The sequence below is a fragment of the Enterobacter cloacae complex sp. 2022EL-00788 genome (assembly GCF_026627565.1).
GTDB lineage: Bacteria > Pseudomonadota > Gammaproteobacteria > Enterobacterales > Enterobacteriaceae > Enterobacter > Enterobacter pasteurii.
In genome coordinates this window covers 282,814-338,221 of sequence record NZ_JAPNMC010000004.1, presented here as the reverse complement: position 1 = coordinate 338,221, position 55,408 = coordinate 282,814, and the positions used below count along the sequence as shown (strand labels likewise).

The 55,408-nt window shown below is 55.2% G+C and carries 57 protein-coding genes and 2 tRNA genes (2 of these 59 running past the window's edge); 35 read left to right on the top strand and 24 right to left on the bottom strand.

What is annotated here, in order from left to right; translation table 11 throughout:
* Nucleotides 1-58, bottom strand: partial view of a helicase HerA-like C-terminal domain-containing protein gene (locus tag OWK27_RS08610; RefSeq protein WP_267590230.1) — the 5' portion only. It extends 1,445 nt beyond the left edge of the window; 58 of the gene's 1,503 nt are visible here — the first part of the coding sequence; the start codon lies at nt 56-58; the stop codon falls past the left edge of the window.
* 137 nt (nt 59-195) lie between these two features.
* On the opposite strand from OWK27_RS08610, the gene OWK27_RS08605 reads away from it, so the two are divergent.
* Complete coding sequence (locus OWK27_RS08605; RefSeq protein ID WP_267590229.1) at nt 196-1,842, top strand: glycerone kinase; 1,647 nt, start codon at nt 196-198, stop codon at nt 1,840-1,842.
* Between the two features lie 92 nt (nt 1,843-1,934).
* On the opposite strand, the gene ahr is transcribed toward OWK27_RS08605, so the two are convergent.
* From ahr to pepA, 5 genes are all read right to left on the bottom strand, one after another.
* Complete coding sequence (ahr, locus tag OWK27_RS08600) at nt 1,935-2,954, bottom strand: NADPH-dependent aldehyde reductase Ahr (RefSeq protein ID WP_148418297.1); 1,020 nt, start codon at nt 2,952-2,954, stop codon at nt 1,935-1,937.
* Between the two features lie 83 nt (nt 2,955-3,037).
* Nucleotides 3,038-3,541: a GNAT family N-acetyltransferase gene (locus OWK27_RS08595; RefSeq protein WP_148418298.1), complete on the bottom strand. Its 504-nt coding sequence runs from the start codon at nt 3,539-3,541 to the stop codon at nt 3,038-3,040.
* Nucleotides 3,542-3,663: 122 nt separating this feature from the next.
* A complete protein-coding gene (locus tag OWK27_RS08590) occupies nt 3,664-6,519 on the bottom strand; it encodes a valine--tRNA ligase (RefSeq protein WP_267590228.1) in 2,856 nt (951 codons plus the stop codon).
* The gene (gene holC, locus OWK27_RS08585; RefSeq protein WP_003861884.1) at nt 6,519-6,962 is read right to left on the bottom strand and encodes a DNA polymerase III subunit chi; all 444 of its coding nucleotides are present in this window, start codon (nt 6,960-6,962) and stop codon (nt 6,519-6,521) included. The genes OWK27_RS08590 and holC overlap by 1 nt, the downstream gene beginning before the upstream one ends.
* An 86-nt stretch (nt 6,963-7,048) precedes the next feature.
* A complete protein-coding gene (gene pepA / locus OWK27_RS08580) occupies nt 7,049-8,560 on the bottom strand; it encodes a leucyl aminopeptidase (RefSeq protein WP_148418301.1) in 1,512 nt (503 codons plus the stop codon).
* 265 nt (nt 8,561-8,825) lie between these two features.
* Here pepA and lptF point away from each other — a divergent pair, with 265 nt between their 5' ends.
* The 5 genes from lptF to mtgA all read left to right on the top strand — a co-directional run bounded on the left by lptF (nt 8,826) and on the right by mtgA (nt 15,087).
* Nucleotides 8,826-9,926 (top strand): LPS export ABC transporter permease LptF, encoded by a 1,101-nt coding sequence (gene lptF / locus OWK27_RS08575; RefSeq protein ID WP_148418302.1) that lies wholly within the window; start codon nt 8,826-8,828, stop codon nt 9,924-9,926.
* Nucleotides 9,926-11,008 carry an LPS export ABC transporter permease LptG gene (gene lptG, locus OWK27_RS08570; protein ID WP_148418303.1) on the top strand — a complete coding sequence of 361 codons (1,083 nt, stop codon included), beginning with the start codon at nt 9,926-9,928 and terminating at the stop codon, nt 11,006-11,008. Before lptF ends, lptG begins: the two co-directional genes overlap by 1 nt.
* 137 nt (nt 11,009-11,145) lie before the next feature.
* Nucleotides 11,146-13,479 (top strand): aerobic respiration two-component sensor histidine kinase ArcB, encoded by a 2,334-nt coding sequence (gene arcB, locus OWK27_RS08565; RefSeq protein ID WP_242170143.1) that lies wholly within the window; start codon nt 11,146-11,148, stop codon nt 13,477-13,479.
* 232 nt (nt 13,480-13,711) lie between these two features.
* The gene (elbB, locus tag OWK27_RS08560) at nt 13,712-14,365 is read left to right on the top strand and encodes an isoprenoid biosynthesis glyoxalase ElbB (RefSeq protein WP_267590227.1); all 654 of its coding nucleotides are present in this window, start codon (nt 13,712-13,714) and stop codon (nt 14,363-14,365) included.
* Entirely contained in the window at nt 14,362-15,087 is a 726-nt protein-coding gene (gene mtgA, locus OWK27_RS08555; protein WP_267590226.1) for a monofunctional biosynthetic peptidoglycan transglycosylase, read from the top strand. The genes elbB and mtgA overlap by 4 nt, the downstream gene beginning before the upstream one ends.
* A 39-nt stretch (nt 15,088-15,126) precedes the next feature.
* Here mtgA and npr read toward each other — a convergent pair whose 3' ends face one another.
* From npr to OWK27_RS08500, 11 genes are all read right to left on the bottom strand, one after another.
* The gene (npr, locus tag OWK27_RS08550; protein WP_003861872.1) at nt 15,127-15,399 is read right to left on the bottom strand and encodes a PTS phosphocarrier protein NPr; all 273 of its coding nucleotides are present in this window, start codon (nt 15,397-15,399) and stop codon (nt 15,127-15,129) included.
* Nucleotides 15,396-16,250 carry an RNase adapter RapZ gene (rapZ, locus tag OWK27_RS08545; protein ID WP_148418307.1) on the bottom strand — a complete coding sequence of 285 codons (855 nt, stop codon included), beginning with the start codon at nt 16,248-16,250 and terminating at the stop codon, nt 15,396-15,398. Before rapZ ends, npr begins: the two co-directional genes overlap by 4 nt.
* A gap of 45 nt (nt 16,251-16,295) precedes the next feature.
* Nucleotides 16,296-16,787 carry a PTS IIA-like nitrogen regulatory protein PtsN gene (gene ptsN / locus OWK27_RS08540; RefSeq protein WP_148418308.1) on the bottom strand — a complete coding sequence of 164 codons (492 nt, stop codon included), beginning with the start codon at nt 16,785-16,787 and terminating at the stop codon, nt 16,296-16,298.
* Nucleotides 16,788-16,869: 82 nt separating this feature from the next.
* The gene (gene hpf, locus OWK27_RS08535; RefSeq protein WP_014171818.1) at nt 16,870-17,157 is read right to left on the bottom strand and encodes a ribosome hibernation promoting factor; all 288 of its coding nucleotides are present in this window, start codon (nt 17,155-17,157) and stop codon (nt 16,870-16,872) included.
* A gap of 22 nt (nt 17,158-17,179) precedes the next feature.
* Nucleotides 17,180-18,613, bottom strand: coding sequence for an RNA polymerase factor sigma-54 (rpoN, locus tag OWK27_RS08530; protein WP_148418309.1), 1,434 nt, complete (start codon nt 18,611-18,613; stop codon nt 17,180-17,182).
* Between the two features lie 47 nt (nt 18,614-18,660).
* Nucleotides 18,661-19,386 (bottom strand): LPS export ABC transporter ATP-binding protein, encoded by a 726-nt coding sequence (gene lptB / locus OWK27_RS08525; RefSeq protein ID WP_148418310.1) that lies wholly within the window; start codon nt 19,384-19,386, stop codon nt 18,661-18,663.
* A 6-nt stretch (nt 19,387-19,392) separates the two neighbouring features.
* A complete protein-coding gene (gene lptA, locus OWK27_RS08520) occupies nt 19,393-19,947 on the bottom strand; it encodes a lipopolysaccharide ABC transporter substrate-binding protein LptA (RefSeq protein WP_063451030.1) in 555 nt (184 codons plus the stop codon).
* Entirely contained in the window at nt 19,916-20,491 is a 576-nt protein-coding gene (lptC, locus tag OWK27_RS08515) for an LPS export ABC transporter periplasmic protein LptC (RefSeq protein ID WP_267590225.1), read from the bottom strand. The genes lptA and lptC overlap by 32 nt, the downstream gene beginning before the upstream one ends.
* The gene (gene kdsC / locus OWK27_RS08510) at nt 20,488-21,054 is read right to left on the bottom strand and encodes a 3-deoxy-manno-octulosonate-8-phosphatase KdsC (protein ID WP_148418630.1); all 567 of its coding nucleotides are present in this window, start codon (nt 21,052-21,054) and stop codon (nt 20,488-20,490) included. The genes lptC and kdsC overlap by 4 nt, the downstream gene beginning before the upstream one ends.
* Nucleotides 21,055-21,068: 14 nt before the next feature.
* Nucleotides 21,069-22,055 carry an arabinose-5-phosphate isomerase KdsD gene (gene kdsD, locus OWK27_RS08505; RefSeq protein WP_148418312.1) on the bottom strand — a complete coding sequence of 329 codons (987 nt, stop codon included), beginning with the start codon at nt 22,053-22,055 and terminating at the stop codon, nt 21,069-21,071.
* 13 nt (nt 22,056-22,068) lie between these two features.
* Complete coding sequence (locus tag OWK27_RS08500) at nt 22,069-23,046, bottom strand: calcium/sodium antiporter (protein ID WP_193355878.1); 978 nt, start codon at nt 23,044-23,046, stop codon at nt 22,069-22,071.
* A gap of 227 nt (nt 23,047-23,273) precedes the next feature.
* Here OWK27_RS08500 and mlaF point away from each other — a divergent pair, with 227 nt between their 5' ends.
* From mlaF to murA, 7 genes are all read left to right on the top strand, one after another.
* Entirely contained in the window at nt 23,274-24,086 is an 813-nt protein-coding gene (gene mlaF, locus OWK27_RS08495; protein ID WP_148418314.1) for a phospholipid ABC transporter ATP-binding protein MlaF, read from the top strand.
* A gap of 7 nt (nt 24,087-24,093) precedes the next feature.
* A complete protein-coding gene (gene mlaE / locus OWK27_RS08490) occupies nt 24,094-24,876 on the top strand; it encodes a lipid asymmetry maintenance ABC transporter permease subunit MlaE (protein ID WP_148418315.1) in 783 nt (260 codons plus the stop codon).
* Between the two features lie 4 nt (nt 24,877-24,880).
* The gene (mlaD, locus tag OWK27_RS08485) at nt 24,881-25,429 is read left to right on the top strand and encodes an outer membrane lipid asymmetry maintenance protein MlaD (protein WP_148418316.1); all 549 of its coding nucleotides are present in this window, start codon (nt 24,881-24,883) and stop codon (nt 25,427-25,429) included.
* A 15-nt stretch (nt 25,430-25,444) separates the two neighbouring features.
* Nucleotides 25,445-26,080: a phospholipid-binding protein MlaC gene (gene mlaC / locus OWK27_RS08480; RefSeq protein WP_148418317.1), complete on the top strand. Its 636-nt coding sequence runs from the start codon at nt 25,445-25,447 to the stop codon at nt 26,078-26,080.
* Nucleotides 26,080-26,373 (top strand): lipid asymmetry maintenance protein MlaB, encoded by a 294-nt coding sequence (mlaB, locus tag OWK27_RS08475; protein ID WP_267590224.1) that lies wholly within the window; start codon nt 26,080-26,082, stop codon nt 26,371-26,373. Before mlaC ends, mlaB begins: the two co-directional genes overlap by 1 nt.
* A gap of 126 nt (nt 26,374-26,499) precedes the next feature.
* Entirely contained in the window at nt 26,500-26,754 is a 255-nt protein-coding gene (gene ibaG / locus OWK27_RS08470) for a BolA family iron metabolism protein IbaG (protein WP_003861840.1), read from the top strand.
* A 50-nt stretch (nt 26,755-26,804) separates the two neighbouring features.
* Nucleotides 26,805-28,064, top strand: a complete 1,260-nt coding sequence (gene murA, locus OWK27_RS08465) for a UDP-N-acetylglucosamine 1-carboxyvinyltransferase (protein WP_006812128.1) — start codon at nt 26,805-26,807, stop codon at nt 28,062-28,064.
* 63 nt (nt 28,065-28,127) lie between these two features.
* Here the strand turns inward: murA and sfsB are convergent, their stop codons facing one another.
* Both sfsB and ispB read right to left on the bottom strand, forming a co-directional pair.
* Nucleotides 28,128-28,415, bottom strand: a complete 288-nt coding sequence (sfsB, locus tag OWK27_RS08460) for a DNA-binding transcriptional regulator SfsB (protein ID WP_148418319.1) — start codon at nt 28,413-28,415, stop codon at nt 28,128-28,130.
* A gap of 228 nt (nt 28,416-28,643) precedes the next feature.
* The gene (gene ispB, locus OWK27_RS08455) at nt 28,644-29,615 is read right to left on the bottom strand and encodes an octaprenyl diphosphate synthase (protein ID WP_148418320.1); all 972 of its coding nucleotides are present in this window, start codon (nt 29,613-29,615) and stop codon (nt 28,644-28,646) included.
* A gap of 257 nt (nt 29,616-29,872) precedes the next feature.
* On the opposite strand from ispB, the gene rplU reads away from it, so the two are divergent.
* The 4 genes from rplU to cgtA all read left to right on the top strand — a co-directional run bounded on the left by rplU (nt 29,873) and on the right by cgtA (nt 32,703).
* The gene (gene rplU, locus OWK27_RS08450) at nt 29,873-30,184 is read left to right on the top strand and encodes a 50S ribosomal protein L21 (RefSeq protein ID WP_003025032.1); all 312 of its coding nucleotides are present in this window, start codon (nt 29,873-29,875) and stop codon (nt 30,182-30,184) included.
* Between the two features lie 19 nt (nt 30,185-30,203).
* Entirely contained in the window at nt 30,204-30,461 is a 258-nt protein-coding gene (rpmA, locus tag OWK27_RS08445) for a 50S ribosomal protein L27 (RefSeq protein ID WP_003861831.1), read from the top strand.
* A 95-nt stretch (nt 30,462-30,556) separates the two neighbouring features.
* Complete coding sequence (locus OWK27_RS08440; RefSeq protein ID WP_148418321.1) at nt 30,557-31,531, top strand: DMT family transporter; 975 nt, start codon at nt 30,557-30,559, stop codon at nt 31,529-31,531.
* Nucleotides 31,528-32,703, top strand: a complete 1,176-nt coding sequence (gene cgtA, locus OWK27_RS08435) for an Obg family GTPase CgtA (protein WP_148418322.1) — start codon at nt 31,528-31,530, stop codon at nt 32,701-32,703. The genes OWK27_RS08440 and cgtA overlap by 4 nt, the downstream gene beginning before the upstream one ends.
* A gap of 33 nt (nt 32,704-32,736) precedes the next feature.
* Here the strand turns inward: cgtA and pmrB are convergent, their stop codons facing one another.
* The 3 genes from pmrB to dacB are packed head-to-tail and all read right to left on the bottom strand — an operon-like array spanning nt 32,737 to nt 35,875.
* Nucleotides 32,737-33,780 (bottom strand): two-component system sensor histidine kinase PmrB, encoded by a 1,044-nt coding sequence (gene pmrB, locus OWK27_RS08430; protein ID WP_267590223.1) that lies wholly within the window; start codon nt 33,778-33,780, stop codon nt 32,737-32,739.
* Entirely contained in the window at nt 33,777-34,439 is a 663-nt protein-coding gene (gene pmrA, locus OWK27_RS08425; protein WP_148418324.1) for a two-component system response regulator PmrA, read from the bottom strand. Before pmrA ends, pmrB begins: the two co-directional genes overlap by 4 nt.
* Nucleotides 34,440-34,441: 2 nt before the next feature.
* On the bottom strand, nt 34,442-35,875 hold the full coding sequence (dacB, locus tag OWK27_RS08420; RefSeq protein ID WP_267590222.1) for a serine-type D-Ala-D-Ala carboxypeptidase: 1,434 nt from the start codon (nt 35,873-35,875) through the stop codon (nt 34,442-34,444).
* Between the two features lie 228 nt (nt 35,876-36,103).
* On the opposite strand from dacB, the gene greA reads away from it, so the two are divergent.
* Nucleotides 36,104-36,580, top strand: coding sequence for a transcription elongation factor GreA (greA, locus tag OWK27_RS08415; RefSeq protein WP_006812122.1), 477 nt, complete (start codon nt 36,104-36,106; stop codon nt 36,578-36,580).
* A 151-nt stretch (nt 36,581-36,731) separates the two neighbouring features.
* Here the strand turns inward: greA and yhbY are convergent, their stop codons facing one another.
* On the bottom strand, nt 36,732-37,025 hold the full coding sequence (gene yhbY / locus OWK27_RS08410; protein ID WP_003861814.1) for a ribosome assembly RNA-binding protein YhbY: 294 nt from the start codon (nt 37,023-37,025) through the stop codon (nt 36,732-36,734).
* A 127-nt stretch (nt 37,026-37,152) separates the two neighbouring features.
* Here yhbY and rlmE point away from each other — a divergent pair, with 127 nt between their 5' ends.
* The 6 genes from rlmE to OWK27_RS08380 all read left to right on the top strand — a co-directional run bounded on the left by rlmE (nt 37,153) and on the right by OWK27_RS08380 (nt 42,745).
* Nucleotides 37,153-37,779, top strand: coding sequence for a 23S rRNA (uridine(2552)-2'-O)-methyltransferase RlmE (gene rlmE, locus OWK27_RS08405; protein ID WP_003861812.1), 627 nt, complete (start codon nt 37,153-37,155; stop codon nt 37,777-37,779).
* A 102-nt stretch (nt 37,780-37,881) separates the two neighbouring features.
* The gene (gene ftsH, locus OWK27_RS08400) at nt 37,882-39,816 is read left to right on the top strand and encodes an ATP-dependent zinc metalloprotease FtsH (RefSeq protein ID WP_003861810.1); all 1,935 of its coding nucleotides are present in this window, start codon (nt 37,882-37,884) and stop codon (nt 39,814-39,816) included.
* A gap of 97 nt (nt 39,817-39,913) precedes the next feature.
* Complete coding sequence (folP, locus tag OWK27_RS08395) at nt 39,914-40,762, top strand: dihydropteroate synthase (RefSeq protein WP_193355881.1); 849 nt, start codon at nt 39,914-39,916, stop codon at nt 40,760-40,762.
* Nucleotides 40,755-42,092 carry a phosphoglucosamine mutase gene (gene glmM, locus OWK27_RS08390; RefSeq protein ID WP_148418327.1) on the top strand — a complete coding sequence of 446 codons (1,338 nt, stop codon included), beginning with the start codon at nt 40,755-40,757 and terminating at the stop codon, nt 42,090-42,092. Before folP ends, glmM begins: the two co-directional genes overlap by 8 nt.
* A 222-nt stretch (nt 42,093-42,314) precedes the next feature.
* Nucleotides 42,315-42,647 (top strand): preprotein translocase subunit SecG, encoded by a 333-nt coding sequence (gene secG, locus OWK27_RS08385; RefSeq protein WP_003861803.1) that lies wholly within the window; start codon nt 42,315-42,317, stop codon nt 42,645-42,647.
* Between the two features lie 11 nt (nt 42,648-42,658).
* Nucleotides 42,659-42,745: transfer RNA gene (locus tag OWK27_RS08380), tRNA-Leu, on the top strand.
* Nucleotides 42,746-42,897: 152 nt separating this feature from the next.
* Here OWK27_RS08380 and argG read toward each other — a convergent pair.
* Nucleotides 42,898-44,244: an argininosuccinate synthase gene (gene argG, locus OWK27_RS08375; RefSeq protein WP_193355882.1), complete on the bottom strand. Its 1,347-nt coding sequence runs from the start codon at nt 44,242-44,244 to the stop codon at nt 42,898-42,900.
* 286 nt (nt 44,245-44,530) lie between these two features.
* Between argG and OWK27_RS08370 the strand changes: the two genes are divergently transcribed.
* The 11 genes from OWK27_RS08370 to OWK27_RS08320 form a co-directional block, all read left to right on the top strand.
* Nucleotides 44,531-44,607, top strand: a tRNA-Met gene (locus tag OWK27_RS08370).
* Between the two features lie 207 nt (nt 44,608-44,814).
* Entirely contained in the window at nt 44,815-45,267 is a 453-nt protein-coding gene (rimP, locus tag OWK27_RS08365) for a ribosome maturation factor RimP (protein ID WP_014833432.1), read from the top strand.
* Between the two features lie 28 nt (nt 45,268-45,295).
* Entirely contained in the window at nt 45,296-46,798 is a 1,503-nt protein-coding gene (gene nusA / locus OWK27_RS08360; RefSeq protein ID WP_014885374.1) for a transcription termination factor NusA, read from the top strand.
* A gap of 24 nt (nt 46,799-46,822) precedes the next feature.
* Nucleotides 46,823-49,510, top strand: a complete 2,688-nt coding sequence (infB, locus tag OWK27_RS08355; protein ID WP_022649517.1) for a translation initiation factor IF-2 — start codon at nt 46,823-46,825, stop codon at nt 49,508-49,510.
* A 105-nt stretch (nt 49,511-49,615) separates the two neighbouring features.
* Nucleotides 49,616-50,020 carry a 30S ribosome-binding factor RbfA gene (gene rbfA / locus OWK27_RS08350; protein WP_003861793.1) on the top strand — a complete coding sequence of 135 codons (405 nt, stop codon included), beginning with the start codon at nt 49,616-49,618 and terminating at the stop codon, nt 50,018-50,020.
* Nucleotides 50,020-50,970, top strand: coding sequence for a tRNA pseudouridine(55) synthase TruB (truB, locus tag OWK27_RS08345; protein WP_242170192.1), 951 nt, complete (start codon nt 50,020-50,022; stop codon nt 50,968-50,970). The genes rbfA and truB overlap by 1 nt, the downstream gene beginning before the upstream one ends.
* Before the next feature lie 154 nt (nt 50,971-51,124).
* Nucleotides 51,125-51,394: a 30S ribosomal protein S15 gene (gene rpsO, locus OWK27_RS08340; protein ID WP_003861789.1), complete on the top strand. Its 270-nt coding sequence runs from the start codon at nt 51,125-51,127 to the stop codon at nt 51,392-51,394.
* A 242-nt stretch (nt 51,395-51,636) separates the two neighbouring features.
* Nucleotides 51,637-53,775: a polyribonucleotide nucleotidyltransferase gene (gene pnp / locus OWK27_RS08335; RefSeq protein ID WP_267590221.1), complete on the top strand. Its 2,139-nt coding sequence runs from the start codon at nt 51,637-51,639 to the stop codon at nt 53,773-53,775.
* A gap of 110 nt (nt 53,776-53,885) precedes the next feature.
* Nucleotides 53,886-54,770, top strand: coding sequence for a lipoprotein NlpI (gene nlpI / locus OWK27_RS08330; RefSeq protein WP_063451051.1), 885 nt, complete (start codon nt 53,886-53,888; stop codon nt 54,768-54,770).
* A 108-nt stretch (nt 54,771-54,878) separates the two neighbouring features.
* Nucleotides 54,879-54,959 carry a protein YrbN gene (gene yrbN, locus OWK27_RS08325; RefSeq protein ID WP_097397692.1) on the top strand — a complete coding sequence of 27 codons (81 nt, stop codon included), beginning with the start codon at nt 54,879-54,881 and terminating at the stop codon, nt 54,957-54,959.
* Nucleotides 54,952-55,408 carry the 5' portion of a DEAD/DEAH family ATP-dependent RNA helicase gene (locus tag OWK27_RS08320; protein WP_242170195.1) on the top strand. 1,439 nt of this gene lie beyond the right edge of the window, so the window shows 457 of its 1,896 coding nt (coding positions 1-457); its start codon is at nt 54,952-54,954; its stop codon lies beyond the right edge, outside the window. The genes yrbN and OWK27_RS08320 overlap by 8 nt, the downstream gene beginning before the upstream one ends.

The window sequence follows — 55,408 nt, the reverse complement described above, 5'->3', positions numbered from 1 at the left end:
CGGGCAGTAAAAACAGCTCTTTTTCCAGCGTCCTGGCGATTAACAATGGTGTACTCATGATGCACGTCCTCTCGTAGTCCTGGGTGGAGTATAGGCAACCTGACGGCGAAATGTCTGCGTAAATTCCTTACTTTGCGGCGCATTATCCAGTGCGGACTATGCTTTTGCATACGGTAAACAAATTTTTGGGAAACTATGTCCAGATTCTTTTTTAACGACCGCAAACAGCTTGTCAACGATGCCATTGAAGGCATACTCCTCTCCGCGCCGCACGGTAATCTCGTCAAACTTGATATCGATCCGGCCATCCGCGTAGTGGCGCGCGGCGACTGGGATAAAAGCCGCGTAGCGGTCATCTCCGGCGGTGGTTCCGGTCACGAACCGGCGCATGCGGGATTCGTCGGTAAAGGGATGCTTACGGCGGCAGTGTGTGGCGATCTGTTCGCCTCTCCGAGCGTGGATGCGGTGCTGAACGCCATCGTTGCGGTCACGGGCGACCGTGGCTGCCTGCTGATCGTGAAAAACTATACCGGCGACCGTCTTAACTTTGGTCTGGCCGCTGAAAAAGCCAAACGCTACGGCCTGAAGGTGGAGATGGTTATCGTGGCGGATGACATCGCCCTGCCGGACAACAGGCAGCCGCGCGGCATCGCGGGAACCGCGCTGGTGCATAAGATTGCCGGGTACGCGGCAGAGCAAGGGAAATCGTTAAGCGAAGTGCAGGATATTGCGCAACAGGCCTGCGATAACCTCTGGAGCCTGGGGGTGGCGATGCAAACCTGCAACCTGCCGGGTAGCGATGAAGAAGAAGGAAGGATCAAACAGGGCCATGTGGAGCTGGGGCTGGGCATTCACGGCGAGCCTGGGGCATCCGTGGTGGATACGCAGAACAGCAGGGCGATTATCGACACGTTAATCACGCCGCTGAAGGCCCAGGCGGGAACGGGGCGCTTTGCGGTACTGATCAATAACCTCGGCGGCGTGTCGGCGCTGGAGATGGCTTTGCTGACCAAAGAGCTGGCGCACTCGGCGCTGAAAGACGAGATTGCCTGGCTGATTGGCCCCGCGCCGCTGGTCAGCGCGCTGGATATGAAAGGCTTTTCGCTGACGCTGCTGAAGCTTAACGATTACTTCGAAAAGGCGATCCGCTCCGAGGTAGAAACGCTGGGCTGGCAGAAACCCGTCGCGTTTGCGCCGCTGCGAACCGTCCCGCATAGCGCCATCCACGACCGCGTGGAATACGCCCCGTCGGACAATCCGCAGGTGCGGGCATACGTTTCCGCGGTGACGAAGACGCTGAGCCAGCTGGAAAACCGCCTGAATGCGCTGGATGCGAAAGTCGGCGATGGCGATACCGGCTCTACCTTTGCGCAAGGCGCGCGGGATATTGCGCAGCGTCTTGAGGAGAACGCCCTTCCTCTTAACGAGGTATCGACGTTACTCCTGCTGGTGGGCGAGCGGCTGGCAACCGTAATGGGCGGATCGAGCGGCGTATTAATGTCGATCTTCTTCACGGCGGCCGGGCAAAAGCTTCATGACGGACAATCGCTTGCGGATGCGCTGCTGAGCGGGCTGGCGCAAATGAAGCAGTATGGCGGGGCAGATCTCGGCGATCGCACGCTGATCGACGCGCTGCAGCCAGCGCTTGAGGCGTTGCAGAAAGGCGATGTTCAGGCAGCAGCGCAGGCGGCGCAGCAGGGGGCGGAGTCAACGGCGAAAATGGAGAAAGCCGGTGCGGGGCGCTCGTCGTATGTGAACAAAGAGAATCTGGACGGCGTGATGGACCCGGGGGCGGTTGCGGTGGCAGAGGTGTTTAAGGCCATGGTGGAAGCAAAACGGTAACAGCCGTTACCGTTTTTAGTGTTTGCACCCTCTCCCACAGGGAGAGGGTTGGGGCGAGGGCTCCAGGCCGCACATACCCCAGCACCGTCAGATTAAAAATCCGCTTTCAACACCACGCGGTAACGGGCTTTACCGTCACGCACGTGCTGGATGGCTTCATTGATTTTTGACATGGGATACAGCTCGGTGGTTGGCGCCACTTTAGTGCGTCCGGCAAACTTCATCAGCTTGCGCAGTTCGTATGGCGTACCGGTTGCAGAGCCGGATACGCTGCGATCGCCGCCGATCAGGGTAAATGCCGGAACCGGCAGCGGCTTCATCACCGCACCTACGGTGTGGAAGTTACCGCCATAGGCCAGCGCTTCAAAGTACGGCTGCCAGTTAAGATCGACGTTCACGGTGTTGATGATCAGATCGAACTGTCCCGCCAGCGCGTTCAGCGCGTCAGGATCGCGGCTGTTCACCACTTTATCCGCGCCCATCGCCAGCACTTCTTGCTCTTTTGCCGGGTTAGAGCTGAACGCAGTAACTTCACAGCCCATCGCATGCAGCAGCTTGATGGCGATATGGCCCAGTCCGCCAATACCAATCACGCCTACGCGGCTGGTGGCGGTGACGTGGTGCATCAGCAGCGGTTTAAAGACGGTAATACCGCCACACAGCAGCGGGCCGGCGGATTCAATATCGATGCTCTCCGGCAGCGGGATAACCCATTGCCAGTCGGCGCGCAGCTTATCGGCAAAGCCGCCCTTGTTCAGAATGGTAGGAACAGCGCCTTCCGTGCAGTTAACCTGATTACCGCTGATACAGGCGTCGCAGTGGCCGCAGCTGCGTGCCGTCCAGCCAATGCCCACGCGCTGGCCAACCTTCAGCCCTTTGTCCTGCGCGGCGCTACCGAGCGCTGCAACGCGGCCAATGACTTCGTGACCGGCAACCAGCGGATAGCTGGAGAAGCCCCATTCGTTGTCGATCATGGAGAGATCGGAGTGGCAGATCCCGCAGTAATCAACCTGTACCTCGACGTCTTCCGCTTTTAGTTCGCCCGCATCATATTCGTACAGCTCAAGCTCTGCACCCGCCTGCGGTGCGGCGTAGCTTTTTATCTTCGACATCGCGTTTCCCCTGTTTTGGTGTGAACTGTGAGTGTAGAGCATTCAGTTTACAGCCGCTTAACAGAAGAGGGCAGGAACAAAATTTACAGACTTTTCAGCATTCTGACTTCGCAGTCGACGTGGCCAGTGCAGCCCAGCGGCGCATCGATATGCTCAAAGCCAAGACGTTCATACAGGCCAATGGCCTCTTTAAGGAAGGCGGTGGTTTCTAGATAACAGCGTTTAAAGCCCTGCGAGCGCGCCTGTTCCAGGGCAACCAGCGCCAGCTTTTTCGCCAGGCCCTGGCCGCGTATAGTCGGCAGGAAATACATTTTCTGTAGTTCACAGATATCCGGCTCGCTGCAAAGCAGTGGCGCGATGCCGCCGCCGCCCACCACCCGACCGTCCTGCTCGATGACCCAGTAAGCATGGCCTGGCTGGCTATAAAGCTGGAAAAGTTCGTCCAGATTGGGGTCGGCTACGGTATAGCCTTTGTCGGCGGTCAGGCCATACTCGGCAGAGACCGTGCGGATAACGGCGGCGATTGACGGGTTGTCTTGCACAGCGATCCGACGCATTGTCGTCGCGACGGGGGTAATCACGCTCATAGCATTACTCATGACAAAAATTGACACACAGCTGCTGTTAATAGCACCGCAGGAAGGGGAGTGCAAGCGAGGAGTTTTCAAGAAGAAAACCCCTTACGCCCTGAAGCGTAAGGGGTAAAGCATTACAGGGCTGCGATAACGGCCTGCTGCTCGATCAGTTTGGTTTTCGCATCGGCGAAGGCAACCAGGCGCTCACGCTCTTTGGCGATGACCGCTTCCGGCGCGCGGGCCACAAAGCCTTCGTTCGCCAGCTTGCTTTCGATTTTGCCAATCTCCACATCGACTTTCGCCACTTCTTTCGCCAGGCGAGCCAGCTCAGCGTCTTTGTCGATCAGGCCCGCCATCGGGATCAGCAGCTCGGCGCCGTCGATGATTTTGGTCACGGAAACCGGACCTTTGTCATCCGCAGGCAGCACGGTGATGCTTTCCAGACGCGCCATGGTTTTCAGGAAGGTGTTGTTCTCGTTTACACGACGAACGGCAGCCTCGCTGCAGCCGCGCAGCAGCAGCTCAAGCGGTTTACCTGGCGCGATGTTCATTTCAGCACGGATGTTACGTACCGCAACGATTGCCTGTTTCAGCCACTCGGTATCCGCTGACGCGGCTTCATCGACTTTCGCCGCATCGAATTCCGGGAACGGCTGCAGCATGATGGTATCGGCGTTGATGCCGGCAATCACCTTCACGCGCTGCCAGATGGTTTCGGTGATGAACGGAATTACCGGATGCGCCAGGCGCAGCAGACCTTCCAGAACGGTAATCAGCGTGTTGCGCGTGCCGCGCAGCTCTGCTTCAGAACCGCCGTTCATTACCGGCTTCGCCAGCTCCAGGTACCAGTCACAGAACTGGTTCCAGGTGAATTCGTACAGGATGCCCGCCGCGATGTCGAAGCGGTAGCTGTCCAGCGCGTCGCGGAACGCTTTCACCGTCTGGTTAAATTCCGCCAGGATCCAGCGGTCTGCCAGAGATAGCGTCATTTCGCCGCCGTTAAAGCCGCAGTCCTGATCTTCAGTGTTCATCAGCACGAAGCGGCTGGCGTTCCACAGCTTGTTACAGAAGTTCCGGTAACCTTCCAGACGCTTCATGTCCCAGTTAATGTCGCGGCCGGTGGAGGCCAGCGCCGCCAGGGTGAAGCGCAGGGCGTCGGTACCGTGAGCCTCAATGCCGTTCGGGAACTGCTTCTCGGTGCGCTTGCGGATTTTATCAGCCAGCTGCGGCTGCATCATGTTGCCGGTACGTTTTTCCAGCAGATCTTCCAGAGAGATACCGTCAACCATATCCAGCGGGTCAATAACGTTACCCTTGGATTTGGACATCTTCTGGCCTTCATCGTCACGGATCAGACCGGTCATGTAGACGGTGTGGAACGGAACCTGCGGTTTACCGTCTTCGTCTTTAATGAAGTGCATGGTCATCATGATCATGCGGGCGATCCAGAAGAAGATGATGTCGAAGCCGGACACCATTACGCTGGTTGGGTGGAACTGACGCAGCGCGTCGGTGTTCTCAGGCCAGCCGAGGGTGGAGAAGGTCCACAGCGCGGAGGAGAACCAGGTATCCAGCACGTCTTCGTCCTGGCGCAGCGCCACGTCGGCACTCAGGTTATTTTCCTGACGCACTTCGTCTTCACTGCGGCCAACGTAAACGTTGCCTTCATTGTCGTACCATGCCGGGATTCGGTGACCCCACCACAGCTGACGGGAGATACACCAGTCCTGAATATCGCGCATCCAGGAGAAGTACATGTTTTCGTACTGCTTCGGCACGAACTGAATGCTGCCGTTCTCAACCGCTTCCACGGCCGGTTTTGCCAGCACGTCGGCACGCACGTACCACTGGTCGGTCAGCATCGGCTCGATCACCACGCCGCCACGGTCGCCGTACGGCACGGTCAGATCGTGAGGTTTGATCTCTTCGAGCAGGCCGAGCGCGTCAACGGCGGCCACGATGGCTTTACGCGCGGCAAAGCGCTCCAGCTTCTGGAACTCAGCCGGAATGTCGCTTGAGTAAACGTCGGATTCGTTGCCTTTGGTGTCGTACACTTCTGCACTTTCACGGATATCGCCGTCGAAGGTCAGAATGTTGATCATCGGCAGGGCGTGACGACGTCCCACTTCATAGTCGTTGAAGTCGTGCGCCGGGGTGATTTTCACGCAGCCGGTGCCTTTTTCCATGTCGGCGTGTTCGTCGCCCACAATCGGAATACGGCGGTTTACCAGCGGCAGCACCACAAATTTGCCGATCAGATCTTTATAACGCGGATCTTCCGGGTTGACGGCCACGCCGGTATCGCCCAGCAGGGTTTCCGGACGAGTGGTCGCGACGACCAGGTAGTCTTTACCGTCTGCGGTCTTTGCGCCGTCGGCCAGCGGATAGCGGATGTGCCACATGGAGCCTTTAGACTCGCGGTTTTCCACTTCCAGGTCAGAGATCGCGGTGCGCAGTTTCGGATCCCAGTTTACCAGGCGCTTGCCGCGGTAAATCAGGTCTTCTTTGTACAGACGGACGAAAACTTCTTTCACGGCATTGGAAAGGCCTTCGTCCATGGTGAAGCGCTCGCGCTCCCAGTCCACGGAGTTGCCAAGGCGGCGCATCTGACGGGTAATGGTGCCGCCGGATTCCGCTTTCCACTGCCAGATTTTATCGATGAACGCGTCGCGACCGTAGTCGTGGCGGGTTTTACCTTCTTCAGCGGCAATTTTACGCTCAACCACCATCTGGGTTGCGATACCCGCGTGGTCGGTCCCCGCCTGCCACAGGGTGTTTTTGCCCTGCATGCGCTGGTAGCGGATCATGGTGTCCATGATGGTCTGCTGGAAAGCATGCCCCATATGCAAACTGCCGGTGACGTTCGGCGGCGGGATCATGATGCAGAAGGACTCTTTGCTTTCGTCGCCGTTAGGCTTGAAATAGCCCTGCTGTTCCCAGTGCTCGTAAAGCGGCTGTTCGATATCGCGTGGGTTATATGTCTTTTCCATTATTTCCAGGTTGCCGTATTCAGGTTAAAACCGGCCAGGCGGTACGCTTTATAGCGTTCGCGCGCCAGTTGTTTCAAAGATTCTTCGTAAGGGACAAAGTCTACCACTTCTGTGAAAGCGGTGGCAAAATCTGCAAAGTCTGTGCGCAGGCTAATGAGAATGTCGCGCGCGCTGCTGTTGCGCTTTTGCGGCCAGGCAATTTCAACCGGCGCTCCGCCGCGCGGACCTTCGCCCGACAGGTTATGCGGAACAAAACTCTCCGGCGGGCGCGCCCATAGCGCTTCATCAAGGCGAATCGCCTGCTGCTCATCTTCACAGGCAATCAACACGCGTTTACCCGCGCGCCAACGTTCTGCGGCAATTTCACACACCAGCTGTTCTACGGCGCTGAGGCCGTCCTGATGGGTGTCGTTGTCCAGAAGGTAGAACGTTGCATTCTTCATATGTGGGGCTTCTTGTGCTCATTTTAAATGCTTAAGCCGGGCGTCGGCTGCGCCTTACCCGGCCTGCGGTTTACTGCCGTACCGTGTTACTCGTCGCCGTTAAAACCCGCACGGTTCAGCAGGAACTGCGACAGCAGCGCAACCGGACGACCGGTCGCGCCCTTGGCTTTACCGGAGCGCCATGCGGTGCCGGCGATGTCCAGGTGCGCCCAGTTGTATTTACGGGTGAAGCGCGCCAGGAAGCAGCCCGCGGTGATGGCCCCGCCAGGGCGACCGCCGATGTTCGCCATGTCCGCGAAGTTAGACTCCAGCTGTTCCTGGAACTCATCGCCCAGCGGCAGGCGCCACGCGCGGTCTCCAGCCTGTTCAGACGCGCCGATAAGCTCGTGCGCCAGCGGATTGTGGTTCGACATCAGGCCGGTGATGTGGTGGCCCAGCGCAATCACGCAGGCACCGGTCAGGGTGGCCACGTCGATTACCGCTTCAGGGTCGAAGCGCTCAACGTAGGTCAGCACGTCGCACAGCACCAGGCGGCCTTCGGCGTCGGTGTTAAGCACCTCGACGGTCTGGCCTGACATGGTGGTCAGCACGTCGCCCGGACGATAAGCGCGCCCGCCAGGCATGTTTTCGCAGCCAGCCAGCACGCCGACCACGTTAATTGGCAGCTGAAGCTCTGCAACCATGCGCATGACGCCGTATACCGCCGCCGCGCCGCACATGTCGTATTTCATCTCATCCATGCCCTCAGAAGGCTTGATAGAGATACCGCCGGAGTCGAAGGTCAGGCCTTTACCGACGAGCACGATCGGACGCGCATCTTCAGACGGATTCCCTTTGTACTCGATGACCGACATCAGGGATTCGTTCTGCGAGCCGTTACCGACCGCCAGATAAGAGTGCATCCCCAGCTCTTTCATCTGCTGTTCGCCGATAACGCGGGTGATGACGTTTTTGCTGTAGGAGTCAGCCAGCTGGCGCGCCTGAGACGCCAGATAGGCGGCGTTACAGATGTTTGGCGGCATATTGCCGAGATCTTTCGCAGCTTTAATACCGGCAGCAATCGCCAGGCCGTGCTGAATGGCGCGCTCGCCGCTGGTCAGCTCGCGACGGGTTGGCACGTTAAAGACCATCTTGCGCAGCGGGCGACGCGGCTCGCTTTTGGTGGTCTTCAGCTGATCGAAGCTGTAGAGGCTCTCTTTTGCGGTTTCGACAGCCTGGCGCACTTTCCAGTACGTGTTGCGGCCCTTCACGTGCAGCTCGGTCAGGAAGCAGACGGCTTCCATCGAACCAGTATCATTCAGTGTATTAATCGTTTTCTGAATAACCTGCTTGTACTGGCGCTCATCAAGCTCACGTTCTTTACCGCAGCCAATCAGCAGAATACGCTCGGACAGGACGTTCGGAACATGGTGCAGCAACAGGGTTTGCCCTGGTTTGCCTTCCAGTTCGCCACGGCGCAGCAGGGCGCTGATATAGCCGTCGCTGATTTTATCGAGCTGCTCGGCGATCGGGGAGAGTCGGCGTGGTTCGAAGACGCCCACAACGATGCAGGCACTCCGCTGTTTCTCCGGGCTACCGCTTTTTACACTGAACTCCATGCACTACGCTCCTGAATCTTAAAGACAACGGCGGCGGCTACGGATAGAATTGAAACCTTTCGTAACTCATGTCCGCCGTTGTGGTGACTTCGTGTTAATCTTACGTTACTACGGTTTCGACACGTCAAAAAATGTCATGAAGCGCGAATCCGCCGGGTTTTTTAATCTTAGCGATGATTTCGACGACTCAAGAGAATAAATGACGTTTAAGCCATGAAACAAGCTAAATTCCTGCATAAGACGAGTTTTAACGGGCGTATTTAAAGTGATAATCATAAGATATCTGGTTCGGGAGACGCTGAAGAGCCAACTGGCGATCCTCTTTATCCTCCTTCTGATCTTTTTCTGTCAGAAGCTGGTCAGGATCCTCGGCGCGGCGGTCGATGGCGAAATCCCAACGAATCTGGTGCTTTCCCTGCTCGGGCTTGGCGTGCCGGAAATGGCGCAGCTCATCCTGCCGTTAAGCCTGTTCCTCGGTTTGCTGATGACGCTGGGTAAGCTCTATACCGAAAGTGAAATCACCGTGATGCACGCCTGCGGCCTCAGTAAAGCCGTACTGGTGAAAGCCGCCATGGTGCTTGCGCTGTTTACGGGCATCGTTGCTGCCGTCAACGTGATGTGGGCAGGGCCGACCTCTTCCCGTCATCAGGATGAAGTGCTGGCAGAAGCGAAAGCTAACCCCGGCATGGCGGCGCTTGCGCAGGGCCAGTTCCAGCAGGCAACCGACGGTAACTCTGTTCTGTTTATCGAAAGCGTTGATGGCAGCCGATTTAACGATGTGTTTCTTGCTCAGTTGCGCCCGAAAGGCAACGCTCGCCCTTCCGTGGTGGTAGCGGATTCCGGCCAGCTGGCGCAGCGTAAAGATGGCTCTCAGGTTGTCACGCTAAACAAAGGAACGCGTTTCGAAGGCACGGCAATGCTGCGTGACTTCCGCATTACGGATTTCCAGAACTACCAGGCTATTATCGGTCACCAGGCCGTTGCGCTCGATCCTACGGACACCGAGCAGATGGATATGCGCACCTTGTTTAACACCAATACCGATCGTGCGCGTGCCGAGCTGCACTGGCGTATTACGCTGGTATTCACAGTATTTATGATGGCGCTGATGGTCGTGCCGCTGAGCGTGGTGAACCCGCGTCAGGGCCGCGTGCTGTCCATGCTGCCGGCGATGCTGCTGTATCTGGTGTTCTTCCTGCTGCAAACCTCAATCAAGTCTAACGGCGGGAAAGGCAAAATCGACCCGATGATCTGGACCTGGGTCGTGAATGGTTTGTATCTGCTGCTGGCAGTAGGACTCAACTTATGGGACACGGTGCCTGTGCGTCGTATTCGTGCCCGGTTTACGCGTAAAGGAGCCATCTAATGCAGGCGTTTGGCGTACTTGACCGCTATATCGGTAAAACCATTTTTACCACCATCATGATGACGCTGTTCATGCTGGTGTCGCTCTCCGGCATTATCAAATTTGTCGATCAGCTGAAAAAAGCCGGGCAGGGCAGCTACGACGCGCTGGGCGCCGGAATGTATACCCTGCTCAGCGTACCAAAAGATGTGCAGATCTTCTTCCCGATGGCGGCCCTGCTGGGGGCGCTGCTGGGGCTGGGCATGCTGGCACAGCGTAGCGAACTGGTGGTGATGCAGGCGTCGGGCTTTACCCGTATGCAGGTAGCGCTGTCGGTGATGAAAACCGCGATCCCGCTGGTGCTGCTGACCATGGCGATTGGCGAATGGGTTGCGCCGCAGGGCGAACAGATGGCGCGTAACTACCGCGCTCAGGCCATGTACGGTGGTTCACTGCTTTCCACGCAGCAGGGGTTATGGGCCAAAGATGGCCAGAACTTCGTTTATATCGAACGCGTGAAAGGGGATGACGAGCTGGGCGGCGTGAGTATTTATGCCTTTAACGACCAGCGTCGTTTACAGTCCGTGCGCTATGCCGCCTCTGCCAAATTTGATGCGAACAACAAGCTGTGGCGTTTATCGCAGGTTGATGAGTCTAACCTGACCGACCCGAAACAGATCACCGGCTCGCAGACGGTGAGCGGCACCTGGAAAACCAACCTGACCCCGGACAAACTTGGCGTCGTGGCGCTTGACCCGGATGCGCTCTCCATCAGCGGTCTGCATAACTACGTGAAGTATCTGAAATCCAGCGGGCAGGATGCGGGGCGTTACCAGCTCAACATGTGGAGCAAAATCTTCCAGCCGCTGTCCGTTGCGGTAATGATGCTGATGGCGCTGTCGTTCATCTTTGGTCCACTGCGTAGCGTGCCGATGGGCGTACGCGTGGTAACCGGTATCAGCTTCGGCTTCGTCTTCTACGTCCTCGATCAGATTTTTGGCCCGCTGACGCTGGTGTATGGCATTCCGCCGATTATCGGTGCGCTGCTGCCGAGCGCCAGCTTCTTCCTGATCAGCCTCTGGATGCTGCTTAAACGTTCCTGATATTTCCTTTTCCTCGCTCCCGGCACCCCGGGGGCGAGGCTAATCACCTGTTTCACCCCGCACTTTTTCTCACAACCTGCAACGCCTCGCTCTGAATTTGAGTATTATTGAGCGATAAAGTCGTGAAGGGATCCTCTATGAAGCAAATTCGAATGCTGGCCCAGTACTACGTAGACCTGATGATGAAGCTCGGGCTGGTGCGTTTTTCCATGCTGCTGGCGCTGGCGCTGGTGGTTCTGGCGATAGTGGTACAGATGGCCGTGACCATGGTCCTGCATGGTCAGGTCGAGAGTATCGACGTGATCCGCTCCATCTTCTTTGGCCTGCTGATCACGCCCTGGGCGGTCTACTTCCTCTCCGTGGTGGTCGAGCAACTGGAAGAATCCCGACAGCGCCTGTCGAGGCTGGTGGAAAAGCTGGAGGAGATGCGCGAGCGCGATCTCAAGCTCAACGTCCAGCTCAAGGACAACATTGCCCAGCTGAATCAGGAAATCTCAGATCGTGAGAAGGCCGAAGCCGAGCGTCAGGCCACGCTGGAGCAGCTCAAAATTGAGATGAAAGAGCGCGAAGTCACGCAGATCCAGCTTGAACAACAGTCCTCTTTCCTGCGCTCGTTCCTGGATGCCTCTCCGGATCTGGTTTTCTATCGTAATGAAGATAAAGAGTTCTCCGGCTGTAACCGGGCTATGGAACTGTTGACCGGAAAAAGCGAAAAGCAGCTGATCCACCTGAAGCCTCAGGACGTCTATTCCGAAGAGGCGGCGGCAAAAGTGATGGAGACGGATGAAAAGGTGTTCCGTCATAACGTCTCGCTGACCTACGAGCAGTGGCTGGATTATCCCGATGGACGCAAGGCCTGCTTTGAGATCCGCAAAGTGCCTTATTACGACCGCGTTGGCAAGCGTCATGGCCTGATGGGCTTTGGCCGCGATATCACCGAGCGTAAGCGCTACCAGGACGCGCTGGAGCGCGCCAGCCGTGACAAGACCACCTTCATCTCCACCATCAGCCACGAGCTGCGCACGCCGCTTAACGGCATTGTAGGGCTGAGCCGGATCCTGCTGGATACCGACCTCACCAGCGAGCAGGAAAAATACCTCAAAACGATCCACGTTTCAGCGGTTACGCTGGGGAATATCTTCAATGATATTATCGACATGGATAAAATGGAGCGCCGTAAAGTTCAGCTCGATAACCAGCCTGTTGATTTTACCGGCTTCCTCGCGGATCTGGAGAACCTGTCAGGTTTGCAGGCTCAGCAAAAAGGGCTGAGCTTCGTGATGGAGCCGACGCTGCCGCTGCCGCATAAGGTGGTGACGGACGGCACGCGTCTGCGTCAGATCCTGTGGAACCTCATCAGTAACGCCGTGAAGTTTACCCAGAAGGGGCAGGTTGCGGTGCGCATTCGCTACGACGAAGGGGACATGCTGCACTTTGAAGTTGAGGATTCGGGTATCGGCATTCCTCAGGAGGAGCAGGATAAGATCTTCGCCATGTACTATCAGGTCAAAGACAGCCACGGCGGTAAGCCGGCAACGGGCACGGGCATTGGCCTGGCGGTATCGAAACGGCTGGCGAAAAGCATGGGAGGGGATATCACCGTTGCCAGCCAGCCGGGTAAAGGCTCAACCTTTACGCTTACCGTGCACGCGCCTGCCGTAGCTGAAGAGGTGGAAGATACCTTTGAGAACGACGATATGCCGCTGCCAGCCCTGCACGTTCTGCTGGTGGAAGATATTGAGCTGAACGTTATCGTCGCGCGGTCGGTGCTGGAAAAACTCGGCAACAGCGTGGATGTGGCGATGACCGGCAAAGCCGCGCTGGAGATGTTCACGCCGGGCGAGTACGACCTGGTGCTGCTCGATATTCAGCTACCGGACATGACCGGGCTGGATATCTCCCGTGAGCTGACGCGCAAATATGCCCCTGACGAGCTGCCGCCGCTGGTGGCGCTGACCGCGAACGTGCTGAAAGATAAAAAAGAGTACCTCGATGCCGGCATGGACGATGTGCTCAGCAAGCCGCTTGCGGTACCTGCCCTGACGGCGATGATCAAGAAGTTCTGGGATACCTGTGATGAAGAGGAGAGCACCATGACGTCAGTTGATAGCGCCAAAGCCCAAACGATACTGGATACCGCCATGCTGGAGCAGTATATCGATCTGGTGGGACCAAAACTGATCACCGATGGCCTTGCCGTGTTCGAGAAAATGATGCCGGGCTATCTGAACGTACTGGAGTCAAACCTGACGGCGCGTGACCAGAAGGGCATCGTAGAAGAGGGGCATAAAATCAAAGGCGCCGCCGGTTCCGTCGGGTTACGCCATCTCCAGCAGCTGGGCCAGCAGATCCAGTCGCCTGATTTACCTGCCTGGGAAGACAACGTCGGTGATTGGGTTGAGGAGATGAAGCAGGAGTGGCAAAACGATGTGGCGGTGCTGAAAGCCTGGGTCGAGTCCAGAAAAAAATGACCCCGGCTATACCGGGGTGCGCGAATACTGCGCCAACACCAGGGAAATCGTGGCTGCGCCTGATTTTTATGGGTGGTTTTCGCATGGGCGCCGCCTGAAATTTGAGGCCGCACGCAGATAAGATAGCAAATCTTAAACAGTTTGTTACATGAATCAGTGAAATGTGTGAAGCATAGCGTTTTAATCAGAATTTTTAATGTGCTTCAGCGAGTTGCATAGAAGGATCGACAGAATGAAAAAGATTGGTGTCGTGCTGAGCGGATGTGGTGTTTACGACGGGTCAGAGATACATGAGGCCGTATTAACGCTGCTGGCCTTATCCCGCCGTGAGGCTGACGTTATCTGCTTCGCGCCGGATAAAGCTCAGGCAGACGTGATTAATCATCTTACCGGCGAGCCGATGGCCGAAAGCCGTAACGTGCTGGTTGAAGCAGCGCGTATTGTGCGCGGCGACGTTCATCCGCTGGCGCAGGCCGATGCCGCTGAACTCGATGCCCTCATCGTGCCGGGCGGCTTTGGCGCGGCGAAAAACCTGAGCACCTTTGCAGCGGAGGGCGCGGCCTGTCAGGTCGATCCCGATCTGAAAGCGCTTTCGCAGGCGATGCATGCGGCAGGTAAGCCGCAGGGCTTTATCTGCATCGCCCCGGCCATGCTGCCGAAAATTTTTGATTTCCCGCTGCGGCTGACGATCGGAACCGACATCGATACCGCTGAGGTTATCGAGGATATGGGCGGTGAACACGTGCCTTGCCCGGTAGACGACATCGTGGTGGATGAGGATAACAAAATCATCACCACGCCGGCGTATATGCTGGCGCAGACCATCGCCGAGGCCGCCACGGGCATTGAAAAGCTGGTGGACAGAGTGCTGGTTCTTACCGAATGAGCCGTAAATTTACCCCCGCCAGGTGGTTAAAACGGCTTCTGTTGCGGATAGTGCTGGTCCTGGCGGTTTTCTGGGGCGGAGGCATTGTGCTGTTCAGCTTCGCGCCCGTCCCGTTTTCCGCCGTGATGGCGGAGCGTCAGGTGAGTGCCTGGCTCTCGGGTGATTTCGGCTACGTTGCCCATTCAGACTGGGTGAGCATGGATGCGATCTCCCCGTGGATGGGGCTGGCGGTCATTGCCGCAGAGGACCAGAAGTTCCCGGAACACTGGGGCTTTGACGTGGCGGCCATCGAAAAGGCGCTTGATCACAACGAGCGCCATGAGAACCGCGTACGCGGCGCGTCGACGCTTTCCCAGCAGACGGCAAAAAACCTGTTCTTATGGGACGGTCGCAGCTGGGTGAGAAAAGGGCTGGAGGCCGGGCTGACGCTGGGGATTGAGACGGTGTGGAGCAAAAAACGGATCCTGACCGTCTATCTGAATATCGCGGAGTTTGGCGACGGCGTGTTTGGGGTCGAAGCCGCGTCGCAGCGCTATTTCGGCAAGCCCGCCAGCAGGCTGACGATGTCCGAAGCGGCGCTGCTTGCCGCCGTTCTGCCGAACCCTATCCGTTTCAAAGCCAGCGCCCCGTCAGGCTACGTGCGTAGCCGCCAGGCGTGGATCATGCGCCAGATGCAGCAGCTAGGTGGGCAAGGCTTTATGGAGAGAAAGGCGTTAATGTAGGGCGGGTACGCGGTGCGCTACCCGCCAGCAAAGCAGACGTTAGTCTTCGTCAAACCCGGCATTAAACAGCGCAATCACCGCCGCCAGCGCCTCTTCTTCCTGCGGGCCGGTGGCTTCAACTTCAATCTGGCGACCTTTGGCAGAATCCAGCATCAGCAGCGCAATCACGCTGTTGGCTTCTGCCTCGGTTCCCTCGTCGTTGCGCAGCAGGACTTCAGCATCAAAACCCTGCATCAGCTCAAAAAGCTTCATCGCCGGGCGCGCGTGCATACCCAGCTTGTTGGTGATTTCGACGGTCTGTTTTACGGTCATGTTTTACGTTTTTCCAGCGTGCGATGACGGGACTGGACGTTCTTCCCGCGCGAGCGGAAGTAATCGGCCAGCTGTTCGGCAATGTACACCGAACGATGTTTACCGCCGGTACAGCCAATCGCCACAGTCAGGTAGCTGCGATTGTTTGTTTCCAGCATAGGTAACCATAGCTCAAGGTAGCTTCGCGTCTGGTAGATAAAATTGTGTACTTCTGTGTGTCGGTCAAGGAACGCCGCCACCGGTTTATCCAGGCCGGTCATTGGACGCAGTTTTGGATCCCAGTGCGGGTTCGGCAGGAAACGCACGTCGAAAACGTAATCCGCATCGATAGGAATACCGTGCTTAAAGCCGAAGGATTCAAACACCATCGTCAGTTCGCGCTCGCGCTTGCCGAGTAAACGGGTACGCAGCATTTCCGCCAGTTCATGGACGGACATTTCAGAGGTGTCGACAATCAAATCGGCGCGGGAGCGCAGCGGCTCCAGCAGGTCGCTCTCTTTATCAATGGCGCTTTCCAGCGACAGATTTTTACTCGAAAGCGGGTGCAAGCGACGCGTATCGCTGTAGCGGCGGATCAACGTATTGCGGTCAGCATCAAGGAACAGTAGCTGAGGCGAGAAATAATCTGGCAGGTTGTTCATCGCCTGCTCGAAGATTTCCGGTGATTCCGGCATGTTACGAACGTCGATACTGACGGCGGCAGAGATTTGTCTGTCCGCAAGCGTTCGCGCCAGGTCAGGTAACAACACTACCGGTAGGTTATCTACGCAGTAAAAACCCATGTCTTCCAGCGCGCGCAGGGCCACGGACTTTCCGGACCCCGAACGACCGCTGACGATCATCAGCACCATATTCCGTTTCTCCTCAGGGCAGCAGTTCTGAAAGCCATCTCCCGATTATGCCTCATCCTGATTGCCTTCTGCTTCAGTGATAATTTGATAGAGCTCCTCATCACTTTGCGCGGAGCGCAGACGGCGACAAATGGTTTTATCCGCCAGACGTTTGGCAACCAGCGACAGCGTGTGCAGGTGGGTTTTGGTCTGATCGGCAGGAACCAGCAGCGCGAAGAGCAGATCGACAGGCTGGTTATCGATAGCGTCGAAGGCAATCGGCGTTTCCAGTTGCACAAACACGCCCACGGCACGCAGCGTATCTTCTTCCAGCTTGCCATGCGGGATCGCAATGCCGTTGCCGATGCCGGTACTGCCCATTTTTTCACGGGTCAGAATGGCTTCAAACACGATCTGCGGCGGCAGACCCAGCTGTTTTGCGGCCAGTTCACTGATAATTTCCAGCGCACGTTTTTTGCTCTGGCAGTGAACGCCACTGCGGGTACATTCCTGGTTAAGGACGTTGCTCAGTTGAAGAGCGGAATCGTTGTTTATCATAATTTCACCTAAGCGCTAACCGTACAAATGGCCTGTTGTGTTTCACAACAGGCCGTCCTGCACCCGTTAACTGCCCGGACAATTAGTGTTGTTTCAGTTTATCTTTATGTTTATTGAGCTGTCGCGCAAGCTTATCAATCAAGCCGTCGATAGCCGCGTACATGTCTTGCCCTTCCGCACTGGCATGGAGTTCCCCTCCGTTGACGTGCAGGGTCGCATCCGAGATATGAGTCACTTTCTCCACTTTCAACACAACGTAGACCTGATTGATTCTCTCGAAATACTGCTCAAGTTTCGCGAACTTCGCGTTCACAAAATCGCGTAAAGCCTCAGTAATCTCGACGTTGTGTCCGGTGATATTGAGCTGCATAGTGTCTTCCTTATCGGTTGTGTCAAACCAGTTGTTTACGCTGGTTAGACGGCGGAATGGATAAAGACTCTCGATACTTCGCGACAGTACGACGTGCCACCATGATACCCTGATCGGACAGCATGGTGGTTAACTTACTGTCACTTAGTGGCTTCGCGGGGTTCTCCGCGGCGATCAACTTCTTCACCAGTGCGCGAATGGCCGTTGACGAGGCTTCGCCGCCGCCTTCGGTACTCACGTGGCTGGAGAAGAAATACTTAAGCTCAAAAATGCCGCGTGGACTGTGCAGATACTTTTGCGTGGTCACGCGGGAAATGGTTGATTCATGCATCTCGACGGCCTGGGCGATGTCGGCCAGCACCATCGGTTTCATAAACTCTTCGCCCTGTTCAAAGAAGGCCTGCTGTTGTTCAACAATACAGCGGCTGACGCGCAGCAGCGTGTCGTTACGGCTCTCCAGACTCTTTATCAGCCAGCGTGCTTCCTGCAGGTTGCTGCGGATGTACTGATTATCGGCATCGTTACGCGCGCTGGTGCACATGGAGGCGTACTGCTGGTTGATTTGCAGGCGAGGAATACTGTCGGAGTTCAGTTCAACGACCCAGCGGCCGTTGTGTTTTCTCACCAGCACATCAGGAATGACATACTCTGGCTCGCTGGTCTGAATCGACTGCCCCGGACGCGGATCGAGCGACTGGATCAGGTTCACCGCTTCCTTCAGCACCTCTTCTTTCAGGCGCGTGACGCGCATCAGCGTGCGGAAGTCGTGATTCGCCAGCAGATCCAGATGATCGCTGATAATGAGCCGCGCTTCGTCAATCCACGGCGTCTCTTTGGCAAACTGCGAGAGCTGGATCAGAAGGCAGTCGCGCAGATCTTTTGCGGCGACGCCAATCGGGTCGAAACGCTGAACGCGTTTCAGAACGGCTTCGATCTCTTCCAGTTCAATCTCGTCGTCGCCGATGCTTTCAAGAATGTCGTCCAGCGTCACGGTCAAATAGCCCGTGTCGTCAACGGCATCGACAATCGAGGTGGCAATCGCGCGATCGGTATCGGAGAAAGGGGTCAGCTCTACCTGCCACATCAGGTAGTCCTGAAGTGACTGGGTGGTTTCGCCCTGATAGACCGGAAGTTCATCGTCCTGATAGTCTGCACGCGTACCGGAAGGAGTGCCTGCGGTGTAGATTTCATCCCAGCTGGCGTCCAGCGGCAGCTCGTCCGGCATCTCTTTTTGTTCGAGCGCGTCGACGGTATCGAGCGTTTCAGTGTCCTGCGTTTGCTGGGTATCTACCTCGTCATGAAGATCGGTTTGCTCCAGCAGCGGATTGCTGTCCAGCGCTTGCTGGAGCTCCTGCTGGAGTTCTAACGTGGACAACTGCAACAGACGGATCGCCTGCTGTAGCTGCGGCGTCATTGCCAGTTGCTGGCTGAGCCTTAATTGCAAACCTTGCTTCATGTTCAGCGCGTTTTTCTCCGGTTCGGCGTGATTTAACCTCTACCCTATCAGAGTCTGAAGTCTTCCCCAAGGTACACGCGCTTAACATGCTCATCTTCGAGGATTTGCTGCGGCGTACCGTGGGCAATCAGATGGCCCTGGCTCACGATGTAGGCGCGCTCGCAGACGGCCAGCGTTTCACGAACGTTGTGGTCCGTGATCAGTACGCCAAGCCCGCTGTCGCGCAGATGCTCAATGATGCGTTTGATATCAATAACGGAGATGGGGTCAACGCCCGCAAAAGGTTCATCCAGCAGGATGAATTTCGGGTTTGCTGCCAGCGCGCGCGCAATCTCGACGCGACGGCGTTCACCGCCAGACAGCGCCTGACCGAGGCTATCGCGCAGGTGTTCGATATGGAACTCTTCCATCAGCTCGTTCGCACGGTCAGTGCGCTGCTCGTTGGTCAGATCGTCACGGATCTGCAACACGGCCATCAGGTTATCGAAGACGCTTAAGCGGCGGAAAATGGATGCTTCCTGAGGAAGATAGCCGATGCCGCGGCGCGCGCGGGCATGCAGCGGCAGCAGGCTGATGTCTTCATCATCGATAATGATGTTGCCGGCGTCACGCGGAACAATGCCTACCACCATGTAGAAGGTGGTGGTCTTGCCCGCACCGTTAGGACCAAGCAAACCCACAATTTCGCCGGAGTTGACGGTCAGACTGACATCTTCGACGACGCGGCGGCCCTTATACGCTTTCGCGAGGTTTTTTGCAGTTAATGTTGCCATAGCGAATTAGTTACTCTTTTTCTGTGCCGGAGCCTGACCGTTGTTTTTGTCCTGCAACTGCGAAGGAACAAGCACGGTGGTGACGCGTTTGCCTTTCTCGCTGGAGGCCTGCATTTTCTGCTCTTTCACCAGATAGGTGATCTTGTCGCCTTTGATATTGCTGTCCAGCTGTTCCAGATAAGCATTACCGGTGAGGATGACCAGATCCTTCGCCAGTTCATAGTGCATATGCGAGGCATGGCCTTTTACCGGCTTGCCGTTATCCTGCATCTGGTAGAAGGTGGCCGGATTACCATAACCATCAATAATTTCTTTGCCCTGCTCGCCGCCCGGACGGGTCACGACAACTTTGTCGGCATTGATTTTAATGGTGCCCTGGGTCACAACGACGTTGCCGGTGAAGGTGACGACGTTACCCTGCATATCCAGAGACTGCGTATCAGATTCAATATGAATCGGCTGTTCGGTATCGCCAGTCACAGCAAGCGCGGGAAGACTGGCCGCCAGCAGCGCGCTGGCGATAACAACTTTAAGGCTGAGTTTGTTTGTTTTGAATTTCATAGGAGGTTCTAACCTTTTCAATCAGCTCGGCGTTTTTGCTGCGTAAGTTCCCGCGCATTCTTAGACCGCTGGAATTAAATGTTGTGCCATACAGGGTGACTAAATCCTGCGACGTGACATCCTGGGTGACCAGGTTGATCTGGGCGTTATCCGTCGTAATTTTGCGCAACTGAGCGTCCGCAGTCAGGGCGTTGACTTCAACGTGACCATACAGATAGAGCATACGGTCATTCGTCAGTTTTGCCCGGTCAGACTTGATTGACCACGTCGGCACTTTGTCCGTATCAAAGGTGGTCAGGACCGGCTGGGTAAACCACGAGGTGCCGTCATCTGAAAAATATTCTACATGCTGAGCAATCAGGCGATAGTTCAGCGCGCCTTCAGGGCTATAGACCACGGTATCGCTGTGATCGCTTTTGTAGGTAGGGTCACTCGTGTTGACCACGTCCGTTTGCGCATCATCGCGGTCGGCGAGGTTCACGCCAATCAGTACCAGGACGGCAAGCGAAAGCAGAATGATAACCCAACGTCTGGTTTTACTCATATCGATTGCCCTTTCGCCTCATCAAGCTTGCCCTGCGCCAGCAGAAGCAGATCGCAGACTTCACGGACGGCACCACGGCCACCCTGAATATGGGTAACATAATCAGCACGCGGGATCAGCAGCGGGTGCGCGTCAGCCACGGCGATGCTCAGACCGACCTCCGCCATTACCGGCCAGTCGATCAAATCATCCCCGACGTACGCCACATTCTCTGGCGCAATAGCCAGTTTTCCCAGCAGGTCCCGGAAGGCAACCATCTTATCAGATTGCCCCTGATAGAGATGAGTAATGCCCAGCGTTTCACACCGATCCTCTACCAGTTTAGCCTTCCGCCCGGTGATGATCGCCACGTCAATGCCGGAGGTGAGCGCACAGCGGATACCGTAACCGTCACGAACGTTAAAGGCTTTCAGCTCTTCGCCGTTATTGCCCATATAAATCAGACCGTCGGAGAGCACGCCGTCCACATCGAGGATCAGCAGACGGATATTTTCCGCCTTTGCCATCATGTGGGCGCTCACCGGGCCATAACAGGTTGCAAGGGATGCACCCGCATTACTCATTGTCTTATCCTTCATTACACTACGCCTGCGCGCAGCAGATCATGCATATGTACCACACCCAGCAGTTGGTCGCCATCGGCAACCATCACTGAGGTAATATGGCGGGACTGCATCAGGTTCAGCACATCTACCGCCAGCGTGCCCGGACGGACGCGGATGCCGCCTGGCGTCATCACATCAGCGATGCCCAGCGTGCGAACATCCACTCCCATATCGAACACCCGGCGCAGGTCACCGTCGGTGAAGATGCCCTGAATCTTCATCAGATCGTCGCAGATTACCGTCATGCCCAGATTTTTACGGGTGATCTCCAGTAACGCATCGCGCAGAGAGGCCTCTTTGCTGACGTGCGGGATTTCATCGCCGGTGTGCATAATATCGTTAACCCGCAGCAGCAGTTTGCGCCCGAGCGCGCCGCCAGGGTGAGAAAGGGCGAAATCTTCTGGCGTGAAGCCCCGGGCTTCCAGCAGCGCAACGGCAAGGGCATCGCCCATCACCAGCGCGGCGGTCGTACTGGAGGTAGGCGCCAGCCCCAGCGGACACGCTTCTTTAGGCACCTTCACGCAAAGGTGGATATCCGCCGCGCGGGCCATGCTGCTTTCCGGGCGGCTGGTCATGCAAATCAGCGGCACCTGAAGGCGCTTGAGCACCGGGATCAGCGCCAGGATTTCATTCGATTCCCCGGAGTTGGACAGGGCGATAACCACGTCCTGCGGCGTCACCATGCCCAGATCACCGTGCGCCGCCTCACCCGGGTGCACGAAGAATGACGAGGTGCCGGTACTGGCAAACGTCGCCGCCATCTTGCGCCCAATATGGCCGGACTTACCCATCCCCATCACCACGACTTTACCGGCACAGTAGAACATCTTCTCACAGGCCAGACTAAAATCCTGATTAATGTACTGATCTAACTGCGCCAGACCTTCACGTTCAATCTCCAGAACGTCTTTGCCTGCTTTCTGAAAGTCAAAACCCGGCTGCAATTCTATTTGCGACATAATGCGTTTCCGTTTACCCAGAGAGAAGAGGCGAGAGCCAGTACAGCATCGCCATCCATACGATAAATCCACCCGTCAGCAGCGCGCCTGCGCCCTTGCCAATCTGCTCTTTTCGCCGCCAGCAGAGCAGGGCGAAAATTACGCTGACCAGCAGCATCACACCGTAATCGCGCGTGAAGACCATCGGGTTAAACGGCCCCGGCGAGATTAGCGCCGGCAGCCCCGTCACGATCGCGATATTGAAAATATTCGAGCCGATAATATTGCCGATGGCGATATCATCTTCCCCTTTACGCGCTCCGGCGATGGCGGTGGCCAGCTCGGGCAGGCTGGTGCCGATGGCAATCACCGTCAGACCGATTGTCAGTTCGCTCATCGCAAACGCGTTCGCCAGCACCGTCGCGTTGTCGACGACCATCCGCGTGGCCATCGGCATGATGATCAGCGCCACGCCCAGCCACAGCAGGGCGACGGGTAAGGTGCCCTCCCGGGGCAGCTCGGCGAGATGCTCACGCGTGAGGCTATCGTTGCCCTGTTTTTCCGCCAGGCGAGCGATTTTAACGCTATAAAGTAACCAGATCCCGGCCAGGGCGAGGAGGAATATACCGTCTCCGACGCTCAGTACCCCGTCGTAAAGCACGCAGCCTGCCAGCAGACTGACGACCAACATTAGCGGCAATTCGCGGCGCAAAACATCAGAATGCACGCGAAATGGATGGAGTAATGCGGCTAAGCCTAAAATCAGTAATATATTGACGATGTTAGAGCCAATCGCGGTACCAATAGCGAGGTCGACCTGGCCATGCAGCGATGCTGAAACAGAAACGATGATTTCAGGAAGCGAAGTGCCTACACTAACCACCGTCATCCCAATAATGATGGGCGGCATGCCGATGAGTCGACAGAGAATTGATGCGGCAAAGACCAAACGGTCAGCACTGTAGACCACCAACAGTAAACCAATTATTAACAGTGCTGTTGCTAAAAGCATCAAAAGTCCTTTCTTCAGGTATACTCGCTGGTCCACTGCGCACGAATATTGGCGCCAGATGAAGTCTGAGACGTAACGAATTCCTAATTTTGACTTTATGCGCCGGAAAAGTAAAACAAATGCCAGCTTTAGCTAACCCCAATAGCGAATATTCTGTAAAAATGCGGGGTTTAGGGCTGATTTACGCTTCATGCCAGCCGTGAAGCAAGGTAAGAAAGGAACCATAAATGAGCCAAACGATGGCGAATATAGTCGATGTCCGGGGCGTCAGTTTTTCTCGCGGCAACCGGTTAATATTTGATGATATTTCGCTGACCGTGCCGCGTGGTAAAATCACCGCCATCATGGGGCCGTCAGGGATCGGTAAAACGACGTTGCTGCGTCTTATCGGTGGGCAAATCCCTCCTGATAGCGGCGAAATCCTCTTCGACGGCGAAAACGTCCCGGAGATGTCTCGCTCGCGCCTCTACACGGTTCGCAAACGAATGAGCATGCTCTTTCAGTCGGGCGCGCTGTTTACTGACATGAACGTTTTTGACAACGTGGCCTATCCATTGCGCGAGCACACCCATCTTCCGCCTGCGCTGCTGCAAAGCACGGTGATGATGAAGCTTGAAGCCGTGGGGCTGCGGGGCGCTGCGAAGCTTATGCCGTCTGAACTCTCGGGTGGGATGGCGCGCCGCGCCGCGCTGGCGCGCGCTATTGCACTGGAACCCGATCTCATCATGTTCGACGAACCGTTCGTCGGGCAGGACCCTATCACCATGGGCGTGCTGGTGAAGTTAATTTCAGAGCTGAACAGCGCCCTTGGCGTCACCTGCGTGGTGGTTTCTCACGACGTGCCGGAAGTGCTGAGCATTGCTGATTACGCCTACATTGTGGCTGATAAAAAGATCGTCGCCCACGGCAGCGCCCAGGCGTTGCAGGAGAATGGCGATCCGCGCGTGCGGCAGTTCCTGGACGGTATCGCGGACGGGCCTGTGCCTTTCCGCTATCCGGCGGGTGACTATCATGACGATTTACTGGGAATAGGGAGTTAAGCCACTCATGCTGTTAAATGCGTTGGCTGGTCTTGGACACCGTGGCCTAAAAACCATCAGTACGTTCGGGCGTGCCGGATTAATGTTGTTCAACGCGCTGGTGGGCAAGCCGGAGTTCCGCAAGCACGCGCCGTTGCTGGTGCGGCAGCTTTATAACGTCGGCGTTTTGTCGATGCTTATCATCATCGTGTCGGGCCTGTTTATCGGCATGGTGCTGGGGTTGCAGGGGTATCTGGTGCTGACTACCTACAGCGCGGAAACCAGCCTTGGCATGCTGGTGGCGCTCTCGCTGCTGCGTGAGCTTGGGCCGGTCGTGGCCGCGCTGCTGTTCGCCGGACGTGCCGGGTCGGCGCTGACGGCGGAAATCGGCCTGATGCGCGCAACCGAGCAGCTCTCCAGCATGGAGATGATGGCGGTCGATCCGCTGCGCCGGGTCATTTCACCGCGCTTCTGGGCCGGGGTAATCTCCTTACCGTTACTGACTATCCTCTTTGTGGCGGTAGGTATCTGGGGAGGCGCGCTGGTTGGCGTTAACTGGAAAGGGATTGACGCCGGATTCTTCTGGTCTGCCATGCAGGACGCCATCGACCTGCGGATGGACTTGATTAACTGTCTGATCAAGAGCGTGGTTTTCGCTGTGACGGTTACCTGGATTGCGTTGTTTAACGGTTATGATGCCATTCCAACGTCGGCGGGCATTAGCCGTGCAACGACACGTACTGTCGTACATTCGTCGCTGGCCGTTTTGGGTCTGGATTTTGTGCTCACCGCACTGATGTTTGGGAATTGAGTTCATGCAAACGAGAAAAAATGAAATTTGGGTCGGCGTGTTTCTGCTTCTGGCGCTGCTGGCCGCGCTGTTTATCTGCCTGCGTGCGGCGGACATTACCTCTGTCCGCACCGAGCCGACGTACCGCATCTACGCGACCTTCGATAACATCGGCGGCCTGAAGGCGCGCTCACCGGTTCGTATTGGTGGCGTCGTTATCGGCCGGGTCTCAGACATTACGCTGGATGAGAAAACCTATCTGCCGCGCGTCGCGATGGATATTGAAGAGCGCTACAACCACATTCCGGACACCAGCTCGCTTTCCATCCGCACTTCCGGCCTGCTGGGGGAGCAATACCTGGCCCTTAACGTTGGTTTTGAAGATCCTGAGCTGGGAACGACTATCCTTAAAGACGGTAGCGTAATCCAGGATACCAAGTCAGCGATGGTGCTGGAAGATATGATTGGTCAGTTCCTTTACAACAGTAAAGGGGATGATAAAAAGTCTGACGATGCCCCTGCGCAGAGTGAAGACCACACCAACGTCGAACCGACGCCAGGCGCGACGAATTAATTTCAGGAGAAGTCCATGTTTAAACGACTGTTAATGGTTGCCATGCTGGTTATTGCCCCTCTTACCGCGGCGCACGCTGCGGATCAGAGCAATCCGTACAAGCTGATGAATGAGGCCGCGAAGAAAACCTTCGACCGTCTTAAAAATGAACAGCCTAAAATCCGCTCTAACCCTGACTATCTGCGCGATGTGGTAGACCAGGAGCTGCTGCCGTACGTGCAGATCAAATATGCCGGCGCGCTGGTGCTGGGCCGTTACTACAAAGATGCGACCCCGGCGCAGCGTGAGGCTTACTTTGCCGCGTTCCGTGAATACCTGAAGCAGGCTTACGGCCAGGCGCTGGCGATGTACCACGGCCAGACCTATCAGATTGCCCCTGAACAGCCGCTGGGCGATGCCACCATCATTCCTATCCGCGTGACGATCGTCGATCCAAACGGTCGCCCACCGGTTCGTCTGGACTTCCAGTGGCGTAAGAACAGCCAGACCGGAAACTGGCAGGCGTACGACATGATCGCCGAAGGCGTCAGCATGATCACCACTAAACAGAACGAGTGGAGCGATCTGCTGCGCACCAAAGGCATTGATGGCCTGACTGCACAGCTTCAGTCTATCTCTCGTCAGAAAATTACGCTGGACGAGAAGAAGTAATGTCGCAGCAACTTAGCTGGGCGCGCGACGGCGAGACGCTGGCGCTGATGGGGGAGCTGGATCAGGATCTGCTTAACCCGCTGTGGGAGGCTCGCCATAACGCGATGCAGGGCGTGACGCGGATTGACTTACATGGCGTAACGCGGGTGGATACCGCCGGGATTGCCCTGCTGGCGCACCTGGTTGCCACGGGTAAGAAGCAGGGGAGCAACGTTACCCTGGCGGGGGTAAGCGATAACGTCGTTACCCTTGCAAAGCTTTACAATTTGCCTGAGGACGTATTACCTCGCTAACTTTTTCAGTACGTTACTTCCGAAAGCCCCGTCAGTTTACTCGTCGGGGCTTTTTGCTTGTTTAAGACCGCGTCACTTTGCTCTAAGATGTTGGGCTTGTTTTCACTATCAGATGATGTAGACCCCATGGAAAATAATGAAATCCAGACTGTGCTGATGAATGCACTCTCCCTTCAGGAAGCCCACGTCTCCGGCGATGGCAGTCACTTCCAGGTTATTGCTGTGGGTGAGATGTTCGACGGAATGAGTCGCGTGAAGAAACAGCAGGCTGTGTACGCGCCGCTGATGGAATATATTGCGGATAACCGCATCCACGCCCTGTCGATTAAAGCGTTCACCCCACAGGAGTGGGCCCGCGATCGCAAACTAAACGGTTTTTGAGCTGAGGGCGAAACGCCCGCAGCACGGTTGAATTTATAAGAGAGCAAACGATGGATAAATTTCGTGTACAGGGGCCAACGCGTCTCCAGGGCGAAGTCACAATTTCTGGCGCTAAAAACGCCGCGCTGCCCATTCTTTTCGCTGCGCTGCTCGCAGAAGAGCCGGTAGAGATCCAGAACGTACCGAAGCTGAAAGATATCGACACGACCATGAAGTTGCTCGGCCAGTTGGGCACCAAAGTGGAGCGTAACGGTTCCGTCTGGATCGATGCCAGCAACGTGAACAACTTCTCAGCACCGTATGAGCTGGTGAAAACCATGCGCGCATCCATCTGGGCGCTTGGCCCGCTGGTGGCACGTTTCGGTCAGGGACAGGTTTCTCTGCCGGGCGGTTGTGCCATCGGCGCGCGTCCGGTCGATCTGCACATCTTCGGCCTGGAAAAGCTGGGCGCAGAGATCAAGCTGGAAGAGGGTTACGTTAAGGCGTCCGTGAATGGCCGTCTGAAAGGCGCGCACATTGTCATGGACAAGGTGAGCGTGGGCGCAACGGTCACCATCATGTCGGCTGCTACGCTGGCGGAAGGTACCACCATCATCGAAAACGCCGCTCGCGAGCCGGAAATCGTTGATACCGCGAACTTCCTGGTGGCGCTGGGTGCGAAAATTAGCGGACAGGGTACTGACCGCATTACCATCGAAGGCGTTGAGCGTCTGGGTGGCGGCGTGTATCGCGTACTGCCAGACCGTATCGAAACCGGTACCTTCCTGGTGGCCGCGGCTATTTCTGGCGGTAAAATTGTCTGCCGCAATGCACAGCCTGATACCCTGGATGCGGTGCTGGCGAAGCTGCGCGATGCGGGTGCGGATATTGAAATCGGTGAAGACTGGATCAGCCTGGACATGCATGGCCAGCGTCCTAAAGCCGTTAATGTGCGCACTGCGCCACACCCGGCATTCCCGACGGACATGCAGGCGCAGTTTACCCTGCTGAACCTGGTGGCTGAAGGCACGGGCTTTATCACGGAAACCATCTTCGAAAACCGTTTCATGCACGTACCGGAACTGATCCGTATGGGTGCGCATGCTGAAATCGAAAGCAACACGGTAATCTGTCACGGCGTTGAAAAACTGTCCGGTGCGCAGGTCATGGCGACCGATCTGCGCGCGTCTGCGAGTCTGGTACTGGCAGGCTGCATTGCGGAAGGCACTACCGTTGTCGATCGTATCTACCACATCGATCGTGGTTACGAGCGTATCGAAGACAAACTGCGCGCGCTGGGTGCAAATATCGAGCGTGTGAAGGGCGAGTAATCTTTCCGGCATCCCCCTGCCAGACCAGGCCGGGGGATTGCTGTTCCTGTCAGTCCGGGTGCATCAGTCCTGATGTGCTTTCTTCACTTTGCTCTGGCGCATCATGCGCGTTCTGTCGATAAATTCATGGGTAACGGGATCGTGGTAGCGTGACGGCCAGATTATCCACGGATGCGTTTCCAGCGCCGTTGCGATAATCAGCTCCCCCTTTGGCCATGGGCGGGTCAGCGCGTTTGCCAGCGTCGACGAGCTCAACCCATTACGACGTGATTCGGCAGCCAGCGATGTCCCTTTTTTACGCAGCGCCGCAATAATGTCAGCAGAATGCCAGTCGATGAATTTTGTATCCATAATGCTGTCCTTGTGTTCGTTATCGTCCACGCCTTTTCGTGTGAAAAGACAGCATTACTATACCCACTTCGAACATGCGATTTAAAAAGTTCATGTTACGAGAAGCAATATTCAGAATAAGGCACGGCTTTATGCATGCGGCCTGTAACCGGATGAATTTACACGAATATGGAATTTACTGGAGCATACTAAAATCTCCCTGCGGGGCGCAGGGAGAGGAGGGAGGAATTAACGATCGCGCTGAACGGCGATGTGAGCAAGGCCTATAAGCGCATCACGCCACGGGCTGTCAGGGATCACCTGAATCGCGGCGATGGCTTTATCCGCTTCTTCTTCAGCACGCTGACGCGTCCATTCCAGCGAGCCGCAGATTGCCATTGTTTCCAGTACTGGTTCCAGAAGATGGCGACCATTTCCCTGCTCGATTGCTTCACGGATCATCTGCGCCTGTTCCGGCGTGCCATTGCGCATGGCGTGGAGCAGCGGCAGCGTTGGTTTGCCTTCGTTCAGGTCATCACCGACGTTTTTGCCGAGCGTTTCGCCGTCTGCGCTGTAGTCCAGCAGATCATCGATCAGCTGGAACGCCGTGCCGAGGTAACGGCCGTAGTCCTGAAGGCCTTTTTCCTCCGCTTCGCTACAGCCTGCCAGAATGCCAGAGCACTGCGCGGCCGCTTCAAACAGGCGCGCGGTTTTGCTGTAAATCACGCGCATGTAGTTTTCTTCGGTGATGTCCGGGTCGTTGACGTTCATCAGCTGCAGGACTTCACCCTCAGCAATAACGTTGACAGCCTCTGACATCACTTCCAGCACCTTCAGCGAGCCCAGGCTGGTCATCATCTGGAAGGCGCGGGTATAGATAAAATCCCCCACCAGGACGCTTGCCGCATTGCCAAACGCCGCGTTGGCGGTGGCTTTACCGCGGCGCATATCCGACTCATCCACAACATCGTCGTGAAGCAGGGTGGCGGTGTGGATAAATTCGATCAGCGCTGCGATCGTGACGTGAGCATTTCCCTGATAGCCAACCGCGCGAGCGGCCAGAATGGCAATCATCGGACGAATGCGTTTGCCGCCGCCGCTGACGATGTAATAGCCCAACTGATTGATCAGCTGAACGTCAGAGTTGAGTTGCTCCAGGATTGCTGCATTTACACCCGCCATATCTTGCGCGGTTAACTCATTGATTTTTTCTAAATTCATCGCAAAAGCCGGGCTTTTTATCCTGTTTATCCCACACGATATGGGTTCACAAAGGGTTTCGGTTTATAAATAGTATTGCTGATTGTACTGAAAAAACGGCGCAGATAAACGTTACCGTACGTGTTGTGTTTTTTTTCTTCATGTATTGATGCTAGCACTTGTCAAAGGCTCGCGTTTTGCGTAATATTCGCGCCCTATTGTGAATATTTATAGCGCACTCTGAATCATACGAGGATGTGCGCGGAAGCGGAGTTTATATGTACGCGGTTTTCCAAAGTGGTGGTAAACAACACCGAGTAAGCGAAGGTCAGACCGTTCGCCTGGAAAAGCTGGACATCGCAACTGGCGAATCTGTTGAGTTCGCTGAAGTTCTGATGATCGCAAACGGTGAAGAAGTCAAAATCGGCGTTCCTTTCGTTGATGGCGGCGTTATCAAAGCTGAAGTTGTTGCTCACGGTCGTGGCGAGAAAGTTAAAATCGTTAAGTTTCGTCGTCGTAAACACTATCGTAAGCAGCAGGGCCACCGTCAGTGGTTCACTGATGTGAAAATTACTGGCATCAGCGCCTAAGACCTGAGGAGAGATTTAAATGGCACATAAAAAGGCTGGCGGCTCCACACGTAACGGTCGCGATTCAGAAGCTAAACGCCTGGGCGTTAAGCGTTTCGGTGGCGAATCCGTTCTGGCGGGTAGCATCATCGTTCGTCAGCGTGGCACCAAGTTCCACGCGGGTACTAACGTAGGTTGCGGTCGTGACCACACTCTGTTTGCTAAAGCAGACGGTAAAGTGAAATTTGAAGTTAAAGGCCCGAACAACCGTAAATACATCAGCATCGTTGCTGAGTAAGGTTTTCTCGGTCCGGTAACGGATTAAAGCCCCGCAACGTGTTGCGGGGCTTTTTACATTGGAAACCCGGAAAATTTTCTGTAGGGAAAACGGGCATGAAGCAGCAGGCCGGCATTGGTATTCTTTTGGCGCTCACCACCGCAATGTGCTGGGGTGCGCTGCCAATTGCAATGAAGCAGGTACTGGAAGTGATGGAGCCGCCTACGGTGGTGTTTTATCGCTTCCTGATGGCAAGCATCGGCCTGGGCGCCATTCTGGCTGTCAAAGGTAAGCTGCCACCGCTGCGCATCTTCCGAAAGCCGCGCTGGCTGGTGTTACTGGCTATCGCGACGGGCGGTCTGTTCGGTAACTTCATCCTGTTCAGCTCTTCCCTGCAATATCTTAGCCCCACGGCGTCACAGGTGATTGGTCAGCTTTCACCGGTCGGCATGATGGTCGCCAGCGTATTCATCCTCAAGGAGAAGATGCGCGGGACGCAGATTATCGGGGCAAGCATGCTGCTTTGCGGTCTGGTGATGTTCTTTAACACCAGCCTGATCGAGATATTCACCCGCCTGACGGATTACACCTGGGGTGTGATTTTTGGGGTGGGTGCAGCAACGGTCTGGGTGAGTTATGGCGTCGCGCAAAAGGTGTTATTGCGCCGTCTTGCCTCACAGCAGATCCTCTTTTTGCTGTACACTTTGTGTACACTTGCATTATTGCCGTTAGCGAAGCCGGGTGTTATCGCCCAGCTCAGCGACTGGCAGCTGGCGTGTCTCATTTTTTGTGGGCTTAACACGCTGGTCGGTTATGGCGCGCTGGCCGAAGCAATGGCGCGCTGGCAGGCAGCACAGGTGAGCGCCTTAATCACGCTTACCCCGCTGTTTACGCTGTTATTTTCAGATTTGTTATCAATGGCCTGGCCCGATGTCTTCGTCAAGCCGATGCTCAACCTGTTGGGCTATCTCGGTGCGTTTGTCGTGGTTGCGGGCGCGATGTATTCCGCCATTGGTCATCGTCTCTGGGGACGTTGGCGCAAAAATGAAGCGGTCCCCGCTCAGGCGAATGAGTTACGGAGAGTAAAATGAAGTTTGTTGATGAAGCGACGATTCTGGTCGTGGCAGGTGATGGCGGTAACGGTTGTGTAAGCTTCCGCCGTGAAAAATATATTCCTCGTGGCGGCCCTGACGGCGGTGACGGCGGAGACGGTGGTGACGTGTGGCTGGAGGCGGATGAGAACCTCAACACGCTGATCGACTACCGTTTCGAAAAATCTTTCCGCGCCGAGCGTGGCCAGAACGGCCAGAGTCGCGACTGTACCGGTAAACGCGGTAAAGACGTGACGATCAAAGTGCCGGTGGGTACGCGTGTGATCGACCAGGGCACGGGCGAAACCATGGGTGATATGACCAAACACGGTCAACGCCTGATGGTGGCGAAAGGCGGCTGGCACGGTCTGGGCAACAGCCGTTTCAAATCCTCCGTTAACCGTACCCCGCGTCAAAAGACAATGGGTACCCCGGGCGATAAGCGCGATCTGCAGCTGGAACTGATGCTGCTGGCAGACGTGGGCATGCTGGGTATGCCAAATGCCGGTAAGTCGACGTTTATCCGCGCTGTCTCTGCTGCGAAACCAAAAGTGGCGGACTATCCGTTTACGACGCTGGTGCCGAGCCTCGGCGTTGTCCGTATGGATAACGAGAAGAGCTTCGTGGTGGCTGACATCCCGGGTCTGATTGAAGGCGCAGCAGAAGGCGCTGGCCTGGGTATTCGCTTCCTGAAGCACCTTGAGCGCTGCCGCGTCCTGCTGCACCTCATTGATATCGATCCAATCGACGGCTCCGATCCGGTTGAAAACGCCCGGATCATCATCGGCGAGCTGGAAAAATACAGTGAGAAGCTGGCGGATAAACCACGCTGGCTGGTCTTCAACAAGATCGACCTGATGGACAAAGCGGAAGCCGAAGCGAAAGCTAAAGCGATCGCTGAAGCGATGGGCTGGGAAGATAAGTACTATCTGATCTCTGCCGCGAGCCAGGTTGGCGTGAAGGATCTCTGCTGGGATGTGATGACCTTTATCATCGAAAACCCGGTGGTTCAGGCGGAAGAAGCGAAACAGCCGGAAAAAGTCGAATTCATGTGGGATGACTACCACCGCCAGCAGCTCGAAGAGCTGGAAGCGGAAGAAGATGATGAAGACTGGGACGACGACTGGGATGAAGACGACGAAGAAGGCGTCGAGTTCATCTACAAGCACTAAATCCCGCATAAAGCCCCTTAACGGGGCTTTTTTTTATCCTATCTTCGCGGGTAGCCAGCAGCTGGCGATTAGGCCGCCCTCGGTGCCGTTCTCCAGCGTTAAACGACCATGATGGAGCTGCACGATGCGCTGTACGATGCTCAGCCCAAGGCCGCTACCACCGTAGCGCTGATCGAGGCGTCGGAAAGGTTCGGTGATCGACTGTCGGTGCGCATCGTCAATACCCGGACCCTGGTCTATAACGCTGACCCGGGTACCGTCCTCCGTCTCTGCTAACGTCACTTCAATCGTCGTCCCTGCCGGGCTGTAACGGGCGGCGTTCTCCAGCAGATTCCTTAACATCAGACGCAGCAGGACGGCATCGCCCTGTACCGTCAGCGGGCTGTAAGCAGGCCATATCACCGTATGCTCTCTGGCTTCATGCTCCAGGCCGAGCGGTGCAATGATCGTCTCCGTCCAGTTAACGGTTTCGTAGTGACCGCTTGCCATCGCCTGTCCGGCACGCGCCAGCATCAGCAGCTGTTCCACCGTATGCATAAGCTGATCGATGCGGCTTACCAGCGGGGCGGCCTGCGGCGATCCGGACTGAGCCATCAGTTCAAGATGGAGCCTGATACCCGCAAGCGGCGTTCGCAGCTCGTGCGCCGCGTCGGCGGTAAACAGGCGCTCCTGTTGAATAGTATGATCCAGCCGGGCGAGAAGCTGATTCAGCGAGGTCGTCACCGCGCCAATCTCTTCCATGTCGGAATACATCGGCAGGGGAGTGAGGTTATCCGCCGAGCGGTTCGCAAGGCTGACCCGCAGCTTATTGAGGGGGCGGGTGATCCAGGTTACCGCCCAGAATGAGAAGAAGAGGGTAAAACCGACCATCACCAGAGAAGGAACCAGCAGGGAGGCAATGGCTTCACGGATCTCTTTTTCGACATGGTTGTTGCGCGATTTCGCGGACAACGTTTCGTTCACCAGAAAACCGATTTGCTCGCGGCTCTCATGCCACAGCCAGATCACGCTAATCAACTGGAAAAATAACAGAATAACCGCCAGCAACACCATCAACCGCCGGCGCATACTGTTCATTTCTGGCTCTCCAGACGGTAGCCCACGCCGCGGACGGTTTTAATGCGATCTTTACCGAGCTTGCGCCGCAGATTATGGATATGGACTTCAAGCGTGTTTGATCCCGGATCGTCCTGCCAGGAGTAAATGTCCTGCTGCAGCGTTTCACGGTGCACCGTCTGCCCGCTGCGCATGATCAGGCGCGTAAGCAGGGCAAACTCTTTTGGCGTCACTTCCACCGGCTGGGACTGGCGCAGCACCTGCTGGGTTTGCAGATTAAGGGTAATATCCCCGTCCGTAAGCAGGTTGTCACTGTGGCCCTGATAGCGGCGGATCAGCGCCCGCACGCGGGCCTGTAGCTCGGCAAGGGCAAAGGGTTTTACCAGATAATCGTCAGCGCCAGAATCCAGCCCGTTGATTCTGTCCTCTATGGCATCGCGGGCCGTGAGGATCAGTACGGGGTTATCCACTCCGCGACGACGCCACTGGCTCAGCAGCGTCGCCCCGTCTTTATCCGGCAGGCCCAAATCCAGGATCACCAGGCTGTATTCGCCGCTCTGGATCAGGGCATCCGCTTCAGCAGCCGTGGCGGCACAATCCAGGGCGTAGCCTTCGTTCCCCAGCGCCAGCGCTAACCCTTCCTGCAATAACAGATCGTCTTCAACTATAAGTAGTTTCATCGCTAGTTATTCTGGTAGATATCCTTATAGAGCCTGCTTTCGAAGCGTACCAGTGGAATACGACGATTGCGCTGGTCGGTCGGTTCGACGGCATAGCCGGAAAGATACTGCACAAATGCCATGCGTTGCCCGCTGGCTGTCGTGATAAAACCAGCAAGGTTGTAAACCCCTTGCAGGGAGCCGGTTTTGGCTGACACTTTGCCATCCACGCCCGCGGCGTGAAGCCCCGCGCGATACTGAAGGGAGCCATCGTGCCCCGCAAGCGGCAGCATCGTAATAAAGTTTAGCTCAGCGTCGTGCTGCGCAATGTACTGCAGCACCTGCATCATGGTGGCCGGAGAAATCAGGTTATGGCGCGATAAGCCGGACCCATCGACGGCGATCGTATTGCCCAGATCGATACCCGCCTGCTGGCGCAGGATCTGGCGCACGGCATCAGAACCGGCACGCCAGGTACCCGGCACGCCAAAGCGTGCGTGCCCAATCATGCGGAACACCGTGTCGGCAATCATGTTATCCGACTTTTTCAGCATAATCTTAAGCAAATCATGCAGTGGCGCGGACTGCTTGCTGGCGATCACCGTACCTGGCTCGTTCACCTGCGTCTGGCGCAGCAGCGTTCCGGTGTAGGTTATGCCCGCCTGCTTGAGTTCGTCTTTGAAAATCGCGCCGGCATACCCTGCGCCGTCCTGAATGGCGAAGGCCAGCGGCAGGGGGTCAGCGCGCTGGGAAAGGCATCCCGTTAGCGTATAGCGGTTAAGATCGCCCGGTACCACGTCCAGCTCGCAATACTGTGCCTCCGGTGAGCCTTTCGCCAGCGTACGAACCTGGCTGAACATCGTGACCGGATAGTAGGACGCAACGCGGATGAAGGCTAAATCGTTCGGTTTTGGCGCACTGTAAAGCGAGACGGAGAAGCAGTTACGGTCGACGATCGCGGCGGCTGGCGGGGCGCTAAAGCACTGCGTCATGTCGTTCCACGGCCAGCCCGGCGCTTTATCGTGGCTGGCGAAAATAGAGGTGTCGATCAGCACGTTGCCATCGATTTTTGTCACGCCGGATTTTTTCAGCGCCGCCACCATGTTGCGGACATCCTGGCGCTTAAAGGTGGGATCGCCACCAAAACGGGCGATAAGATCGCCTTTCAGTTCACCGCCCTCGACGTTACCTTTGGTTTCAAGGGTGGTGGTAAAACGGAAGTCAGGCCCGAGCTGGAGCAGGGCGGCGAGGGCGGTGATCACCTTCTGGGTACTGGCAGGCAGCGCCATCTGTTGACTGTGATAGTCAATTGCGGGAGCCTGCGCGCCAACCTTCTGCACCATCAGGGCAAGGTTCGCGCCAGCGGGCAGCTGATTAATGTACTCATCAACATTCGCGGCCTGAACGGTGAACGTTATACTGGTAGTCAATCCGATGATAAAACTGGAAAATCGCATAATCTCGCGCTAACAACCCGAAAACAAACCGTCATACTACGGTGCATGGCACCGTAAAGTAAACGATGACCCATAGTGAACTTCGCGGTAAAATACGTATCAAATTGAAAAATTGCTGCTGACCTGGGGCGTTGCTCCCGGGTCGGTTTTCTTTTTGCTTCTGGCCTGTTCAGGTGGGCTGGAGCAGGGAACACTGCTCCCAACAGGAATGTTTAAGAGGTATAACAAATGCAAGCTATTCCGATGACCTTACGTGGTGCCGAAAAACTGCGCGAAGAGCTGGATTTTCTGAAGTCCGTACGTCGCCCTGAAATCATCGCCGCTATCGCGGAAGCGCGTGAACATGGCGACCTGAAAGAAAATGCTGAATACCACGCGGCGCGTGAGCAGCAGGGTTTCTGTGAAGGGCGCATTAAGGATATCGAAGCGAAACTGTCCAATGCACAGGTAATCGATATCACTAAAATGCCAAACAATGGCCGCGTGATCTTTGGTTCTACCGTTAGCGTCCTGAATCTCGATAACGACGAAGAGCAGACCTATCGCATCGTGGGGGATGATGAAGCAGACTTCAAACAGAATCTGATTTCAGTGAACTCACCGATTGCTCGCGGCCTGATTGGCAAAGAACAGGACGATGTGGTCACCATCCGCACGCCCGGCGGTGAAGTGGAATACGAAATTATTAAGGTAGAATACCTGTAATTCGCTTCTCTACTAAGATGTTGATACATTGTAAAGAAAAGAAAAAGGCCGCATAGCGGCCTTTTATCAACTCAAGGAGCATGGCATTTTGCTCGCCTGCTGAAAGAAATCCCTCGTTTCACACACAAAATGTGTTCGATTCAGGATATCCTTAGCGTGGCAGCGAGATTTTACGCTCTTTAGATGGGCGATAGAGCACCAGCGTTTTACCGATGACCTGTACATTACAGGCGCCGGTTTCGCGCACGATGGCTTCCACGATCAGGTTTTTAGTGTCTCTGTCTTCAGAGGCGATTTTCACCTTGATCAGCTCGTGGTGTTCCAGCGCTTGTTCAATCTCGGCAAGCACCCCTTCGGTCAAACCATTGTTGCCAAGCATCACTACAGGCTTGAGCGGATGTGCCAGACCTTTAAGGTGCTGTTTTTGTTTAGTACTCAGATTCATCGTATATTTTTGCTTACGTTGGGATTGAAAACGGTTCATTCTACCGCCATCTCCCTTATATCGCCAAATAGCTGCGTAGAAATTTACGTCACCGGCAAGCAACGATGAACCAGGACGGAAATGTTAAATGACAGGTAAAAAGCGTTCTGCCAGTTCCAGCCGCTGGCTTCAGGAACACTTTAGCGATAAATATGTTCAACAGGCGCAGAAAAAAGGGTTGCGTTCCCGCGCCTGGTTTAAACTTGATGAAATACAGCAAAGTGACAAACTTTTTAAACCGGGAATGACCGTGGTCGACCTCGGTGCGGCACCTGGCGGATGGTCCCAGTATGCGGTAACGCAGATCGGCGGAACGGGCCGAATCATCGCATGCGATCTTTTACCAATGGATCCCATTGTCGGTGTCGACTTCCTTCAGGGCGACTTTCGTGATGAATTAGTGCTTAAAGCGTTACTTGATCGTGTAGGTGACAGTAAGGTCCAGGTTGTCATGTCGGATATGGCACCAAATATGTGCGGAACACCGGCGGTGGATATCCCCCGCGCCATGTATCTGGTGGAGCTAGCGTTAGAAATGTGTCGTGATGTACTAGCGCCTGGTGGTAGTTTTGTTGTGAAGGTGTTTCAGGGCGAAGGTTTCGAGGAGTATCTTAAGGAAATTCGCTCCCTGTTTGCGAAGGTCAAAGTTCGTAAGCCGGACTCTTCCCGGGCCCGTTCCCGAGAAGTGTATATTGTAGCGACCGGGCGAAAATGATAACCGGTAGATTTCAGGCGAAAGTTTGAATGAAACTGGATATAGAGTATCCTGACGCTGTTTTTAACACAGTTGTAATATGAGGTTAATCCCTTGAGTGACATGGCGAAAAACCTAATACTCTGGCTGGTCATTGCCGTTGTGCTGATGTCAGTATTCCAGAGCTTTGGGCCCAGCGAGTCGAATGGCCGCAAGGTGGATTATTCTACCTTCCTGCAGGAGGTCAATCAGGACCAGGTTCGCGAAGCGCGTATCAACGGACGTGAGATCAACGTTACCAAGAAAGATAGTAACCGTTACACGACTTACATCCCGGTGAACGATCCTAAGCTGCTTGATAACCTTCTGACCAAAAACGTCAAAGTGGTAGGCGAGCCGCCAGAAGAACCAAGCCTGTTGGCTTCTATCTTCATTTCCTGGTTCCCGATGCTGCTTCTTATCGGCGTCTGGATCTTCTTTATGCGCCAGATGCAGGGCGGCGGTGGCAAAGGTGCCATGTCGTTCGGTAAGAGCAAGGCGCGTATGCTGACGGAAGATCAGATCAAGACCACCTTTGCTGACGTTGCAGGCTGTGACGAAGCAAAAGAAGAGGTGGGTGAGCTGGTTGAATACCTGCGCGAGCCGAGCCGTTTCCAGAAGCTGGGCGGTAAGATCCCGAAAGGCGTGCTGATGGTTGGCCCTCCGGGTACCGGTAAAACCCTGCTGGCGAAAGCCATCGCGGGTGAAGCGAAGGTGCCGTTCTTTACTATTTCAGGTTCTGACTTCGTTGAAATGTTTGTCGGTGTCGGTGCATCTCGTGTGCGTGACATGTTCGAACAGGCCAAGAAGGCAGCGCCGTGCATCATCTTTATCGATGAAATCGACGCCGTTGGCCGCCAGCGTGGCGCAGGCCTGGGCGGTGGTCACGATGAACGTGAGCAGACCCTGAACCAGATGCTGGTTGAGATGGACGGCTTCGAAGGTAACGAAGGTATTATCGTTATCGCGGCAACTAACCGTCCGGACGTACTCGACCCTGCGCTGCTGCGTCCAGGCCGTTTCGACCGTCAGGTTGTGGTCGGTCTGCCGGACGTTCGTGGTCGTGAACAGATTCTGAAAGTGCACATGCGTCGCGTACCGCTGGCGCCAGACATCGACGCGGCAATCATTGCGCGTGGTACGCCGGGCTTCTCCGGTGCCGATCTGGCTAACCTGGTCAACGAAGCCGCACTGTTCGCCGCTCGCGGCAACAAGCGTGTGGTATCAATGGTGGAATTCGAGAAAGCGAAAGACAAAATCATGATGGGTGCGGAACGTCGCTCCATGGTGATGACGGAAGCGCAGAAAGAGTCCACGGCATACCACGAAGCAGGCCACGCCATTATCGGCCGCCTGGTGCCGGAACACGATCCGGTACACAAGGTAACGATTATTCCACGTGGTCGTGCGCTGGGTGTGACCTTCTTCCTGCCTGAAGGCGACGCGATCAGCGCCAGCCGTCAGAAGCTGGAAAGCCAGATTTCAACCCTGTACGGCGGTCGTCTGGCAGAAGAGATTATCTACGGTGCGGAACATGTTTCCACCGGTGCGTCGAACGACATTAAGGTGGCGACGAACCTGGCGCGTAACATGGTGACGCAGTGGGGCTTCTCCGACAAACTCGGTCCGCTGCTGTATGCAGAGGAAGAGGGTGAAGTATTCCTGGGCCGTTCTGTGGCGAAAGCGAAGCATATGTCCGATGAGACGGCTCGTATCATCGACCAGGAAGTGAAAGCGCTGATTGAACGTAACTACGCTCGCGCTCGTCAGATCCTGAACGACAATATGGACATCCTGCACTCGATGAAAGATGCGCTCATGAAATATGAGACCATCGATGCACCGCAGATTGACGACCTGATGGCTCGCCGCGAAGTGCGTCCGCCAGCAGGCTGGGAAGACCCAGGTGCTTCCAACAATTCTGACAACAATGGCACCCCGCGTGCGCCGCGTCCGGTCGATGAACCGCGTACGCCGAACCCGGGTAACACCATGTCAGAGCAGTTGGGCGACAAGTAAGCACGACTGTTGAAGCGTGTGTCTGTACCTCAAACCCTGGAGCTTGCTCCGGGGTTTTTCTTATCTGTTAAACCATATCTATACCAGGGATTTCGTCATGAAACTATTCGCCCAGGACTCGCATCTCGACCTTTCTCATCCCCATGTGATGGGGATCCTGAACGTCACGCCTGATTCCTTCTCTGACGGCGGCACGCACAACTCGCTCATCGACGCGGTTAAGCACGCAAATTTGATGATCAACGCGGGGGCCACCATCATTGACGTTGGCGGTGAATCAACGCGTCCTGGCGCGGCGGATGTTTCGGTGGAAGAGGAGCTGGCGCGCGTGGTGCCGGTGGTAGAAGCTATCGCTCAGCGCTTCGAAGTGTGGATCTCGGTAGATACCTCCAAGCCTGAGGTAATCCGCGAAGTTGCGAGAGTAGGCGCTCACATTATCAATGATATTCGTTCGCTGACCGAGCCTGGCGCTCTAGAAGCCGCTGCGGAAACCGGGCTGCCGGTGTGTCTGATGCATATGCAGGGACAGCCTAAGACGATGCAGGAAGCGCCAAAATATGAAGATGTGTTTGCCGACGTCAGCCGCTTCTTTACTGAACACATCGCACGCTGTGAGCGTGCGGGTATCGCAAAAGAGAAATTGCTACTCGACCCGGGCTTCGGTTTCGGTAAAAATCTCTCTCACAATTACGCGTTGCTTGCGCGCCTGTCAGAGTTTCATCAGTTCGGCCTGCCGCTGCTGGTAGGGATGTCGAGAAAATCGATGATTGGGCAGTTGTTGAATGTCGGGCCGGGCGAACGCCTGAGCGGCAGTCTGGCCTGCGCGGTGATAGCCGCAATGCAGGGCGCGCATATAATTCGTGTCCATGACGTAAAAGAAACAGTAGAGGCCATGCGCGTGGTGGAAGCCACACTGGCAGCGAAGGGAAATAAACGCTATGAGTAATCGTAAATATTTTGGCACCGATGGCATCCGCGGGCGCGTAGGCGACGCGCCAATCACACCTGATTTTGTCCTGAAACTGGGCTGGGCAGCAGGTAAAGTACTGGCGCGTCATGGCTCCCGTAAAATCATTATTGGTAAAGACACCCGTATTTCAGGCTATATGCTGGAGTCTGCGCTGGAAGCCGGGCTGGCAGCGGCGGGGCTTTCAGCTTCCTTTACGGGGCCAATGCCTACCCCTGCTGTTGCGTATCTGACCCGCGCCTTCCGTGCCGAGGCCGGTATCGTTATTTCGGCTTCTCATAACCCGTTCTACGACAACGGTATCAAATTCTTCTCCATCGACGGCACCAAGCTGCCGGATGATGTGGAAGAGGCGATTGAAGCGGAAATGGAAAAAGAGATCACCTGCGTTGACTCGGCTGAGCTGGGTAAAGCCAATCGCATTGTCGATGCTGCGGGTCGCTACATCGAGTTTTGCAAAGGCACCTTCCCGAACGAACTGAGCCTGGCCGACCTTAAAATTGTTGTGGACTGTGCAAACGGTGCGACTTATCACATTGCGCCGAATGTTTTCCGCGAGCTGGGCGCAAAAGTGATTACCATCGGCTGCGAGCCGGATGGCCTGAACATTAACGAAGAAGTCGGGGCAACCGACGTTCGTGCCCTGCAGGCGCGCGTGCTGGCCGAAAAAGCCGATCTGGGTATTGCCCTGGACGGCGACGGCGACCGCGTGATCATGGTTGACCATGAAGGCAACAAGGTCGATGGCGATCAGATCCTCTACATTATTGCCCGTGAAGGCCTGCGTCAGGGTCAGCTGCGCGGCGGTGCGGTTGGCACGCTGATGAGCAACATGGGCCTGGAGCTGGCGCTGAAGCAGCTGGGGATCCCGTTCGTGCGCGCGAAAGTGGGTGACCGCTACGTGCTGGAAAAACTCCAGGAGAAAGGCTGGCGTATCGGCGCGGAAAACTCCGGTCACGTGATCCTGCTCGACAAAACCACCACCGGCGACGGCATTGTGGCGGCGCTTCAGGTTGTTGCCGCGATGGCGCGTAACCATATGAGCCTGCACGATCTTTGCAGCGGTATGAAAATGTTCCCGCAGATCCTGGTGAACGTGCGTTTCACCGCGGGTAAAGGCGATCCGCTGGAAAATGATAACGTCAAAGCAGTGATGGCAGACGTTGAGGCTGCCCTCGGTAACCGTGGTCGTGTCCTGCTGCGTAAGTCCGGTACTGAACCGCTGATCCGCGTGATGGTGGAAGGTGAAGACGAAGCGCAGGTGACTGAATTTGCTCACCGCATTGCGGACGCCGTTAAAGCTGCATAATTTTTCAGAATAAGTGTTTAAAAAGGCGGCGTTTGCCGCCTTCGTTTTAAGCAATAAATGGCTTTTTGCTGTTTTTTTCCGCAGTTGATACAATGCGTCGAAAATGCCCTTGCGAAGGTGATTCGCTTTGGTTAGTATTCACACCCGCTTCAGTGGGAAACAAAATCCTGCTAATTGGTCGAAGCATTGGTATGCGGCAAATCCGCAAGGAACAGGTTGATTATGTACGAAGCTCTTTTAGTTATTTTCCTTATTGTAGCCATCGCTCTCGTAGCGCTGATTATGCTGCAGCAAGGTAAAGGCGCTGATATGGGAGCCTCCTTCGGAGCAGGCGCTTCCGGTACGCTGTTCGGTTCAAGTGGTTCTGCGAACTTCATGACCCGCACGACGGCGATTCTGGCTACGCTGTTCTTCATCATCAGTCTGGTGCTGGGCAATATCAACAGCAACAAGACCAGTAAAGGAAGCGAGTGGGAAAACCTGAGCGCGCCAGCGAAAACTGAGCAGACTCAGCCAGCTGCACCGGCTAAGCCGACCAGCGATATCCCGCAGTAAAAGTATTCCGTACCGAGGTGGTGGAATTGGTAGACACGCTACCTTGAGGTGGTAGTGCCCTAACGGGCTTGTGGGTTCGAGTCCCATCCTCGGTACCAATATTCCAGAAGAAAGACGTCGCAAGACGTCTTTTTTTTCGTCTGTAGATCGTGTCTGGTACTCGTTCGCCTGGTGCTGGCGCGCTTACCGGATCTGTGCAAGCCCCAATAAAAAAGGCGCCATCAGGCGCCTTCTGTATTTCTGGTGAGCGTTACTTCTTATCGCTGTGTTCCAGGTTCTCAACCTGCGGCAGCCCGTTACCCGAGCTTGCAGAGAGCAGTCCGTTCTCAACGTAGTTGAACAGCTTCTCACGGGTATCGGTGATGTCCAGGTTACGCATGGTCAGCTGACCAATACGATCGTCCGGGGAGAATACAGAATCACCTTTCTCCATGGTAAGACGCTCTGCTTTATAGGTCAGGTTGTCAGACACGGTATTCAGGATGGAGTAATCGTTACCGCGACGCAGTTCCAGCGTCACTTCGCCGGTAATCGCGCTGGCCACCCAGCGCTGCAGGGCATCACGCAGCATCAGCGCCTGCGGATCGAACCAGCGGCCCTGATACAGCAGTTTGCCCAGCTGACGACCGTGAGAGTGATACTGTTCAATGGTGTCTTCGTTGTGAATGCCGGTCAGCAGACGCTCATAAGCGATGTGCAGCAGCGCCATCCCCGGAGCTTCGTAAATGCCACGGCTTTTCGCTTCGATGATACGGTTTTCAATCTGATCGCTCATACCCAGACCGTGACGACCGCCGATGCGGTTTGCTTCAAGCATCAGCTCAACATCGTCAGAGAAGGTTTTGCCGTTCAGGGCAACCGGATGACCGCGTTCGAAACGCACGGTCACTTCTTCTGCCGGGATCTTCACGCTCTCGTCCCAGAACTTCACGCCCATGATCGGGTTAACAATTTTTACGCTGGAGTTCAGAAATTCCAGATCTTTCGCTTCGTGCGTTGCGCCCAGCATGTTGGAGTCGGTTGAATAGGCTTTTTCAACGGACATCTTGTAGTCAAAACCGCAGGCAATCATAAACTCGGACATTTCATGACGGCCGCCCAGCTCGTCGATGAAGTCGGTATCCAGCCACGGTTTGTAAATCTGCAGCTCGGCGTTGGTCAGCAGGCCATAACGATAGAAGCGTTCAATATCGTTGCCTTTATAGGTACTACCGTCACCCCAGATGTTCACGCCATCTTCTTTCATGGCGGCGACCAGCATGGTGCCGGTGACTGCCCGGCCCAGCGGGGTGGTGTTGAAATAGGTCAGGCCGCCGGTCGTGTTATGGAATGCACCGCACTGGATAGCGGCGATACCTTCTGCAACCAACTGCTTACGGCAGTCAATCAGACGTGCGTTCTCTGCGCCATATTCCATGGCACGACGAGGGATCGCGTCATAATCTTCCTCGTCCGGCTGACCCAGGTTCGCTGTATATGCATAAGGAACCGCTCCCTTCTGGCGCATCCACAGCAGTGCAGCGCTGGTATCCAGGCCGCCAGAAAAAGCGATGCCAATACGTTGTCCTACCGGGAGATGCTTGAGAATCGTCGTCATATAATAAAACCCTGCTTGATTGACTGATAAGAGACCGCTTTCGCTCTCGATGCATGTTTATGCAAAATAAGTGAGTATTCATTTAATCATCTTTTATCGATGACCGAAAGAGACGCGTGCGTTTTTTGTCAAAATTTCCCTTTGATTGCCCTGGCAGATGTTGGGTTGACAGGTGGGGTCAACTATCAATATACTGAACGCCGATTTTACGTCCCGTCTTCGGTACCAAATCCCAGCATTATTTGCAAATTCTGTCCAAAACGCGTAGAATTTGCCACGTTTCAGGCGCGGGGTGGAGCAGCCTGGTAGCTCGTCGGGCTCATAACCCGAAGGTCGTCGGTTCAAATCCGGCCCCCGCAACCACTTTCCCATAAAGTTCTTTTTCAAATATACTGTGAAGACTTAGAGCCTTCGTAGCTGGATTTGAAAAAATTCTTTCGGAGAGTGCTCCAGGCCACAGTCGTGGCTATAGGGTTCAGTTATCTAAAGCCCCGATTTATCGGGGTTTTTTGTTATCTGACTACAGAATAACTGGGCTTTACGCCCTTTTTTTATGTCTTGGGGGTGGGCTTGTCCACATTAGAGCAAAAATTAACAGAGATGATTACTGCACCGGTCGAAGCACTGGGCTACGAACTGGTCGGCATCGAATTCGTTCGCGGCCGCACATCGACGCTGCGCATCTATATTGATAGTGAAGATGGCATCAATGTTGATGATTGCGCTGATGTTAGCCACCAGGTGAGTGCGGTTCTTGACGTTGAAGACCCAATTACCGTTGCGTACAACCTGGAAGTTTCCTCACCTGGCCTCGATCGCCCGATGTTCACGGCCGAGCACTATGTGCGCTTTACCGGTGAAGAAGTGGCTCTCGTTCTGCGTATGGCCGTACAGAACCGCCGTAAATGGCAGGGAATTATCAAAGCCGTTGATGGTGAAATGATCACGGTTACAGTCGAAGGCAAAGATGAAGTGTTCGCGCTGAGTAATATCCAGAAGGCGAACCTGGTTCCCCACTTTTAACAGTCTGGATTGAGGTGAAAAGCCCGCGATGAACAAAGAAATTTTGGCTGTTGTTGAAGCCGTCTCCAACGAGAAATCACTGCCGCGTGAGAAGATTTTCGAAGCGCTGGAAAGTGCACTGGCTACAGCAACCAAGAAAAAATACGAACAAGAGATCGATGTTCGCGTAGAAATCGATCGTAAAAGCGGTGACTTCGATACATTCCGTCGTTGGGTAATCGTTGAAGAAGTGACCCAGCCGACTAAAGAGATCACCCTGGAAGCTGCACGTTTTGAAGACGAAAGTCTGAACGTGGGTGACTACGTTGAAGATCAGATTGAATCTGTCACCTTCGACCGTATCACCACCCAGACCGCGAAGCAGGTTATCGTGCAGAAAGTTCGCGAAGCCGAGCGCGCGCTGGTTGTCGATCAGTTCCGCGATCAGGAAGGCGAAATCATCACCGGCGTGGTGAAGAAAGTGAACCGCGACAACATCTCTCTGGAGATCAAATCCGAAGGGATGCCGGGGAACGCAGAAGCCGTGATCCTGCGCGAAGACATGCTGCCGCGTGAAAACTTCCGCCCAGGCGACCGTATCCGTGGTGTGCTGTATGCCGTACGCCCTGAAGCGCGTGGCGCACAGCTGTTCGTGACCCGTTCTAAACCAGAAATGCTGGTTGAACTGTTCCGTATTGAAGTGCCGGAAATCGGCGAAGAAGTTATCGAAATCAAAGCGGCGGCCCGCGATCCGGGTTCCCGTGCGAAAATTGCGGTGAAAACCAACGACAAGCGTATCGACCCGGTCGGTGCTTGCGTCGGTATGCGTGGTGCACGTGTTCAGGCGGTTTCTACCGAACTGGGCGGCGAGCGCATTGATATCGTTCTGTGGGACGACAACCCGGCACAGTTCGTGATCAACGCAATGGCACCGGCTGATGTGGCGTCTATCGTGGTTGACGAAGACAAACACACCATGGATATCGCTGTAGAAGCGGGCAACCTGGCGCAGGCGATTGGCCGTAACGGCCAGAACGTACGTCTGGCGTCACAGCTGAGCGGCTGGGAACTCAACGTGATGACCGTTGATGACCTGCAGGCCAAGCATCAGGCTGAAGCCCACGCGGCGATCGATACCTTCACCAAATACCTGGACATTGACGAAGACTTCGCCACTGTGCTGGTTGAAGAAGGTTTCTCTACGCTGGAAGAACTGGCCTACGTGCCAATGAAAGAGCTGCTGGAAATTGACGGTCTGGATGAACCAACCGTTGAAGCCCTGCGTGAACGCGCTAAAAACGCACTGACCACCCTGGCACTGGCTCAGGAAGAAAGCCTTGGCGATAAGAAGCCGGCTGATGACCTGCTGAATCTGGAAGGTCTTGATCGTGCGATTGCGTTCAAGCTGGCTGCCCGTGGTGTTTGTACGCTGGAAGATCTCGCTGAGCAAGGCGTTGATGACCTGGCCGATATCGAAGGTTTAACCGACGAGAAAGCCGGCGAACTCATCATGGCCGCACGTAATATTTGCTGGTTCGGCGACGAAGCGTAATAAACTGTAGCAGGAAGGAACAGCATGACTGATGTAACTGTAAAATCGCTGGCTGCTGAGATTCAGACCTCCGTGGACCGCCTGGTACAGCAATTTGCTGATGCAGGGATCCCGAAGGCCGCTGATGACTCGGTGACCGCGCAAGAAAAACAAACCTTGTTAGCGCACCTGAACCGTGAACACGGCTCTACGCCTGACAAGTTAACGCTGCAGCGCAAAACGCGTAGCACGTTGAACATCCCTGGTACCGGTGGCAAAAGCAAATCGGTACAAATTGAAGTCCGCAAGACGCGCACCTTTGTAAAACGTGATCCGCAAGAGGCAGAACGCCTTGCTGCGGAAGAGCAGGCACAGCGTGAAGCGGAAGAACAAGCTCAGCGTGAGGCAGAAGCCACTGCCAAACGTGAAGCAGAATTAAAAGCTGAACGTGAGGCCGCAGAAAAAGCGAAACGCGACGCCGGTGAAAAAGCGAAGCGTGACGCTGCGGAAAAAGACAAAGTGAGCAATCAACAGACCGACGAAATGACCAAAACTGCCCAGGCTGAAAAAGCCCGCCGTGAAAATGAAGCTGCCGAGCTGAAGCGTAAAGCGGAAGAAGAAGCCCGCCGCAAGCTTGAAGAAGAAGCTCGCCGCGTCGCCGAAGAAGCGCGTCGCATGGCAGAAGAAAACGAGAAGAACGGTGTGAATACCGCTGAACCAACTGAAGACAACAGCGATTATCACGTCACCACTTCTCAGCATGCGCGCCAGGCAGAAGACGATAACGACCGTGAAGTTGAAGGTGGTCGTGGCCGTACTCGCAGTACAAAAGCGGCGCGTCCTGCGAAAAAAGGTAACAAACACGCTGAATCTAAAGCTGACCGTGAAGAAGCACGCGCAGCGGTTCGCGGTGGTAAAGGCGGTAAGCGTAAAGGTTCCGCTCTGCAGCAGGGCTTCCAGAAGCCAGCTCAGGCCGTCAACCGTGACGTTGTGATCGGCGAAACCATCACCGTTGGCGAACTGGCTAACAAGATGGCGGTTAAAGGCTCTCAGGTCATCAAAGCGATGATGAAGCTGGGCGCAATGGCCACCATCAACCAGGTCATCGACCAGGAAACCGCACAGCTGGTTGCCGAGGAGATGGGCCACAAAGTTATCCTGCGTCGTGAAAACGAGCTGGAAGAAGCAGTAATGAGCGACCGTGACACAGGTGCTGCGGCTGAACCGCGTGCACCGGTTGTAACCATCATGGGTCACGTTGACCACGGTAAAACCTCTCTGCTTGACTACATTCGTTCTACTAAGGTTGCCTCCGGCGAAGCGGGTGGTATTACCCAGCACATCGGTGCTTACCACGTAGAAACTGAAAACGGCATGATCACCTTCCTGGATACCCCGGGCCACGCAGCGTTTACCTCAATGCGTGCTCGTGGTGCTCAGGCAACGGATATCGTTGTACTGGTTGTTGCTGCCGACGATGGCGTGATGCCACAGACCATTGAAGCTATCCAGCACGCGAAAGCGGCGCAGGTGCCTCTGGTTGTTGCGGTCAACAAAATCGATAAGCCAGAAGCCGATATGGATCGCGTGAAGAATGAACTGTCCCAGTACGGCGTTATGCCGGAAGAGTGGGGCGGTGAAGCGCAGTTCATCCCTGTATCTGCAAAAGCGGGTACCGGTATCGACGACCTGCTGAACGCTATCCTGCTTCAGGCTGAAGTTCTGGAGCTGAAAGCGGTTCGTAAAGGTATGGCAAGCGGCGCGGTGATCGAATCCTTCCTGGATAAAGGTCGTGGTCCGGTTGCAACCGTTCTGGTTCGCGAAGGTACTCTGCACAAGGGCGACATCGTTCTGTGTGGTTTCGAATACGGTCGCGTTCGTGCGATGCGTAACGAACTGGGTCAGGAAGTGCTGGAAGCCGGTCCGTCCATTCCAGTGGAAATCCTTGGCCTGTCCGGCGTGCCGGCTGCGGGTGACGAAGTGACCGTCGTTCGTGACGAGAAGAAAGCGCGTGAAGTGGCTCTGTATCGTCAGGGTAAATTCCGTGAAGTTAAGCTGGCTCGTCAGCAGAAATCTAAACTCGAGAACATGTTCGCGAACATGACCGAAGGCGAAGTTCACGAAGTGAACATCGTTCTGAAAGCGGACGTTCAGGGTTCTGTGGAAGCGATCTCCGACTCCTTGCTGAAACTGTCCACCGACGAAGTGAAAGTGAAGATCATCGGTTCTGGCGTAGGTGGTATCACCGAAACCGACGCCACGCTGGCAGCAGCGTCCAACGCTATCCTGGTTGGCTTCAACGTTCGTGCTGACGCTTCTGCGCGTAAAGTTATCGATGCTGAAAGTCTGGATCTGCGTTACTACTCCGTCATCTATAACCTGATCGACGAAGTGAAAGCGGCGATGAGCGGCATGCTGTCTCCTGAGCTGAAACAGCAGATCATCGGTCTGGCTGAAGTACGTGACGTGTTCAAATCACCGAAATTCGGTGCGATCGCGGGCTGTATGGTTACCGAAGGGACCATCAAGCGTCACAACCCAATCCGCGTACTGCGTGATAACGTGGTTATCTATGAAGGCGAGCTGGAATCCCTGCGCCGCTTCAAAGATGACGTTAACGAAGTCCGTAACGGCATGGAATGTGGTATCGGCGTGAAGAACTACAACGACGTTCGCGTTGGCGATATGATCGAAGTGTTCGAGATCATCGAAATTCAGCGTACCATCGCTTAATCTTCTTCGACGGAAGATTGACTGACGTAAGCCGGGATCGCCTCGCGCCACCCGGCAATAATTTTAAAAGGGGCTTTAGCCCCTTTTTTGTCTGGAGAATTTATTATGGCGAAAGAATTTGGTCGCCCTCAGCGCGTCGCGCAGGAGATGCAGAAAGAGATCGCACTCATTCTGCAACGTGAAATCAAAGATCCACGCGTGGGTATGATGACCACCGTGTCTGGCGTGGAAATGTCCCGCGACCTGGCGTACGCCAAGGTGTTCGTGACGTTCCTGAACGACCAGGATGAAGACGCGGTTAAGAACGGCATTAAAGCGCTGCAGGAAGCCTCTGGTTTCATCCGCTCTCTGCTTGGCAAAGCGATGCGCCTGCGTATCGTGCCAGAGCTGACCTTCTTCTACGACAACTCGCTGGTCGAAGGTATGCGCATGTCCAACCTGGTGACCAGCGTGGTGAAACATGACGATGAGCGTCGTGTTAACCCGGCGGACGACAGCAAGGAGGACTGATGAGTCGTCCTCGTCGTCGCGGTCGTGACGTGCATGGCGTACTGCTGCTGGATAAACCGCAGGGTGCATCCAGCAACGACGTGCTGCAAAAAGTAAAGCGTATTTATAACGCCAACCGCGCGGGCCACACCGGCGCGCTGGATCCGCTGGCTACCGGCATGCTCCCGATTTGCCTGGGTGAAGCGACAAAGTTTTCCCAGTATCTGCTGGATTCAGACAAGCGCTACCGCGTGATTGCCCGGCTTGGCCAGCGCACGGATACCTCCGATGCGGATGGTCAGGTGGTGGAAGAGCGTCCGCTGACCTTCAGCGCAGAGCAGCTTGATGCGGCGCTGGAAAGCTTCCGGGGCGATACGCTACAGGTGCCGTCGATGTATTCGGCACTGAAGTACCAGGGCAAGAAGCTCTACGAATATGCGCGTCAGGGCATTGAGGTTCCGCGCGAAGCCCGTCCGATTACCGTGTATGAGCTACTGTTTATTCGCCATGAAGGTGATGAGCTGGAGCTGGAGGTCCACTGTTCGAAAGGGACCTACATTCGTACCATCATCGATGACCTCGGCGAAAAGCTGGGCTGCGGCGCGCACGTGATCTATCTGCGTCGTCTGGCGGTCAGCACGTACCCGGTCGAACGCATGGTGACGCTTGAGCATCTGCGCGCGCTGGTTGAACAGGCAGAAGCGCAGGGAATCGCGTCAGCAGAGTTGCTGGATCCGCTGCTGATGCCGATGGACAGCCCGGCGGCGGACTTCCCGGTTGTTAATCTTCCTTTAACATCGTCCGTTTACTTTAAGAACGGAAACCCGGTACGCACAGCGGGGGGACCGCTTGAGGGCCTGGTGCGCGTGACGGAAGGTGAGGAAGGCAAGTTTATCGGTATGGGCGAAATGGACGGTGAAGGGCGCGTAGCGCCGCGTCGTCTGGTCGTCGAATATCCGGTCGACGCTTGACGGTGATTACGCCTCACCTTGCGATAAGCAGGGGAGACGAGTAGAATATCGCCGCTTAACGCCTGGTAAATTGTTTAACAATCTGCGGGGCGTACATGGGATAGCTGAATTAGAGATCGGCATCCTTACATTCTTTATACTTTGGAGTTTGAAAATGTCTCTAAGCGTTGAAGCTAAAGCTAAAATCGTTTCTGAGTTTGGTCGTGGTACTAACGACAGCGGTTCTACCGAAGTTCAGGTTGCACTGCTGACTGCACAGATTAACCACCTGCAGGGTCACTTTGCAGAGCACAAAAAGGATCACCACAGCCGTCGTGGTCTGCTGCGTATGGTTTCTCAGCGTCGTAAGCTGCTCGACTACCTGAAGCGTAAAGATGTTGCACGCTACACCGCGCTGATCGAGCGTCTGGGTCTGCGTCGCTAAGTCTTGCGAGTTTCAGAAAAGGGGGCCTGATGGCCCCTTTTTTCAACCAGACGGCAGCAATTCAATGGAAACTATTGTATTGTTGCTATAAATGATCTTCATTGCAGAGGTTCGCGCGGCTAATGAGAGGCTTCACCCATGGGGGTGTCGGTTGTCATTAGTCGCGAGGATGCGAAGAAGGTCGGGTTAAATCGTCAGCACACCTGTGGTGTGCTGACAATCATTTGAGAAAGGACAGAATTTTGCTGAATCCGATCGTTCGTAAATTCCAGTATGGTCAGCACACCGTCACGCTGGAAACCGGCATGATGGCACGTCAGGCTACTGCTGCCGTTATGGTAAGCATGGATGACACTGCTGTATTCGTTACCGTAGTTGGCCAGAAAAAAGCTAAACCAGGTCAGGACTTCTTCCCGCTGACCGTTAACTACCAGGAGCGTACCTACGCTGCCGGTAAAATCCCGGGTGGCTTCTTCCGTCGTGAAGGCCGCCCAAGCGAAGGCGAAACCCTGATCGCGCGTCTGATTGACCGCCCGGTTCGTCCGCTGTTCCCGGAAGGCTTCGTAAACGAAGTGCAGGTTATCGCGACCGTTGTTTCCGTTAACCCACAGGTTAACCCGGACATCGTAGCAATGATCGGTGCATCCGCAGCCCTGTCACTGTCTGGGATTCCATTCAATGGCCCAATCGGTGCTGCCCGCGTCGGTTACATCAACGACCAGTACGTGCTGAACCCAACTCAGGAAGAGCTGAAAGAGAGTAAGCTGGACCTGGTTGTTGCCGGTACTGAAGCCGCGGTTCTGATGGTTGAATCTGAAGCGGAACTGCTGAGCGAAGACCAGATGCTGGGCGCTGTGGTATTTGGCCACGACCAGCAGCAGGTTGTTATCCAGAACATCAACGACCTGGTGAAAGAAGCCGGTAAACCACGCTGGGACTGGCAGCCAGAAGCGGTAAACGACGCGCTGAACGCACGCGTTGCTGCACTGGCAGAATCTCGTCTGAGCGATGCTTACCGCATCACTGACAAACAGGAGCGTTACGCTCAGGTTGACGCGATCAAATCTGAAACCATCGCGACGCTGGTTGCTGAAGATGAAGCGCTGGACGCTAACGAGCTGAGCGAAATCCTGCACGCTATCGAGAAAAACGTTGTTCGTAGCCGCGTGCTGGCAGGCGAGCCGCGTATCGATGGCCGTGAAAAAGACATGATTCGTGGCCTGGACGTGCGTACTGGCGTTCTGCCACGTACCCACGGCTCTGCGCTGTTCACCCGTGGTGAAACGCAGGCGCTGGTTACCGCGACCCTGGGTACTGCACGTGACGCACAGATCATCGACGAACTGATGGGCGAGCGCACTGACAGCTTCCTGTTCCACTACAACTTCCCTCCGTACTCTGTGGGCGAAACCGGTATGGTTGGCTCACCGAAGCGTCGTGAAATTGGTCACGGTCGTCTGGCGAAGCGCGGCGTGCTGGCAGTTATGCCAGAAGCAGACAAATTCCCGTACACCGTACGTGTTGTGTCTGAAATCACCGAATCCAACGGTTCTTCTTCCATGGCTTCCGTGTGTGGTGCCTCTCTGGCGCTGATGGATGCAGGCGTGCCAATCAAAGCCGCCGTTGCGGGTATCGCAATGGGTCTGGTGAAAGAAGGCGACAACTACGTCGTGCTGTCTGACATTCTGGGCGACGAAGACCACCTGGGTGATATGGACTTCAAAGTGGCGGGTTCCCGCGACGGTATCTCTGCCCTGCAGATGGATATCAAAATTGAAGGTATCACCAAAGAGATCATGCAGGTTGCTCTGAACCAGGCTAAAGGTGCGCGTCTGCACATCCTGGGCGTGATGGAACAGGCGATTAACGCGCCGCGTGGCGACATTTCTCAGTTCGCACCACGTATCCACACCATCAAGATCAATCCAGACAAGATCAAGGATGTTATCGGTAAGGGCGGTTCCGTAATCCGTGCGCTGACCGAAGAAACTGGCACCACCATTGAAATCGAAGATGACGGTACTGTGAAGATCGCAGCAACCGACGGCGAGAAGGCAAAATTCGCTATCCGTCGCATCGAAGAGATCACCGCAGAAATCGAAGTGGGCCGTATCTATGCGGGTAAAGTAACCCGTATCGTTGACTTTGGCGCGTTCGTTGCCATCGGTGGCGGTAAAGAAGGTCTGGTACACATCTCTCAGATCGCTGACAAGCGCGTTGAGAAAGTGACCGATTACCTGCAGATGGGTCAGGAAGTACCGGTAAAAGTTCTGGAAGTCGATCGCCAGGGCCGTATCCGTCTGAGCATCAAAGAAGCAACCGAGCAGTCTCAGCCTGCTGCGGCACCGGAAGCTCCGGCTGCTGAACAGCAAGGCGAGTAAGGTTGCCGTTTGCCCTCCGCGATAGCGGAGGGCTTATTATCAGGCAGGACGCCTTGTTAAGCCGCCGGGGGACAGGACGTTCATCCAATAGTTGTCTTCGGGAGTGGGAAATGAAGCCTTTTTTGCGCTGGTGTTTCGTTGCGACAGCTTTAACGCTGGCAGGATGCAGCAACTCTGCCTGGCGTAAGAGCGAAGTCCTCGCAGTGCCACTGCAACCGACTTTGCAGCAGGAAGTGATTCTGGCACGCATGGAACAAATTCTTGCCAGTCGGGCTTTAACCGATGACGAACGCGCACAGCTTTTATATGAGCGCGGAGTGTTGTATGATAGTCTCGGTCTGAGGGCATTAGCGCGAAATGATTTTTCACAAGCGCTGGCAATCCGACCTGATATGCCTGAAGTATTCAATTACTTAGGCATTTACTTAACGCAGGCAGGCAATTTTGATGCTGCCTATGAAGCGTTTGATTCTGTACTTGAGCTTGATCCAACTTACAACTACGCGCACTTGAATCGCGGTATCGCATTGTATTACGGCGGTCGTGATAAGTTAGCGCAAGATGATCTGCTGGCGTTTTATCAAGACGATCCTAATGATCCTTTCCGCAGCCTGTGGCTTTACATCGTTGAGCAGAAGCTCGATGAGAAGCAGGCCAAAGAAGCACTACAACAGCGCTTCGAAAAATCGGATAAGGAACAGTGGGGATGGAACATTGTCGAGTTCTACCTGGGCAACATTAGCGAAGCAACGCTGATGGAACGCCTCAAGGCGGACGCAACGGATAACACCTCGCTCGCTGAGCATCTCAGTGAAACCAACTTCTATTTAGGTAAGTACTACCTAAGTCTGGGGGATATGGACAGCGCTACGGCACTGTTCAAATTAGCGGTTGCTAACAACGTACATAACTTCGTTGAGCACCGTTATGCATTGTTGGAATTATCGCTCTTGGGCCAGGAGCAAGACGACCTGGCAGAATCGGACCAGCAATAGCTGACGACATAAACATCAGCCCGTAATCTTTTTGATTGCCATCACCTTCACTGGTGAGGGCGTTGTTGTTCGTCAATACACCTAATTTGAGCCGGTTCACACTTTTCAATGAAAATTGCTAATCATTTTCACGATGAGCTAAGTAGACTGGCCGCCATTAATATCGAGGCACTTGTACTACATGGCTGAATTCGAAACCACTTTTGCAGATCTGGGCCTGAAGGCTCCTATCCTTGAAGCCCTTAACGATCTGGGTTACGAAAAACCATCTCCGATCCAGGCTGAGTGTATCCCACACCTGCTTTCTGGTCGTGACGTGCTGGGCATGGCCCAGACCGGTAGCGGTAAAACTGCAGCATTCTCGCTGCCGCTGCTGAACAACATCGATCCGGACCTGCGTGCACCGCAGATCCTCGTCCTGGCTCCAACCCGTGAACTGGCTGTTCAGGTTGCTGAAGCAATGACGGAATTTTCTAAACATATGCGCGGCGTAAACGTGGTAGCCCTGTACGGCGGCCAGCGTTATGACGTGCAGTTACGCGCCCTGCGCCAGGGCCCACAGATTGTTGTCGGTACGCCGGGCCGTCTGCTGGATCACCTGAAGCGCGGTACCCTGGACCTCTCTAAGCTGAGCGGCC

What these genes read in the sequence shown, in the direction of transcription:
- npr (WP_003861872.1), bottom strand. Translation starts at nt 15,399, where the DNA reads ATGACCGTAAAACAGACCGTCGAAATCACCAACAAGCTGGGTATGCAC.
- nlpI (WP_063451051.1), top strand. Translation starts at nt 53,886, where the DNA reads ATGAAGCCTTTTTTGCGCTGGTGTTTCGTTGCGACAGCTTTAACGCTG.
- mlaC (WP_148418317.1), top strand. Translation starts at nt 25,445, where the DNA reads ATGTTTAAACGACTGTTAATGGTTGCCATGCTGGTTATTGCCCCTCTT.
- dacB (WP_267590222.1), bottom strand. Translation starts at nt 35,875, where the DNA reads ATGCGATTTTCCAGTTTTATCATCGGATTGACTACCAGTATAACGTTC.
- OWK27_RS08500 (WP_193355878.1), bottom strand. Translation starts at nt 23,046, where the DNA reads ATGCTTTTAGCAACAGCACTGTTAATAATTGGTTTACTGTTGGTGGTC.
- rpmA (WP_003861831.1), top strand. Translation starts at nt 30,204, where the DNA reads ATGGCACATAAAAAGGCTGGCGGCTCCACACGTAACGGTCGCGATTCA.
- murA (WP_006812128.1), top strand. Translation starts at nt 26,805, where the DNA reads ATGGATAAATTTCGTGTACAGGGGCCAACGCGTCTCCAGGGCGAAGTC.
- greA (WP_006812122.1), top strand. Translation starts at nt 36,104, where the DNA reads ATGCAAGCTATTCCGATGACCTTACGTGGTGCCGAAAAACTGCGCGAA.
- mlaD (WP_148418316.1), top strand. Translation starts at nt 24,881, where the DNA reads ATGCAAACGAGAAAAAATGAAATTTGGGTCGGCGTGTTTCTGCTTCTG.
- rlmE (WP_003861812.1), top strand. Translation starts at nt 37,153, where the DNA reads ATGACAGGTAAAAAGCGTTCTGCCAGTTCCAGCCGCTGGCTTCAGGAA.
- arcB (WP_242170143.1), top strand. Translation starts at nt 11,146, where the DNA reads ATGAAGCAAATTCGAATGCTGGCCCAGTACTACGTAGACCTGATGATG.
- elbB (WP_267590227.1), top strand. Translation starts at nt 13,712, where the DNA reads ATGAAAAAGATTGGTGTCGTGCTGAGCGGATGTGGTGTTTACGACGGG.
- pmrB (WP_267590223.1), bottom strand. Translation starts at nt 33,780, where the DNA reads ATGAACAGTATGCGCCGGCGGTTGATGGTGTTGCTGGCGGTTATTCTG.
- sfsB (WP_148418319.1), bottom strand. Translation starts at nt 28,415, where the DNA reads ATGGATACAAAATTCATCGACTGGCATTCTGCTGACATTATTGCGGCG.
- truB (WP_242170192.1), top strand. Translation starts at nt 50,020, where the DNA reads ATGAGTCGTCCTCGTCGTCGCGGTCGTGACGTGCATGGCGTACTGCTG.
- kdsC (WP_148418630.1), bottom strand. Translation starts at nt 21,054, where the DNA reads ATGAGTAATGCGGGTGCATCCCTTGCAACCTGTTATGGCCCGGTGAGC.
- holC (WP_003861884.1), bottom strand. Translation starts at nt 6,962, where the DNA reads ATGAAGAATGCAACGTTCTACCTTCTGGACAACGACACCCATCAGGAC.
- OWK27_RS08605 (WP_267590229.1), top strand. Translation starts at nt 196, where the DNA reads ATGTCCAGATTCTTTTTTAACGACCGCAAACAGCTTGTCAACGATGCC.
- ispB (WP_148418320.1), bottom strand. Translation starts at nt 29,615, where the DNA reads ATGAATTTAGAAAAAATCAATGAGTTAACCGCGCAAGATATGGCGGGT.
- OWK27_RS08440 (WP_148418321.1), top strand. Translation starts at nt 30,557, where the DNA reads ATGAAGCAGCAGGCCGGCATTGGTATTCTTTTGGCGCTCACCACCGCA.
- OWK27_RS08595 (WP_148418298.1), bottom strand. Translation starts at nt 3,541, where the DNA reads ATGAGCGTGATTACCCCCGTCGCGACGACAATGCGTCGGATCGCTGTG.
- mtgA (WP_267590226.1), top strand. Translation starts at nt 14,362, where the DNA reads ATGAGCCGTAAATTTACCCCCGCCAGGTGGTTAAAACGGCTTCTGTTG.
- rplU (WP_003025032.1), top strand. Translation starts at nt 29,873, where the DNA reads ATGTACGCGGTTTTCCAAAGTGGTGGTAAACAACACCGAGTAAGCGAA.
- rapZ (WP_148418307.1), bottom strand. Translation starts at nt 16,250, where the DNA reads ATGGTGCTGATGATCGTCAGCGGTCGTTCGGGGTCCGGAAAGTCCGTG.
- rpoN (WP_148418309.1), bottom strand. Translation starts at nt 18,613, where the DNA reads ATGAAGCAAGGTTTGCAATTAAGGCTCAGCCAGCAACTGGCAATGACG.
- yrbN (WP_097397692.1), top strand. Translation starts at nt 54,879, where the DNA reads ATGAAAATTGCTAATCATTTTCACGATGAGCTAAGTAGACTGGCCGCC.
- ibaG (WP_003861840.1), top strand. Translation starts at nt 26,500, where the DNA reads ATGGAAAATAATGAAATCCAGACTGTGCTGATGAATGCACTCTCCCTT.
- hpf (WP_014171818.1), bottom strand. Translation starts at nt 17,157, where the DNA reads ATGCAGCTCAATATCACCGGACACAACGTCGAGATTACTGAGGCTTTA.
- ftsH (WP_003861810.1), top strand. Translation starts at nt 37,882, where the DNA reads ATGGCGAAAAACCTAATACTCTGGCTGGTCATTGCCGTTGTGCTGATG.
- argG (WP_193355882.1), bottom strand. Translation starts at nt 44,244, where the DNA reads ATGACGACGATTCTCAAGCATCTCCCGGTAGGACAACGTATTGGCATC.
- ptsN (WP_148418308.1), bottom strand. Translation starts at nt 16,787, where the DNA reads ATGATAAACAACGATTCCGCTCTTCAACTGAGCAACGTCCTTAACCAG.
- cgtA (WP_148418322.1), top strand. Translation starts at nt 31,528, where the DNA reads ATGAAGTTTGTTGATGAAGCGACGATTCTGGTCGTGGCAGGTGATGGC.
- rpsO (WP_003861789.1), top strand. Translation starts at nt 51,125, where the DNA reads ATGTCTCTAAGCGTTGAAGCTAAAGCTAAAATCGTTTCTGAGTTTGGT.
- folP (WP_193355881.1), top strand. Translation starts at nt 39,914, where the DNA reads ATGAAACTATTCGCCCAGGACTCGCATCTCGACCTTTCTCATCCCCAT.
- lptB (WP_148418310.1), bottom strand. Translation starts at nt 19,386, where the DNA reads ATGGCAACATTAACTGCAAAAAACCTCGCGAAAGCGTATAAGGGCCGC.
- secG (WP_003861803.1), top strand. Translation starts at nt 42,315, where the DNA reads ATGTACGAAGCTCTTTTAGTTATTTTCCTTATTGTAGCCATCGCTCTC.
- mlaF (WP_148418314.1), top strand. Translation starts at nt 23,274, where the DNA reads ATGAGCCAAACGATGGCGAATATAGTCGATGTCCGGGGCGTCAGTTTT.
- mlaE (WP_148418315.1), top strand. Translation starts at nt 24,094, where the DNA reads ATGCTGTTAAATGCGTTGGCTGGTCTTGGACACCGTGGCCTAAAAACC.
- pmrA (WP_148418324.1), bottom strand. Translation starts at nt 34,439, where the DNA reads ATGAAACTACTTATAGTTGAAGACGATCTGTTATTGCAGGAAGGGTTA.
- mlaB (WP_267590224.1), top strand. Translation starts at nt 26,080, where the DNA reads ATGTCGCAGCAACTTAGCTGGGCGCGCGACGGCGAGACGCTGGCGCTG.
- lptA (WP_063451030.1), bottom strand. Translation starts at nt 19,947, where the DNA reads ATGAAATTCAAAACAAACAAACTCAGCCTTAAAGTTGTTATCGCCAGC.
- ahr (WP_148418297.1), bottom strand. Translation starts at nt 2,954, where the DNA reads ATGTCGAAGATAAAAAGCTACGCCGCACCGCAGGCGGGTGCAGAGCTT.
- pepA (WP_148418301.1), bottom strand. Translation starts at nt 8,560, where the DNA reads ATGGAGTTCAGTGTAAAAAGCGGTAGCCCGGAGAAACAGCGGAGTGCC.
- yhbY (WP_003861814.1), bottom strand. Translation starts at nt 37,025, where the DNA reads ATGAATCTGAGTACTAAACAAAAACAGCACCTTAAAGGTCTGGCACAT.
- glmM (WP_148418327.1), top strand. Translation starts at nt 40,755, where the DNA reads ATGAGTAATCGTAAATATTTTGGCACCGATGGCATCCGCGGGCGCGTA.
- lptC (WP_267590225.1), bottom strand. Translation starts at nt 20,491, where the DNA reads ATGAGTAAAACCAGACGTTGGGTTATCATTCTGCTTTCGCTTGCCGTC.
- nusA (WP_014885374.1), top strand. Translation starts at nt 45,296, where the DNA reads ATGAACAAAGAAATTTTGGCTGTTGTTGAAGCCGTCTCCAACGAGAAA.
- kdsD (WP_148418312.1), bottom strand. Translation starts at nt 22,055, where the DNA reads ATGTCGCAAATAGAATTGCAGCCGGGTTTTGACTTTCAGAAAGCAGGC.
- lptG (WP_148418303.1), top strand. Translation starts at nt 9,926, where the DNA reads ATGCAGGCGTTTGGCGTACTTGACCGCTATATCGGTAAAACCATTTTT.
- infB (WP_022649517.1), top strand. Translation starts at nt 46,823, where the DNA reads ATGACTGATGTAACTGTAAAATCGCTGGCTGCTGAGATTCAGACCTCC.
- OWK27_RS08590 (WP_267590228.1), bottom strand. Translation starts at nt 6,519, where the DNA reads ATGGAAAAGACATATAACCCACGCGATATCGAACAGCCGCTTTACGAG.
- rbfA (WP_003861793.1), top strand. Translation starts at nt 49,616, where the DNA reads ATGGCGAAAGAATTTGGTCGCCCTCAGCGCGTCGCGCAGGAGATGCAG.